This window comes from Klebsiella ornithinolytica NBRC 105727 = ATCC 31898, from assembly GCF_001598295.1.
Lineage (GTDB): Bacteria > Pseudomonadota > Gammaproteobacteria > Enterobacterales > Enterobacteriaceae > Klebsiella > Klebsiella ornithinolytica.
The window spans coordinates 57,672-113,892 of record NZ_BCYR01000013.1 but is presented as its reverse complement, the minus strand read 5'-3'; the positions used below and the strand labels follow the sequence as shown (position 1 = coordinate 113,892).

The 56,221-nt window shown below is 56.2% G+C and carries 53 protein-coding genes (1 of these 53 running past the window's edge); 27 read left to right on the top strand and 26 right to left on the bottom strand.

All coding sequences use genetic code 11. The features are described 5' to 3' along the window. Nucleotides 1-21: 21 nt before the first annotated feature. Together ROR01S_RS21555 and queC are read left to right on the top strand one after the other, a co-directional pair. Complete coding sequence (locus ROR01S_RS21555) at nucleotides 22-1,722, top strand: SgrR family transcriptional regulator (protein ID WP_064359865.1); 1,701 nt, start codon at nucleotides 22-24, stop codon at nucleotides 1,720-1,722. Between the two features lie 66 nt (nucleotides 1,723-1,788). Next, nucleotides 1,789-2,484, top strand: coding sequence for a 7-cyano-7-deazaguanine synthase QueC (queC, locus tag ROR01S_RS21550; protein WP_004858727.1), 696 nt, complete (start codon nucleotides 1,789-1,791; stop codon nucleotides 2,482-2,484). A gap of 215 nt (nucleotides 2,485-2,699) precedes the next feature. On the opposite strand, the gene ROR01S_RS21545 is transcribed toward queC, so the two are convergent. The 9 genes from ROR01S_RS21545 to bolA all read right to left on the bottom strand — a co-directional run bounded on the left by ROR01S_RS21545 (nucleotide 2,700) and on the right by bolA (nucleotide 13,182). Beyond that, nucleotides 2,700-3,101: a YbgC/FadM family acyl-CoA thioesterase gene (locus ROR01S_RS21545; protein WP_004858725.1), complete on the bottom strand. Its 402-nt coding sequence runs from the start codon at nucleotides 3,099-3,101 to the stop codon at nucleotides 2,700-2,702. Nucleotides 3,102-3,211: 110 nt separating this feature from the next. Beyond that, on the bottom strand, nucleotides 3,212-3,580 hold the full coding sequence (locus ROR01S_RS21540; RefSeq protein WP_004858724.1) for a helix-hairpin-helix domain-containing protein: 369 nt from the start codon (nucleotides 3,578-3,580) through the stop codon (nucleotides 3,212-3,214). 148 nt (nucleotides 3,581-3,728) lie between these two features. Beyond that, entirely contained in the window at nucleotides 3,729-5,603 is a 1,875-nt protein-coding gene (gene ppiD, locus ROR01S_RS21535) for a peptidylprolyl isomerase (protein ID WP_004858720.1), read from the bottom strand. A 213-nt stretch (nucleotides 5,604-5,816) separates the two neighbouring features. After that, nucleotides 5,817-6,089, bottom strand: a complete 273-nt coding sequence (gene hupB / locus ROR01S_RS21530; protein ID WP_002444653.1) for a nucleoid-associated protein HU-beta — start codon at nucleotides 6,087-6,089, stop codon at nucleotides 5,817-5,819. A 207-nt stretch (nucleotides 6,090-6,296) separates the two neighbouring features. Further along, the gene (lon, locus tag ROR01S_RS21525; RefSeq protein WP_004858717.1) at nucleotides 6,297-8,651 is read right to left on the bottom strand and encodes an endopeptidase La; all 2,355 of its coding nucleotides are present in this window, start codon (nucleotides 8,649-8,651) and stop codon (nucleotides 6,297-6,299) included. A gap of 183 nt (nucleotides 8,652-8,834) precedes the next feature. Next, a complete protein-coding gene (gene clpX, locus ROR01S_RS21520; RefSeq protein ID WP_004858716.1) occupies nucleotides 8,835-10,109 on the bottom strand; it encodes an ATP-dependent protease ATP-binding subunit ClpX in 1,275 nt (424 codons plus the stop codon). Nucleotides 10,110-10,241: 132 nt separating this feature from the next. Continuing rightward, nucleotides 10,242-10,865: an ATP-dependent Clp endopeptidase proteolytic subunit ClpP gene (gene clpP, locus ROR01S_RS21515; RefSeq protein WP_004858713.1), complete on the bottom strand. Its 624-nt coding sequence runs from the start codon at nucleotides 10,863-10,865 to the stop codon at nucleotides 10,242-10,244. A 358-nt stretch (nucleotides 10,866-11,223) separates the two neighbouring features. Continuing rightward, nucleotides 11,224-12,522: a trigger factor gene (gene tig, locus ROR01S_RS21510; protein WP_004858711.1), complete on the bottom strand. Its 1,299-nt coding sequence runs from the start codon at nucleotides 12,520-12,522 to the stop codon at nucleotides 11,224-11,226. A 342-nt stretch (nucleotides 12,523-12,864) separates the two neighbouring features. Next, nucleotides 12,865-13,182 carry a transcriptional regulator BolA gene (gene bolA, locus ROR01S_RS21505; RefSeq protein ID WP_015585028.1) on the bottom strand — a complete coding sequence of 106 codons (318 nt, stop codon included), beginning with the start codon at nucleotides 13,180-13,182 and terminating at the stop codon, nucleotides 12,865-12,867. 427 nt (nucleotides 13,183-13,609) lie between these two features. Between bolA and ROR01S_RS21500 the strand changes: the two genes are divergently transcribed. From ROR01S_RS21500 to cyoE, 7 genes are all read left to right on the top strand, one after another. Next, complete coding sequence (locus ROR01S_RS21500; RefSeq protein WP_004858708.1) at nucleotides 13,610-14,188, top strand: lipoprotein; 579 nt, start codon at nucleotides 13,610-13,612, stop codon at nucleotides 14,186-14,188. Between the two features lie 43 nt (nucleotides 14,189-14,231). Continuing rightward, nucleotides 14,232-15,707: a muropeptide MFS transporter AmpG gene (gene ampG / locus ROR01S_RS21495; RefSeq protein WP_004858707.1), complete on the top strand. Its 1,476-nt coding sequence runs from the start codon at nucleotides 14,232-14,234 to the stop codon at nucleotides 15,705-15,707. 480 nt (nucleotides 15,708-16,187) lie between these two features. Further along, the gene (cyoA, locus tag ROR01S_RS21490) at nucleotides 16,188-17,135 is read left to right on the top strand and encodes a cytochrome o ubiquinol oxidase subunit II (RefSeq protein WP_004858705.1); all 948 of its coding nucleotides are present in this window, start codon (nucleotides 16,188-16,190) and stop codon (nucleotides 17,133-17,135) included. A gap of 19 nt (nucleotides 17,136-17,154) precedes the next feature. Next, a complete protein-coding gene (gene cyoB, locus ROR01S_RS21485) occupies nucleotides 17,155-19,146 on the top strand; it encodes a cytochrome o ubiquinol oxidase subunit I (protein WP_004858703.1) in 1,992 nt (663 codons plus the stop codon). Further along, entirely contained in the window at nucleotides 19,136-19,747 is a 612-nt protein-coding gene (locus tag ROR01S_RS21480) for a cytochrome o ubiquinol oxidase subunit III (protein ID WP_004129790.1), read from the top strand. The genes cyoB and ROR01S_RS21480 overlap by 11 nt, the downstream gene beginning before the upstream one ends. Further along, entirely contained in the window at nucleotides 19,747-20,076 is a 330-nt protein-coding gene (locus ROR01S_RS21475; protein WP_004858696.1) for a cytochrome o ubiquinol oxidase subunit IV, read from the top strand. Before ROR01S_RS21480 ends, ROR01S_RS21475 begins: the two co-directional genes overlap by 1 nt. Before the next feature lie 11 nt (nucleotides 20,077-20,087). Continuing rightward, nucleotides 20,088-20,975 carry a heme o synthase gene (cyoE, locus tag ROR01S_RS21470; protein ID WP_004858694.1) on the top strand — a complete coding sequence of 296 codons (888 nt, stop codon included), beginning with the start codon at nucleotides 20,088-20,090 and terminating at the stop codon, nucleotides 20,973-20,975. Between the two features lie 51 nt (nucleotides 20,976-21,026). Here the strand turns inward: cyoE and ROR01S_RS21465 are convergent, their stop codons facing one another. After that, nucleotides 21,027-21,785, bottom strand: coding sequence for an IclR family transcriptional regulator domain-containing protein (locus tag ROR01S_RS21465; protein ID WP_004858693.1), 759 nt, complete (start codon nucleotides 21,783-21,785; stop codon nucleotides 21,027-21,029). Nucleotides 21,786-21,937: 152 nt separating this feature from the next. On the opposite strand from ROR01S_RS21465, the gene ROR01S_RS21460 reads away from it, so the two are divergent. From ROR01S_RS21460 to ROR01S_RS21420, 9 genes are all read left to right on the top strand, one after another. Beyond that, nucleotides 21,938-22,759, top strand: coding sequence for a shikimate dehydrogenase family protein (locus tag ROR01S_RS21460; RefSeq protein WP_064359864.1), 822 nt, complete (start codon nucleotides 21,938-21,940; stop codon nucleotides 22,757-22,759). After that, a complete protein-coding gene (locus tag ROR01S_RS21455) occupies nucleotides 22,756-24,450 on the top strand; it encodes an FAD-dependent oxidoreductase (protein WP_004858689.1) in 1,695 nt (564 codons plus the stop codon). The genes ROR01S_RS21460 and ROR01S_RS21455 overlap by 4 nt, the downstream gene beginning before the upstream one ends. After that, nucleotides 24,447-24,767 (top strand): NIPSNAP family protein, encoded by a 321-nt coding sequence (locus ROR01S_RS21450; RefSeq protein WP_004858687.1) that lies wholly within the window; start codon nucleotides 24,447-24,449, stop codon nucleotides 24,765-24,767. Before ROR01S_RS21455 ends, ROR01S_RS21450 begins: the two co-directional genes overlap by 4 nt. 10 nt (nucleotides 24,768-24,777) lie before the next feature. After that, on the top strand, nucleotides 24,778-26,481 hold the full coding sequence (locus tag ROR01S_RS21445) for an FAD-dependent oxidoreductase (RefSeq protein WP_004858686.1): 1,704 nt from the start codon (nucleotides 24,778-24,780) through the stop codon (nucleotides 26,479-26,481). A gap of 66 nt (nucleotides 26,482-26,547) precedes the next feature. Continuing rightward, on the top strand, nucleotides 26,548-27,366 hold the full coding sequence (locus ROR01S_RS21440) for a sugar phosphate isomerase/epimerase family protein (protein ID WP_004858682.1): 819 nt from the start codon (nucleotides 26,548-26,550) through the stop codon (nucleotides 27,364-27,366). Nucleotides 27,367-27,376: 10 nt separating this feature from the next. Next, nucleotides 27,377-28,741 carry an MFS transporter gene (locus ROR01S_RS21435; protein WP_004858680.1) on the top strand — a complete coding sequence of 455 codons (1,365 nt, stop codon included), beginning with the start codon at nucleotides 27,377-27,379 and terminating at the stop codon, nucleotides 28,739-28,741. Beyond that, on the top strand, nucleotides 28,738-29,766 hold the full coding sequence (locus ROR01S_RS21430) for a Gfo/Idh/MocA family protein (RefSeq protein ID WP_064359863.1): 1,029 nt from the start codon (nucleotides 28,738-28,740) through the stop codon (nucleotides 29,764-29,766). The genes ROR01S_RS21435 and ROR01S_RS21430 overlap by 4 nt, the downstream gene beginning before the upstream one ends. Before the next feature lie 445 nt (nucleotides 29,767-30,211). Beyond that, a complete protein-coding gene (locus ROR01S_RS21425; protein ID WP_004858665.1) occupies nucleotides 30,212-31,390 on the top strand; it encodes a Gfo/Idh/MocA family protein in 1,179 nt (392 codons plus the stop codon). Between the two features lie 156 nt (nucleotides 31,391-31,546). Then, nucleotides 31,547-32,911, top strand: a complete 1,365-nt coding sequence (locus ROR01S_RS21420; RefSeq protein WP_004858655.1) for an MFS transporter — start codon at nucleotides 31,547-31,549, stop codon at nucleotides 32,909-32,911. Between the two features lie 69 nt (nucleotides 32,912-32,980). Here ROR01S_RS21420 and ROR01S_RS21415 read toward each other — a convergent pair whose 3' ends face one another. Continuing rightward, nucleotides 32,981-33,472 (bottom strand): YajQ family cyclic di-GMP-binding protein, encoded by a 492-nt coding sequence (locus ROR01S_RS21415; protein WP_004858653.1) that lies wholly within the window; start codon nucleotides 33,470-33,472, stop codon nucleotides 32,981-32,983. A 198-nt stretch (nucleotides 33,473-33,670) separates the two neighbouring features. Here ROR01S_RS21415 and panE point away from each other — a divergent pair, with 198 nt between their 5' ends. Next, nucleotides 33,671-34,582 carry a 2-dehydropantoate 2-reductase gene (gene panE / locus ROR01S_RS21410; protein WP_004858651.1) on the top strand — a complete coding sequence of 304 codons (912 nt, stop codon included), beginning with the start codon at nucleotides 33,671-33,673 and terminating at the stop codon, nucleotides 34,580-34,582. Continuing rightward, complete coding sequence (yajL, locus tag ROR01S_RS21405; RefSeq protein WP_004858649.1) at nucleotides 34,545-35,138, top strand: protein deglycase YajL; 594 nt, start codon at nucleotides 34,545-34,547, stop codon at nucleotides 35,136-35,138. Before panE ends, yajL begins: the two co-directional genes overlap by 38 nt. A gap of 66 nt (nucleotides 35,139-35,204) precedes the next feature. Here the strand turns inward: yajL and thiI are convergent, their stop codons facing one another. Then, a complete protein-coding gene (gene thiI / locus ROR01S_RS21400) occupies nucleotides 35,205-36,653 on the bottom strand; it encodes a tRNA uracil 4-sulfurtransferase ThiI (RefSeq protein WP_064359862.1) in 1,449 nt (482 codons plus the stop codon). 302 nt (nucleotides 36,654-36,955) lie between these two features. On the opposite strand from thiI, the gene xseB reads away from it, so the two are divergent. From xseB to ROR01S_RS21380, 4 genes are all read left to right on the top strand, one after another. Then, nucleotides 36,956-37,198 (top strand): exodeoxyribonuclease VII small subunit, encoded by a 243-nt coding sequence (gene xseB, locus ROR01S_RS21395; protein WP_004858644.1) that lies wholly within the window; start codon nucleotides 36,956-36,958, stop codon nucleotides 37,196-37,198. After that, complete coding sequence (gene ispA, locus ROR01S_RS21390) at nucleotides 37,199-38,098, top strand: (2E,6E)-farnesyl diphosphate synthase (protein ID WP_064359861.1); 900 nt, start codon at nucleotides 37,199-37,201, stop codon at nucleotides 38,096-38,098. Nucleotides 38,099-38,114: 16 nt separating this feature from the next. After that, nucleotides 38,115-39,977: a 1-deoxy-D-xylulose-5-phosphate synthase gene (gene dxs, locus ROR01S_RS21385; RefSeq protein WP_044347619.1), complete on the top strand. Its 1,863-nt coding sequence runs from the start codon at nucleotides 38,115-38,117 to the stop codon at nucleotides 39,975-39,977. A gap of 67 nt (nucleotides 39,978-40,044) precedes the next feature. Beyond that, a complete protein-coding gene (locus ROR01S_RS21380) occupies nucleotides 40,045-41,019 on the top strand; it encodes an aldo/keto reductase (protein WP_004858633.1) in 975 nt (324 codons plus the stop codon). A gap of 49 nt (nucleotides 41,020-41,068) precedes the next feature. On the opposite strand, the gene pgpA is transcribed toward ROR01S_RS21380, so the two are convergent. The 6 genes from pgpA to nrdR form a co-directional block, all read right to left on the bottom strand. Continuing rightward, nucleotides 41,069-41,575, bottom strand: a complete 507-nt coding sequence (pgpA, locus tag ROR01S_RS21375) for a phosphatidylglycerophosphatase A (RefSeq protein WP_155728891.1) — start codon at nucleotides 41,573-41,575, stop codon at nucleotides 41,069-41,071. Continuing rightward, nucleotides 41,565-42,539, bottom strand: a complete 975-nt coding sequence (gene thiL / locus ROR01S_RS21370; RefSeq protein ID WP_004858626.1) for a thiamine-phosphate kinase — start codon at nucleotides 42,537-42,539, stop codon at nucleotides 41,565-41,567. The genes pgpA and thiL overlap by 11 nt, the downstream gene beginning before the upstream one ends. 76 nt (nucleotides 42,540-42,615) lie before the next feature. After that, the gene (gene nusB / locus ROR01S_RS21365) at nucleotides 42,616-43,035 is read right to left on the bottom strand and encodes a transcription antitermination factor NusB (RefSeq protein WP_004858621.1); all 420 of its coding nucleotides are present in this window, start codon (nucleotides 43,033-43,035) and stop codon (nucleotides 42,616-42,618) included. A gap of 22 nt (nucleotides 43,036-43,057) precedes the next feature. After that, nucleotides 43,058-43,528, bottom strand: coding sequence for a 6,7-dimethyl-8-ribityllumazine synthase (gene ribH / locus ROR01S_RS21360; protein WP_004858618.1), 471 nt, complete (start codon nucleotides 43,526-43,528; stop codon nucleotides 43,058-43,060). Between the two features lie 212 nt (nucleotides 43,529-43,740). Further along, on the bottom strand, nucleotides 43,741-44,844 hold the full coding sequence (gene ribD, locus ROR01S_RS21355; RefSeq protein WP_064359860.1) for a bifunctional diaminohydroxyphosphoribosylaminopyrimidine deaminase/5-amino-6-(5-phosphoribosylamino)uracil reductase RibD: 1,104 nt from the start codon (nucleotides 44,842-44,844) through the stop codon (nucleotides 43,741-43,743). A gap of 3 nt (nucleotides 44,845-44,847) precedes the next feature. Beyond that, nucleotides 44,848-45,297, bottom strand: coding sequence for a transcriptional regulator NrdR (gene nrdR, locus ROR01S_RS21350; RefSeq protein ID WP_004858609.1), 450 nt, complete (start codon nucleotides 45,295-45,297; stop codon nucleotides 44,848-44,850). Between the two features lie 148 nt (nucleotides 45,298-45,445). Between nrdR and ROR01S_RS21345 the strand changes: the two genes are divergently transcribed. Next, the gene (locus ROR01S_RS21345; protein WP_004858607.1) at nucleotides 45,446-45,988 is read left to right on the top strand and encodes a SadB/YajI family lipoprotein; all 543 of its coding nucleotides are present in this window, start codon (nucleotides 45,446-45,448) and stop codon (nucleotides 45,986-45,988) included. 293 nt (nucleotides 45,989-46,281) lie between these two features. After that, nucleotides 46,282-47,166, top strand: a complete 885-nt coding sequence (locus tag ROR01S_RS21340; RefSeq protein ID WP_004858604.1) for a nucleoside-specific channel-forming protein Tsx — start codon at nucleotides 46,282-46,284, stop codon at nucleotides 47,164-47,166. 51 nt (nucleotides 47,167-47,217) lie between these two features. Here ROR01S_RS21340 and ROR01S_RS21335 read toward each other — a convergent pair whose 3' ends face one another. The 8 genes from ROR01S_RS21335 to queA all read right to left on the bottom strand — a co-directional run bounded on the left by ROR01S_RS21335 (nucleotide 47,218) and on the right by queA (nucleotide 55,416). Beyond that, a complete protein-coding gene (locus ROR01S_RS21335) occupies nucleotides 47,218-47,913 on the bottom strand; it encodes a helix-turn-helix transcriptional regulator (protein ID WP_032716748.1) in 696 nt (231 codons plus the stop codon). Between the two features lie 47 nt (nucleotides 47,914-47,960). Continuing rightward, nucleotides 47,961-48,338 carry a VOC family protein gene (locus ROR01S_RS21330; RefSeq protein WP_064359859.1) on the bottom strand — a complete coding sequence of 126 codons (378 nt, stop codon included), beginning with the start codon at nucleotides 48,336-48,338 and terminating at the stop codon, nucleotides 47,961-47,963. Between the two features lie 111 nt (nucleotides 48,339-48,449). Continuing rightward, nucleotides 48,450-49,841, bottom strand: coding sequence for a M24 family metallopeptidase (locus ROR01S_RS21325; protein WP_064359858.1), 1,392 nt, complete (start codon nucleotides 49,839-49,841; stop codon nucleotides 48,450-48,452). Nucleotides 49,842-49,954: 113 nt separating this feature from the next. Beyond that, nucleotides 49,955-50,926, bottom strand: a complete 972-nt coding sequence (gene secF / locus ROR01S_RS21320) for a protein translocase subunit SecF (RefSeq protein WP_004858587.1) — start codon at nucleotides 50,924-50,926, stop codon at nucleotides 49,955-49,957. Between the two features lie 10 nt (nucleotides 50,927-50,936). Further along, nucleotides 50,937-52,784, bottom strand: coding sequence for a protein translocase subunit SecD (secD, locus tag ROR01S_RS21315; protein WP_015585040.1), 1,848 nt, complete (start codon nucleotides 52,782-52,784; stop codon nucleotides 50,937-50,939). A 25-nt stretch (nucleotides 52,785-52,809) separates the two neighbouring features. Beyond that, nucleotides 52,810-53,142 carry a preprotein translocase subunit YajC gene (gene yajC / locus ROR01S_RS21310; RefSeq protein ID WP_004099423.1) on the bottom strand — a complete coding sequence of 111 codons (333 nt, stop codon included), beginning with the start codon at nucleotides 53,140-53,142 and terminating at the stop codon, nucleotides 52,810-52,812. A gap of 22 nt (nucleotides 53,143-53,164) precedes the next feature. Then, nucleotides 53,165-54,292, bottom strand: a complete 1,128-nt coding sequence (gene tgt, locus ROR01S_RS21305) for a tRNA guanosine(34) transglycosylase Tgt (RefSeq protein ID WP_064359857.1) — start codon at nucleotides 54,290-54,292, stop codon at nucleotides 53,165-53,167. 53 nt (nucleotides 54,293-54,345) lie between these two features. Then, the gene (queA, locus tag ROR01S_RS21300; RefSeq protein ID WP_032689270.1) at nucleotides 54,346-55,416 is read right to left on the bottom strand and encodes a tRNA preQ1(34) S-adenosylmethionine ribosyltransferase-isomerase QueA; all 1,071 of its coding nucleotides are present in this window, start codon (nucleotides 55,414-55,416) and stop codon (nucleotides 54,346-54,348) included. A gap of 252 nt (nucleotides 55,417-55,668) precedes the next feature. Between queA and acpH the strand changes: the two genes are divergently transcribed. Further along, nucleotides 55,669-56,221, top strand: the 5' portion of a protein-coding gene (gene acpH / locus ROR01S_RS21295) for an ACP phosphodiesterase (protein ID WP_004858570.1). The gene runs 29 nt beyond the window's last position; only the first 553 of its 582 coding nucleotides appear in the window; its start codon is at nucleotides 55,669-55,671; its stop codon lies beyond the right edge, outside the window.

The following is a 56,221-nucleotide window of genomic DNA, read 5'->3' as shown; positions in this document are numbered from 1 at the left end:
AGGTTGAAGGATGAAGTGTATATGAGATTACTGAACCGGCTGAACCAGTACCAGCGCCTGTGGCTCCCCTCCTCCGGCGCGCCACAGCAGGTGACCGTAAGTGAGCTGGCAGAACGCTGTTTTTGCAGCGAGCGCCATATTCGAACGCTGCTTCGCCAGGCGCAGGAGGCCGGCTGGTTGAGCTGGCAGGCGACTCCCGGGCGTGGAAAACGCGGCACGCTGATTTTTCATACCGCGCCAGACGCCTTACGTAATGAGATGATGGAGCTGGCGCTGAATAACGGCCAGCAGAAAAATGCGCTGGAGCTGGCTCAGCTGGCGACGGAAGAGCTGAAGGCGCTGCTGTCACCTTTTCTTGGCGGTCAGTGGCAAAACAATACGCCGACTTTGCGCATTCCCTACTATCGCCCGCTTGACGCTCTGCAGCCGGGGTTTTTACCCGGTCGCGCCGAACAACATCTTGCCGGGCAAATTTTTTCTGGCCTGACGCGCTTCGGAGCACAAAATAGCGCTCCGGTCGGTGATTTAGCCCACCACTGGCAGGTATCGCCGGACGGCCTGCGCTGGCAGTTTTATATCCGCTCAACGCTGTTCTGGCATAATGGCGATCCGATAGAAACGCTGCAGCTTCGGCGGCGGCTGCTGATGTTGCTGGAGCTGCCCGCCCTGCGTACCCTGTTTGCCAGCATTAACCGAATTGATGTCACGCATGCGCAGTGTCTGACGATTACGCTGCATCGCCCGGATTACTGGCTACCGTTCCGCCTCGCCAGCGACGGCAGCTTACTGGCGCATCCCGATGAACCCACGGTCGGTAGCGGGCCGTTCCGTCTGAAACTGTTCAGCCCGGAGCTGGTGCGGCTGGAGAATCATCCGCGCTATCATCTGAACCACCCGCTGATCCAGGCGGTGGAGTACTGGATCACTCCCCAGCTGTTTGAGCAGAATCTGGGCACCAGCTGCCGCCACCCGGTGCAGATTACCATTGGCGATCCGGACAAGCTGGCAAATCTTCGTCAGGTCAGCAATAGCATCAGCCTCGGGTTTTGCTACCTGGCGCTGCGTCAGAGCCCTCGCCTCAGCAAAGCTCAGGCGCAACGTCTGGTATCGCTGATTCACCGCTCTTCACTGCTGAAGACGCTTCCGCTCGACGAAGATTTGATTACCCCCAGCAACGAGGTGTTGCCCGGATGGACCATTCCCCAGGGGCCAGAGAATCAGGATATTCCTCTGCCCGAACAGCTTACGTTGCTGTATCACCTGCCGGTCGAACTGCACACGATGGCAGAACAGCTCCGCCTACGGCTTGCCGCCCTCGGCTGTGAACTGAAGCTCATTTTTCACGACGCCAAAAACTGGCACGGTTGCCAAGAACTGGCGCAGGCGGATTTGGTCATGGGCGATCGGCTGATCGGCGAAGCGCCGGAATACACGCTGGAACAGTGGCTGCGTTGCGATACGATGTGGCCTCATTTATTGACCGGGGCACAGTATGCTCATCTGCAGGCCACCCTCGATGCCGTCCAGGCGCAGCCTGAAGAAAGCAGCCGCAACGAAGCGTTGCGCAATGTCTTCAATATCCTGATGGACGATGCCATCATGACGCCGCTATTTAATTACAATTATCGCATCAGTGCCCCACCGGGCGTAAACGGCCTGCAGCTTAACGCCCGGGGCTGGTTTGATTTCACCAGCGCCTGGCTACCGGCATCGCCGCCGTGATGAAGCTGGTCGCCGCGCCCATCAGGCGCTACCATATCGCTTTCACTTTGATTGTCAGGAATTGCCATGAAACGCGCCGTAGTTGTCTTCAGCGGAGGACAAGATTCAACGACCTGCCTGGTGCAGGCTCTGCAACAGTACGATGAAGTGCACTGCGTCACTTTTGATTATGGCCAACGCCACCGCGCGGAAATTGACGTCGCTCGCTCTCTGGCGTTAAAGCTGGGCGCCGTTGCCCATAAGGTGCTCGACGTGACGTTGCTTAACGAGCTTGCCGTCAGCAGCCTGACCCGCGATAACATCCCGGTGCCGGACTATGAGCCGGAAGCCAGCGGTATCCCGAATACCTTCGTGCCCGGGCGTAATATCCTGTTTTTAACCCTGACGGCGATTTACGCCTACCAGGTTAAGGCAGAGGCGATCATTACCGGCGTGTGCGAAACCGATTTTTCCGGCTACCCGGACTGCCGCGACGAGTTCGTGAAAGCGCTACACCATGCCGTCAGCCTCGGAATGGCGAAAGATATTCGCTTCGAGACGCCGCTGATGTGGCTTAACAAAGCCGAGACATGGGCCTTAGCCGATTACTGGGGCCAGTTAGCACTGGTGCGCCATGAAACCCTGACCTGCTATAACGGCATTAAAGGCGACGGCTGCGGACAGTGCGCGGCCTGTAACCTGCGCGCCAACGGGCTAAGCCAGTACGAGGCCGATCGGCCGGGTATTATGGCAGTGATGAAACAGAAAACCGGGCTACAGTAACCGGTCATTTCCCGGTAGCGGCTGACGCCATACCGGGCCTGTAAGATCCGCGCATGACATCAAGCCCGTAGTCGGTCAGCGCAATTCCAGTACCAAATCCGCAACGCACCGTCGGCCGGGTAAGGCATCAGCCACCGCCCGGCATTTTCTCTATGGCCGTTAGCTGAGACGGATGCGCGATAGCGCATCCGGGACACATGCCTCCGACTGGCCTGTCAGCAAGGCTCCAGCTGAATCAGTTTCTCGCGCAGTTCCCCCTCCAGCGGCAGCGCCTTCTGCGTTTTAAGATCGATGCAGACAAAGGTGATTAGCGCATCGGCTACCCCTTCGCCGTTAGGATTGAGAGTTACCACCTGGCTTAATGTTCCGCTTTTCCCGTTCAGCTGTTCCAGTTTGCTGGTGACGGTAAGCACATCGCCTAACACCGCCGGGCGGCGATAATTGATATTGATATTCACCACCACGAAGGCGATGTTGCGTGCGGTCATCCAGTGAAAAGCCGGGCTGCTTTCCAGGCCGTCCCAACGCGCCTCTTCGAGAAATTCCAGATAACGCGCATTATTGACGTGCTGATAGACGTCGAGATGATAGCCGCGAACTTTGATTTGTGTCTGCATAGCGCACATGCCTTATCTTTCATTGTTGTTTTGAGGTCAGAGGTCACACCACTTATGTGACCTCTTCATTCTGGCAAATAATGACGACTGTGCAAACTTGTGCTGAAAATTTATAACTTCAGATGTGACAGATTTCTCTCCACCAGCGAGTGCCCCATCCCCGGGACCTGCTTAAGATCGTCAACGGTTTTAAATGGTCCGTACTCTTCGCGATAGCTCACGATTGCCTGCGCTTTCTTCAGACCGACGCCATTCAAAGCCTTTGCCAGCTCCTCTGCGCTGGCACTATTGATACTCACCCTGATTCCATCACTCTCAGTCGCGTTTAACGTCTCAGGCACCTTCGCCTGCGGCGTCTGCACGCTCTCCTTTGCCGTCGCCGACGTTTTCCCGCTGGAAGGGGCGGCAAGTACACCCTGATGTCCTGCCGCGCAAACCAGTACGGCGGCGGCAATAAGCGTTTTCAATCCACGTTTCATGCTGTTATCTCCTTGTTTGTAGACAGCGGGATCACAATAGCGAGGGTGGAAATAGAGTACAAAAGACAAACCGCAGAAATGGAAAAGGCCGCGAAAGCGGCCTTTGAGGATTACATCACGTTACTGATTTTTGCGAAGCGTCACGAAATTATTGCTGTTGGTCGATAGCATCGCCGAGTTTAATTTTCGCGGACTTACGCAGGTTGCTCATCAGCGCTTCGAAAGCAATCTGAGCATTGTTCTGCGTGATGCCTTGCACCATGGCTTTTTTCTGCGCTTCCGGCATGTCGCCGGCTTTGACCTCATCCAGCGCCAGCAGCACCACGTTGCCTTTGATGTCGCTACCCATACCGTAGACAGGTTTACCCTGCTGCGGCAGCGGCAGAGCAAACGCCGCCTGGCTCAAGGGATCCTGACCGGTACGTGCCAGCGTCTGCGCCGGGCCGAAGCTTAAACCTGCGGCTTTCATCGCCTCGTCACCTTTACCATCTTTGAGCGCGGCCAGCAGCTTGTCTGCATCCAGCTTCGCCTGCTGTTCAGCTTTGGTATGTTTGACGATATCGATAACCTGCGCTTTCACATCTGCCAGTGGCTTCACGGCTTCCGCTTTGTGCTCGCTGATACGCAGAACAAAGGCGCGATCGCCATCGACGGTGATGATATCGGAGTTGCTGCCCGGCGTACCGTTCTCGCCCACCAGACCGCCGTTGAAGATAGCATCGGCAACCGGTTTAAAGTTCAGCTCTTCTGGCAAATTGTCACGCCCAAACCAGCCGGTTTCGGTCACTTTCACATTCGCAGCCTGTGCGGCGCTGGCCAGCGATTCGTTATCATTGCTGGCGGCATCGCTCACTTTCTGCTGCAGCGCGTAGTAAGCATCCAGCGCTTTTTCCTGCTTCACTTTCGCCGCGATATCATCGCGAACTTCGGCCAGCGGTTTAACCTTCGCCGGCTGAACATCATCAAGACGGACAACCAGGAAACCAACGGAAGATTTAATCACGCCAGAAAGCTGGCCTTTTTCTTTCAGACCGGCATTTTTCAGCTCTGGTACCGTCGCAGCATCGTCCATCCAGCCCATATCGCCACCGTTGCGGGCAGAGATAATGTCGGTAGATTTTTCTTTCGCCAGGGTGGCGAAATCGGCCCCTTTCTTCAGCTCATCCAGAACCGTCTGGGCATCGGCTTCGGTCTTGGTCTGAATCACGCTGTAGCGGTTACGCTGCGGCTGCGTGAACTGATCCTGATGCTGATCATACCAGGACTGGATTTCCTCGTCAGAGGCGTTCTCCTGCATGCCAGCCGCATCCATTTTGATGTAGCTCACGCGGAACTGCTCCGGCGCCATGAAACGGGCCTGGTTTTGCTGGTAGTAAGCGTTGACTTCCTCATCGGTCACCGTCTGCTTCGCCGCCAGTGCATTGACATCGATGGTGGCTTCACGCACTACGCGTTGCTGGGATACCAGCGCAGCCAGCTGATCGGATTCACCGGGCAGCATAAAGTCAGTACCGGCAATGGCATTAATCAGCTGCTGAGTTGTCAGCTGGTTGCGCAGCGCCTGCGCGTACTGATCGGTGGTCATGCCCATTTGATTCACGATACCGCTAAAACGTTCGTTATCAAATTTGCCGTCAGTCTGGAAAGCCTGAGTCTGGAAGATAGCCTGTTTGACTTGAGCATCGCTGACGCTCAGTCCGAGTTCGCGGGCGTACTGGTCAAGCAGCGACTCGTCAATCAGACGGTTCAGCACCTGCTGACGCATGGTTTTCATGTAGTTTTCGTTGGCCGCCAGTTCAGAGAACTGATCGCCAAGCTGCTGCTGCATACGGTTACGTTCGCTGGCAACGGCATTTTCAAACTGTGAGCGACCAATTTCCTGGTCGTTAACTTTCGCGGCATAATTGTTACTGCCGCCAATCAGGTAACCACTCACCCCGGTCAAAATGAACGAGATAATGATGATACCGAAAATAATCTTGAGCACGACGCTATTGGCGGCCGTGCGTAGGTTGTCCATCATGGTGTAACAACGCTCCGCTGTAGATGACTTTAGCTCGCGCAGCATAGCACGTGATGGCTGCCGCGCGTGAGGACCTATTTTGACAAGAAAATGGGGTGATTGTCAGCCCACAAGTGCGTACAAACACACATAAAGTCGGGTTCCGGGCAAATAAAAAAGGCACATCTCGCGATGCGCCCTTGTACTTCGTCACATTCCCTGATGGGAAGCCGATCAGTTTACCGCGTCTTTCAGCGCTTTACCGGCACGGAAACCCGGCACTTTGGCAGCAGCGATGGTAATTTCTTTACCTGTTTGCGGGTTGCGACCAGTACGGGCAGCGCGCTCTTTCACAGCAAAGGTACCAAACCCGACCAGCGCAACGTCATCTCCAGCCTGCAGAGATTCAGTAACAGAAGCAATTAAAGCATCTAACGCACGTCCGGCTGCAGCTTTAGAAATGTCCGCACCCGCAGCAATTTTGTCAATCAGTTGAGATTTATTCACTGTTCTCTTCCTCTCTTTATAATTTATATCGCACCAGAATCCTTCGTGGTGCGACCGCGCAGCAGTTATATCAGGACTGTCATGCCCTTACAACAGAGTTGTAGATGACCCCCTGCCAGCGATCTAAGTTAGCTACACAAAAAAAGGCTGGCAAGTACGAATTTACTTCCCAGCCCCACTTTTCTTAGCGCTATTTGCGCAAAATCACTATTTTGCCGTGACGACCTGCATGCCGAATGGTTCGTTCTGCAACGCAAGTGTCAGAACTTCTTCGATTCGTTTCACCGGATGGATATCTAAATCGGCAATAACGTTATCTGGAATTTCTTCAAGGTCACGTTTATTTTCATCAGGAATCAGAACAGTCTTAATGCCGCCGCGATGTGCCGCCAGCAGTTTTTCCTTCAGACCGCCGATTGGCAGCACCTGACCACGCAGGGTAATTTCCCCCGTCATCGCGACGTCAGCGCGTACCGGATTCCCCGTCAGACAGGAGACCAGCGCGGTACACATCGCAATACCGGCGCTCGGACCGTCTTTCGGCGTCGCCCCTTCCGGAACGTGAACGTGAATATCACGTTTTTCGTAGAAATCCGAATTAATTCCCAGCTTATCCGCACGCGAACGGACCACGGTCAGCGCAGCCTGAATAGACTCCTGCATCACTTCGCCCAGCGAACCGGTATAGGTCAGCTTGCCTTTACCCGGCACACAGGCGGTTTCGATGGTCAGCAGATCGCCGCCCACTTCCGTCCATGCCAGACCGGTGACCTGGCCGACGCGGTTTTCGCTATCCGCACGACCGTAGTCATAGCGCTGCACGCCAAGGAAATCATGCAGGTTATCACCATTAATCGTGATGTGCTTCAGTGACTTATCCAGCAGCAGCTGTTTAACCGCCTTACGGCACAGCTTGGAAATTTCACGCTCCAGCCCACGCACGCCCGCTTCACGGGTGTAATAGCGAATAATCCCGACGATCGCGCTGTCCTCTACGGTCAGCTCGCCTTTCTTCAGCGCATTACGCTCAATCTGCTTAGACAGCAGGTGACGTTTGGCGATGTTCAGTTTTTCGTCTTCGGTATAACCGGACAGACGAATCACTTCCATACGATCCAGCAGCGGCGCCGGAATGTTCATGGAGTTAGAGGTCGCCACAAACATGACATCGCTCAGATCGTAGTCCACTTCCAGATAGTGGTCGTTAAACGCCACGTTCTGTTCCGGATCTAACACTTCCAGCAGCGCTGAGGCCGGATCGCCGCGCATGTCGGAGGACATTTTGTCGATCTCATCCAGCAGGAACAGCGGGTTTTTCACCCCCACTTTCGCCATTTTCTGGATCAGTTTGCCCGGCATTGAACCGATGTAGGTCCGGCGGTGACCGCGGATTTCCGCTTCATCACGCACGCCGCCCAGCGCCATACGCACGTACTTACGGCCGGTGGCTTTAGCGATGGACTGGCCCAGCGAGGTTTTGCCCACCCCCGGCGGTCCAACCAGGCACAGAATCGGCCCTTTCAGCTTGTTGACGCGGCTCTGTACTGCGAGATACTCAAGGATACGATCCTTCACGCGCTCCAGGCCGTAATGGTCGGTATCGAGGATCTCCTGAGCCTGACGCAGATCTTTTTTGACCTTGCTGCGCGCGCTCCACGGCACCTGCACCATCCAGTCGATGTAGCCGCGTACGACGGTCGCTTCTGCCGACATCGGCGACATCATCTTCAGCTTTTGCAGTTCCGCTTCGGTTTTTTCTTTCGCCTCTTTCGGCATTTTTGCCGCGTCGATCTTGCGCTTCAGCGCTTCGTTCTCGTCCGGGGCATCGTCCATCTCGCCAAGCTCTTTCTGGATGGCCTTCATCTGCTCATTCAGATAGTACTCACGCTGAGACTTTTCCATCTGCTTTTTCACGCGATTGCGAATACGCTTCTCAACCTGCAGCAGATCGATTTCCGATTCCATCATCGCCATCAGATATTCCAGACGTTCGTTAATGTCGGACATCTCGAGGACGGACTGCTTATCTGCCAGCTTAAGCGGCATGTGCGCAGCAATGGTATCAGCCAGACGCGCAGGATCGTCGATGCTGTTGAGCGACGTCAGCACTTCCGGCGGGATTTTCTTGTTCAGCTTGATGTAGCCTTCAAACTGACCGATCGCGGTGCGCACCAGGACTTCCTGCTCGCGTTCGTCGATCGCCGGCGATTCCAGGTACTCTGCTTTCGCTGAAAAATGCTCGCCGTTATCAGACAGTGCAGAAATACGCGCGCGCTGCAGGCCTTCAACCAGCACTTTGACGGTGCCATCAGGCAGCTTCAGCATCTGTAAAATTGACGCCACGGTCCCGACGGTGAAAAGATCATTTACACCCGGCTCATCCGTCGAAGCTTCTTTCTGCGCAACCAGCATGATTTTTTTATCATGGTCCATAGCCGCTTCAAGACAACGGATAGATTTTTCCCGCCCTACAAACAGGGGTATGACCATGTGCGGATAAACCACCACATCGCGCAACGGCAATACGGGGATTTCAATGCGTTCAGAACGCTCAGGATTCATAGAGCTCTCTCTTAGTTTAAAGTCCGCCAGGTAGCCAGCGGCACGACTCGTCATCGCGACGCCGTTAATATGTAATCCAGTATATGGGGATGTATTCCACACATTCAACGGCGGGAATGCAGGAAAAATAAAAGGGGAGATAAAATCCCCCCTTTTTGTTAACTGCTTGAGCAAGTTGGCTAATTATTCACCAGACGCCTGCTGCGCTTCCGGTTTGCCATAGATCAGCAACGGCTTGCTTTGTCCGTCGATAACGGAAGCATCGATGACCACTTTTTCCACGTCTTCCATTGACGGAAGATCGTACATGGTATCGAGCAGCGCGGCTTCAACGATGGAACGCAGACCACGAGCACCGGTTTTACGCGCCATCGCTTTTTTGGCGATCGCGTCCAGCGCTTCATCGCGGAACTCCAGCTCAGCGCCTTCCAGGTTAAACAATGCCTGATACTGTTTGGTCAGGGCATTTTTCGGCTCTTTCAGGATCTGAATCAGCGCTTCTTCGCTCAGCTCATTCAGCGTTGCAACGACCGGCAGACGACCGATGAACTCCGGAATCAGACCAAATTTGATCAGATCTTCCGGCTCAACCTGAGACAGCAGCTCACCTTCGCTCGCTTTGTCAGATTTGGCTTTTACCGTCGCGCCGAAACCAATACCTGAACCGGTTTCGACACGATGGGAAATAACCTTATCCAGACCGGCAAACGCGCCGCCGCAGATAAACAGAATCTTGGAGGTATCAACCTGCAAGAACTCCTGCTGCGGATGCTTACGCCCGCCCTGCGGTGGTACCGCGGCAACGGTTCCTTCGATAAGCTTCAGCAGCGCCTGCTGCACGCCTTCGCCGGAGACATCGCGGGTAATCGACGGGTTATCCGATTTACGGGAAATTTTGTCGATCTCATCGATGTACACGATACCGCGCTGCGCTTTCTGTACGTCGTAGTCACATTTCTGCAGCAGCTTCTGAATGATGTTTTCGACGTCTTCACCGACATAACCGGCTTCGGTCAGGGTGGTGGCGTCCGCCATGGTGAACGGTACATCCAGCAGACGCGCCAGCGTTTCCGCCAGCAGCGTTTTACCGGAACCAGTCGGCCCGATCAGCAGAATGTTACTTTTACCCAGCTCAACACCGTTGCTGGTATCACCATTGCGCAGGCGTTTGTAGTGGTTGTATACCGCAACGGCCAGCACTTTTTTCGCAGGCTCCTGGCCGATAACGTAATCGTCCAGGTGGTGGCGGATTTCGTGCGGAGTCGGCAGCGCACTGCGTTCACGATGCGGCGCGACTTCTTTAATCTCTTCGCGAATGATGTCGTTACATAAATCAACGCATTCGTCGCAGATATACACGGATGGCCCGGCGATCAGCTTACGCACTTCATGCTGGCTTTTGCCGCAAAAAGAGCAATACAACAGTTTGCCCGAACCATCTTTGCGTTTATCTGTCATGAGTCCAAACCTCTTATTAAGTTCTTTGTGCCGCACACGACGACGCAAATGCCATTCTCAGGCGCAAGTCGCTGATAAGCGTTGTGCCGCCCTACTCCAGACAAGTATAGCGGCCCCCTTGCGCCAGGGGCATCAATTACGATGGGTCAAAATGGAATCGACCAGGCCGTATTCCACCGCTTCGGAGGCTGACAAGAAACGGTCACGCTCGGTGTCGTTCTCAATCTGCGCAAGGGATTGACCCGTATGGTGTGCCATCAGTTCATTCATCCGCCCTTTCACTTTCAGGATCTCGCGGGCGTGAATTTCGATATCCGTCGCCTGACCCTGATAGCCGCCCAGCGGCTGGTGGATCATCACGCGGGAATTCGGCAGGCAGAAACGCTTGCCTTTTGCCCCTGCGGTCAGCAGGAACGCGCCCATCGATGCCGCCTGGCCCATACAAATGGTGCTCACGTCAGGCTTGATGAACTGCATGGTGTCGTAAATCGACATCCCGGCGGTGATCACCCCGCCCGGAGAGTTAATGTACAGATAAATGTCTTTTTCCGGGTTCTCTGCTTCCAGAAAAAGCATCTGCGCCACGATCAGATTCGCCATGTGGTCTTCCACCTGGCCGGTCAGAAAGATGACGCGTTCCTTGAGCAGACGGGAGTAGATATCAAAAGAACGTTCACCGCGCGAGGTCTGTTCAATGACCATCGGCACCAGGGCCATATGGGGTGCAAAGTTATCTCGTTCGCCACTGTATGACATTTCCGTCTCCTGGATTAATTTTGAATAAACCTGCCGCACTGATTGTAACCTTATGGACGGATTATCAGCCAGAGTCTTCTGTCCGTCATCGTTCAAATTACCTGGATATCGGCTTTACGCCCGTAACCTGAACAAATCCCGACAGACACGCTTCGTCATTATGCATGATTTCACGCGTGCAGTTTCGTCTCCTCGTTGTGGGGACGATGCAATCATAATTCAAGCATAACAAGCTTTTGTCGTAACGCTATCATTGATATCGCGTTTTCGCACTCATCCTGAAGCTATTGCTGCGATAAAAAAAAACCCGCCGCCTCTCGGCAACGGGTTTTACCTGAACGTTAAACCGTGGGCGAAATTACGCCTGCTGGTTCATCAGTTCATTGAAGGTCGTGGCTTTTTCAGACACTTTCGCTTTTGCCAGAACGGCTTCAACAGCCTGCTCTTCCAGCGCGACGTTACGCATGTTGTCCATCAGTTCGTTGTTTTTGCTGTAGAACTCAACAACTTCTTTCGGATCTTCGTAAGCGGAAGCCATCTCTTCGATCAGGCCTTTAACACGCTCTTCGTCAGCTTTCAGCTCGTTGGTACGAATCACTTCGCCCAGCAGCAGACCGACAACTACGCGGCGTTTAGCCTGCTCTTCGAACAGTTCGCGCGGCAGTTCCAGAGCCTGCTTCTCATTGCCACCGAAACGCTGAGCAGCCTGACGACGCAGAACGTCGATTTCGCTGTCGATCAGGGCAGCCGGCACGTCGATGTCGTTCGCTTTAACCAGACCTTCGATAGCCTGAGACTTCACGCGGTTACGCACGGCGCCTTTCAGCTCGCGATCCATGTTTTTACGCACTTCAGCGCGCAGACCTTCTACGGAACCATCTTCAACGCCGAAACGTTTGATGAATTCAGCAGTCAGTTCCGGCAGCTCGCGCTCTTCAACTTTCTTCAGGTTGATAACGAACTTAGCCGCTTTACCTTTCAGGTTTTCTGCGTGGTATTCTTCCGGGAAGGTCACATCGATAGTGAACTCTTCGCCCGCTTTGTGGCCTTTAATACCGTCTTCAAAGCCTGGGATCATACGACCCTGGCCCATCGCCAGTACGAAGTCAGTCGCTTTGCCGCCTTCGAACTCTTCGCCGTCAACAGAACCGGTGAAGTCGATGGTTACGCGGTCTTCTGCATCAACAGCGCCATCTTTGTCTTTCCAGTTAGCCTGCTGCTTACGCAGCGTGTCCAGCATGGTGTCGACATCAGCTTCGGTCACTTCAACAACCGGTTTTTCAACTTCGATAGTTTCCAGACCCTGCAGCGCAACTTCCGGATAAACTTCGAACTCTACCGCGTAGGTGAAGTCTTCACCCAGCTTGTATTCGCCCGGAACGTAGTTCGGTGCGCCGGCTGGATTGATTTTCTCTTTGATGATCGCGTCAACGAAGTGACGGCTCATCAGGTCGCCCAGCACGTCCTGGCGAACGGATGCGCCATAACGCTGAGCAACAACATTCATCGGCACTTTCCCTTTACGGAAGCCGTCAATGCGAACTTTTTTCGCCACGTTGACCAGCTCGCTTTTGACAGCATTCTCGATGCTGTCAGCGGCGATAGTAATCGTTACACGGCGCCCAAGGCCCTGAGTGGTTTCAACTGAAACTTGCATCTTGTTACCTCAAAAAAATCACAGTGCTCGGTCAACTCTGGAAGCGCGTGTACGTTGCTTCGCAGAACCGGGATGCCCTCTTCAATCAGAAACACATTCCCTGTCGCCAGAATCATCCCGAAGACATTCATATAAGACGCGGCATTATAGCGGCATCACTTTTGTGAGTCGAGAACGGTTGTCGCCCACGGCTGCGGCATTTTTCACAATTCCCGCGCAAATTTGTCTTTAAAAGCGCCCACTGCACACATTTTCAGACAAAACAAAACGGCCCGCAGGCCGTTTTTTGATAAATCTTCACGCAACATACTGGAAAAGTTCCCGCGGTTGCAAATACGATTTCTAGGCGATACTTCCCGCACCGCGACAAGGAGGAGATGCAAATACCGTGTCCTGAAGCCCTTCCCACTCTTTAATCGTATAGGTATGCAGCGCCAGCGCATGCACAGTGCTCGACAGCTCCTCAGTCAGCGTACCGTAGATCATACGGTGACGGTTCAGAAAACGCTCGCCGGTGAAACGATCGCTCACCAACACCACTTTAAAATGACTTTCAGAGCCAGCCGGGACATTGTGGCGATAACTTTCATCCACGACTTCGAGATACACGGGGTCGAACGCTGCCCTAAGTTTTGCTTCGATCTGTTCACGTATCATCATGAATTTTCTCCTCCGACAACGCTGAGATGCCGCCATTCCTTTTAAATGTTAGCCGCTTTTACCGCTTCCATTAGGGGAAAACAACAAAAAATTAGCATTCTTCTGATATTTTCATTCAAAAGTATCAAGTTTACTCACTCTCTCCCCCAGAACGTCCGCCTGGATCGCGATAAAAATGGGAGACGGCGATAAAATGTACAACGCGATGAATTTACATGCGTTGCCACTTCCCCTCGCCGTTGGCGATGTTATGATGGCGGTAATTTTCCTCAATGACCCGAAATAGATTTGAGCGACGGAAAGGCTACAAACGGGAGAGTCCTCAGGCGCTTGCTGAAGCGAGTGACGAGGGCGAACAAGAGCCGCTAACGCAACCGTTGCCTGAAGTATGACGGGTATAACAACACCATGCGCTGAGACCCTGAACATGTTTAAGAAAATTCTTTTCCCGCTGGTCGCGATGTTTATGCTGGCAGGATGCGCGACGCCTCCGACTACCATTGATGTATCGCCGAAAATGAGCCTGCCGCAGCAGGACCCAAGCCTGATGGGCGTCACCGTCAGCATTAACGGTGCGGACCAGCGTCCGGATCAGGCGCTGGCGAAGGTCACCCGCGATAACCAACAGGTTACGCTGACCGCCTCCCGCGACCTGCGCTTCCTGCTGCAGGAAGTGCTGGAAAAACAAATGACCGCGCGCGGTTATATGATTGGGCCGAACGGCGCAGTCGATCTGCAGATTATCGTGAATAAACTGTATGCCGACGTTTCCCAGGGCAACGTGCGCTACAACATCGCCACGAAGGCAGATATCGCGATTATCGCCACCGCCGCGAACGGCACCAAAATGACCAAAAACTATCGCGCAAGCTACTCTGTTGAAGGCGCCTTCCAGGCCTCCAACCAGAATATCGCCAATGCGGTGAACAGCGTCCTGACCGATACCATCGCCGATATGGCGCAGGACACCAGCATTCATGATTTCATCAAGCAAAACGCGCGTTGATCGTTCGCCAACCCGGCCTCGCGCCGGGTTGGCGCCATAAACCATGTCCAACCACTACTTACGCATTTTCCAGCAGCCTAAATCAGCTATTTTGCTGATCCTTGGGTTTGCTTCCGGCTTGCCTCTGGCGCTGACCTCCGGCACGCTCCAGGCGTGGATGACCGTTGAAAATATCGATCTGAAAACGATCGGCTTCTTCTCGCTGGTTGGCCAGGCTTACGTCTTTAAGTTTCTCTGGTCGCCGTTAATGGACCGCTACACGCCGCCGTTTCTTGGCCGGCGCCGCGGCTGGCTGCTGACCACGCAGTTTCTGCTGCTTATCGCCATTGCCGCCATGGGATTCCTTGAGCCTTCGACCCAGCTCCGCTGGATGGCCGCATTAGCGGTCGTTATCGCCTTCTGCTCCGCATCGCAGGATATCGTCTTCGATGCGTGGAAAACCGATGTGCTGACGGCAGAGGAGCGCGGCGCTGGCGCGGCCATCAGCGTGCTGGGCTATCGCCTGGGGATGCTGGTCTCCGGTGGCCTGGCGCTGTGGCTGGCTGACCGTTGGCTCGGCTGGCAGGGAATGTACTGGCTGATGGCCGTGCTGCTGATTCCCTGCATTATCGCCACCCTGCTGGCGCCAGAACCGAGCGATGTGATTCCGGTACCAAAAAGCCTCGAACAGGCGGTCGCCGAACCGCTGCGCGACTTCTTCGGACGTAACAACGCCTGGCTGATCCTGCTGTTAATCGTCCTTTATAAGCTCGGCGATGCCTTTGCGATGAGTCTGACCACCACGTTTTTGATTCGCGGAGTCGGTTTTGATGCCGGCGAGGTGGGAATGGTCAATAAAACGCTGGGACTTTTCGCGACGATTGTTGGCGCACTTTACGGCGGCGTACTCATGCAGCGCCTCACCCTGTTTCGCGCCCTGCTGATTTTCGGCGTGCTACAGGGCGTATCCAATGCCGGCTACTGGCTGCTGTCGATTACCGATAAACATCTTTACTCCATGGCGACGGCGGTCTTTTTCGAAAACCTGTGCGGCGGTATGGGCACGGCGGCATTTGTCGCCCTGTTAATGACCCTGTGTAATAAATCGTTTTCCGCCACCCAGTTTGCTTTGCTGTCCGCGCTATCGGCAGTCGGTCGCGTGTACGTCGGGCCCATTGCCGGCTGGTTCGTCGAAGCTCACGGTTGGCCGACGTTTTATCTGTTCTCTGTCTTTGCCGCCGTCCCGGGAATTGTGCTCCTGCTGCTCTGCCGGCAAACCCTGGAGTACACGCAACGCACCGGAAGCTTTATTCCGCGCACGGACTATCCACAGACCTATACGCTGGCGCTGCTGATTCTGGCCGTGGGTTCGCTGATGCTGGGCATATGGCTGCTGTTGCTGATACTCAATGCCCTCGACTTCACCTCTTTTTCCTTCCTGCCCACGCTACTGGAAATTGCGGCCCTCACCGCCATCGCCGGCGTTGTGCTCGGAAGTCTGCTGGATTATCTGGCGTTACGGAAGAGTGCGCTGATTTAACGCATCATTGCGCTGTTATTAGCCGTTGTAATCACTGATCGTAATTATAACGGCTTATTAACGATTTTATATTGTTCATTTTTCATTTGTTGTTTTGTGCGCTTTACATTTTTGGAAGTTATTGACAACTTTTATTCAAAACATTAAATAATTTAACCGATTCAGCAAAAGCGATTTATTATCGCCACCGCGCAATGTCTTTTATTTGATAATTAATTGTTAATTAGTTGTGTTATTTTTCGGGTGTTTATACTCATTACCCCATAAGCCCATCCATTCTTATCTCTTTCGTTATAGATCCTGCATATAACGTGCTTTGCAAGCATCAGCGTCACACTCGGTTACATATGTGACAAAGCGAGCAGAACCCGCTAACACAGAACTGACACAGCCCCAATCATGTTTACAGTAATGCAACCTTCCCGTAAAATGCCCGTACACTTTAAGCGCCACCAGATTCCGTGGAATTGAGGTCGTTCAATGAGACTTAGGAAATACAATAAAAGTTTGGGATGGATGTCATTAATCGCAGGTACTGTATTACTCAGTGGTTGTGATTCTGCGCTCCTTGACCCAAAAGGACAGATTGGACTGGAGCAACGTTCTCTGATACTGACGGCCTTTGGCCTGATGATGATTGTCGTTATTCCCGCCGTCTTAATGGCAGTAGGATTTGCCTGGAAGTATCGTGCGAGTAATAAAGATGCGAAGTATAGCCCGAACTGGTCACACTCCAACAAAGTTGAAGCTGTGGTCTGGACGGTTCCTATTCTGATCATCCTGTTCCTGGCCGTTCTGACCTGGAAAACCACTCACGCACTTGAGCCAAGCAAACCGCTTGCTCACGAAGAGAAACCGATCGTCATCGAAGTTGTTTCGATGGACTGGAAATGGTTCTTCATCTATCCGGAACAGGGTATTGCTACCGTCAACGAAATCGCCTTCCCGGCGAACGTACCGGTACACTTCAAAGTGACCTCTAACTCCGTGATGAACTCGTTCTTTATCCCACGTTTAGGCAGCCAGATTTACGCAATGGCCGGGATGCAGACTCAGCTGCACCTCATCGCGAATGAAACTGGCACTTATGACGGTATCTCCGCAAGCTATAGCGGCCCGGGCTTCTCTGGTATGAAGTTCAAAGCTATCGCCACGCCGGATCGTGCAACCTTCGATCAGTGGGTAGCGAAAGCGAAACAGTCGTCGAACACCATGGACTCCATGGCGGCCTTCGACAAACTGGCTGCGCCTAGCGAATACAACAAAGTGGAATACTTCTCTGACGTGAAACCGGATTTGTTTAAAGATGTTGTGAACAAATTTATGTCTCATGGCAAGAGCATGGATATGTCCCAACCTGAAGGCGAGCACGCAGCGCACGAAGGGATGGAAGGCATGGACATGAGCCACGCGGAAACCGCTCACTAAGGGGCCGAGGAAGAAAACGATGTTCGGAAAACTTACACTGGATGCAGTGCCCTACCACGAACCCATTATTGTGGTTACGGTGGCTGCGATTATCATCGGGGGACTGGCGCTTCTGGCGGCAATCACTTACTTCGGTAAGTGGTCCTACCTTTGGAATGAGTGGCTGACTTCGGTCGACCACAAACGACTCGGTATCATGTATGTCATCGTAGCAATCGTGATGTTGCTGCGTGGCTTCGCTGACGCCGTTATGATGCGTAGCCAGCAGGTGCTGGCCTCGGCCGGGGAAGCAGGGTTCCTGCCGCCTCACCACTACGATCAGATCTTTACCGCCCACGGCGTTATCATGATCTTCTTCGTAGCGATGCCGTTTGTTATCGGTCTGATGAACCTCGTGGTTCCGCTGCAGATCGGTGCGCGCGACGTTGCCTTCCCGTTCCTCAACAACCTGAGCTTCTGGTTCACCGTTGTGGGCGTGATTCTGGTTAACTTGTCTCTGGGCGTCGGTGAATTCGCTCAGACCGGTTGGCTGGCCTATCCGCCGCTGTCGGGAATCGAGTACAGTCCGGGCGTTGGGGTCGATTACTGGATCTGGGCTCTCCAGCTCTCCGGTATTGGTACGACGTTAACCGGTATTAACTTCTTCGTGACCATTATCAAGATGCGTGCCCCTGGCATGACGATGTTCAAGATGCCAGTATTTAGCTGGGCATCTCTGTGCGCCAACATCCTGATTATCGCCTCCTTCCCAATCCTGACCGTCACCGTCGCGCTGCTGACCCTGGACCGCTACCTGGGCACCCATTTCTTTACCAACGATATGGGTGGCAACATGATGATGTACATCAACCTGATTTGGGCCTGGGGCCACCCGGAAGTGTATATCCTGGTTCTGCCGGTCTTCGGGGTGTTCTCCGAAATCGCTGCAACCTTCTCGCGTAAGCGTCTGTTTGGCTACACCTCGCTGGTATGGGCAACAGTGTGTATTACCGTTCTGTCGTTCATCGTTTGGCTGCACCACTTCTTCACCATGGGTGCCGGCGCGAACGTCAACGCCTTCTTCGGTATTACCACCATGATTATCGCCATCCCGACCGGGGTTAAGATCTTCAACTGGCTGTTCACCATGTACCAGGGCCGCATCGTCTTCAACTCAGCCATGCTGTGGACTATCGGCTTCATCGTGACCTTCTCTGTTGGTGGTATGACCGGCGTTCTGCTGGCGGTACCGGGCGCGGACTTCGTGCTGCACAACAGTCTGTTCCTGATTGCCCACTTCCATAACGTCATTATCGGTGGTGTGGTATTCGGTTGCTTTGCTGGTCTGACCTACTGGTGGCCGAAAGCCTTTGGCTTCACGCTGAACGAAACCTGGGGCAAACGCGCTTTCTGGTTCTGGATCATCGGCTTCTTCGTTGCATTTATGCCGCTGTACGTGCTGGGCTTCATGGGGATGACCCGTCGCCTGAGCCAGCAGATTGACCCGCAGTTCCACCCGATGCTGGTTGTTGCGGCATGCGGTGCGGCGCTGATTGCCTGCGGTATCCTCTGCCAGCTGATTCAGTTCTACGTGTCTATCCGCGATCGCGAACAGAACCGCGACCTGACCGGTGACCCGTGGGGCGGCCGTACTCTGGAGTGGGCAACCTCTTCTCCGCCTCCGTTCTACAACTTCGCTATCGTTCCTGTCGTTCACGAACGTGACGCGTTCTGGGAAATGAAAGAAAAAGGCGAAGCGTATAAGAAACCGGCTGGCTATGAAGAGATTCATATGCCGAAAAACAGCGGCGCCGGCATCGTTATTGCTGCTTTCGCAACGGTGTTTGGTTTCGCGATGATCTGGCACATCTGGTGGATGGCGATTGCAAGCTTCGTCGGTATCCTGGTGACCTGGATTATTAAGAGCTTTGACGAGGACGTGGATTACTACGTGCCGGTTGCAGTAGTCGAAAAACTGGAAAATCAGCATTTCGATGAGATTAACAAAGCAGGGCTGAAAAATGGCAACTGATACTCTTGCGCATAACGCCCACGCGCATGAACACGGGCACCACGATACAGGGCCGATGAAGGTATTCGGCTTCTGGATCTACCTGATGAGCGACTGCATTATCTTCGCCACCCTGTTTGCTACCTATGCCGTTCTGGTGAACGGCACGGCTGGCGGACCGACCGGTAAAGATATTTTTGAACTGCCGTTCGTTCTGGTTGAAACCGCGCTGCTGCTGTTCAGCTCCATCACCTACGGCATGGCGGCTATCGCCATGTACAAAAACAACAAGAGCCAGGTTGTCTCCTGGCTGGCGCTGACCTTCCTCTTCGGGGCAGGGTTCATCGCGATGGAACTCTATGAATTCCATCACCTGATTGTTGAAGGTATGGGCCCGGATCGCAGCGGCTTCCTGTCAGCGTTCTTCGCGCTGGTCGGAACCCACGGTCTGCACGTCACCTCCGGTCTGATCTGGATGGCGGTGCTGATGGTTCAGGTTTCACGTCGTGGCCTGACCAACACTAACCGCACCCGTATCATGTGCCTGAGCCTGTTCTGGCACTTCCTGGACGTTGTGTGGATCTGCGTGTTCTCGGTTGTTTATCTGATGGGGGCAATGTAATGAGTCATTCTAGCGATCATAACGGCGCTTCTCACGGCAGCGTAAAGAGCTACATGACAGGGTTCGTCCTGTCGATCATTCTGACGGTTATTCCGTTTGCTATGGTTATGAGTGGCTCCGCATCGCATGCGGCTATTCTTGGAACTATCCTGGTCACTGCTGTTGTGCAGATTCTGGTACACCTGGTGTACTTCCTGCACATGAACAGCAAGTCTGACGAAGGTTGGAACCTGACCGCGTTTATCTTCACCGTAATCATCATTGCTATCGTTGTTGTTGGCTCCATCTGGATTATGTGGAACCTGAACTACAACATGATGATGCACTAAGAGCGGCAAGTATGTTTAAGCAATACCTGCAAGTAACGAAACCTGGCATCATTTTTGGCAACCTGATCTCCGTGATCGGCGGTTTCCTGTTGGCCTCCAAGGGCCACATCGACTATCCGCTGTTTGCATGGACGCTCCTTGGGGTGTCCCTGGTGGTCGCCTCGGGTTGTGTATTCAACAACTACATCGACCGTGACATCGATCGTAAGATGGAACGGACGAAAAACCGGGTGCTGGTCAAAGGGCTGATCTCGCCACAAGTTTCGCTGGTATACGCCACCTTGCTGGGTATTGCTGGCTTCATGCTCCTGTGGTTTGGCGCTAACCCTCTGGCCTGCTGGCTGGGGGTGATGGGGTTCGTGGTTTATGTCGGCGTCTACAGCCTGTACATGAAACGCCACTCCGTCTACGGCACGCTGATTGGTTCTCTCTCCGGCGCTGCGCCGCCGGTGATTGGCTACTGTGCGGTGACCGGTAATTTCGATAGCGGCGCGGCGATTCTGCTGGCTATCTTCAGCCTGTGGCAAATGCCTCACTCCTACGCCATCGCGATTTTCCGCTTCAAGGATTATCAGGCGGCGAACATTCCGGTTCTGCCGGTCGTGAAAGGTATTTCCGTGGCGAAAAACCACATTACGCTGTACATCGTGGCTTTTGCTGTCGCTACGCTGATGCTGTCGCTGGGTGGCTACGCCGGGTATAAATACCTGGTCGTTGCGGCCGCGGTGAGCGTCTGGTGGCTGGGGATGGCGCTGCGCGGTTACAAAGTGGCGGATGATAAAGTCTGGGCGCGTAAGCTGTTCGTCTTTTCTATCGTCGCCATTACCGCGCTGTCGGTCATGATGTCCGTCGACTTTATGGTGCCGGATTCACACAATCTGCTGGCCTACGTCAGATAAGATTGTCGCTCTGACAAACCCCGCTCCGGCGGGGTTTTTTATTGCCCGGAGTTATCCCACCAGCATCGCCTGCGCGCTATACAGCAGATCCAGATGGTCGCGACACAACGCATCCAGCGAAGTCCGCGACTGATGAGAGGTCAGGCTCAGCGCCCCCCAGTACATCCCTTCCCTGTCGGATAGAGGCACCGCCAGAACCAGCATCCCAATTTCAAACTCCTGCTCGATAGTGGCAAACCCCTGGCGCCGCACCAGCGCAATTTTGTCCATCAGCATCGCCACGTCCGTCACCGTATACGGCGTGCGCTGTTCGCGTTTGATTCGCCGCAAAATCATCTCGCACTCGTCTTCCGGCAGCGAGGCCAGCCAGAGTCGCCCGCCGGCGGTGCAGAATATTGGCACCCGCTCCCCTAACCGCACCGAGGTCGAGTTAAACGGCGTATGTTTGCTGCGCGCGATATACACCAGTTCATCTTCATCAATCACCCCTACCGACGCATGCTCTTCCGTGCGGCTGGCAATGTACTCAACGATGGGGCGGACCATGCGCGGGAACTGGGCCGAATCAACATAGGCCTGCCCCAGGCGCAGCGCTTTTGGCGTCAGCCAGTAGTAGCGCCCGTCGGTCTGTACATAGCGTTCGTGCAGCAACGTCAGCAGAAAACGTCGCGCGGCGCTCTGCGTCAGGCCACTCATTTTCGCCGCCTGAGGCACGCTGAGCCGGGGAAAATCTTTGGAAAAAAGCTGGATCAAGGCCAGTCCTTTTTGCAGACCGACTATCAAATCGCGCGGATGTATTGTGTTTTGCATATCAGCTCACATTTCTGCAACATTGCCATCGATTCACTGCGATTATCGCAGTGGTGGTGCGATTAACAACCAATACGTCCGAATTCTGCGTTGTCGCTCTCAGGTTCCGCTGAAATACTTTCACAACATTCATTTAACAAATGAGGTTTGAAATGGTCAGTGGATTCACGCAGGTCGTTGCCGTTATCGGCCATCCGATTACTCAGGTTAAATCACCGGAAAACTTCAACCGCTACTTCGCCGACCAGCAGATGGACAGCGTGATGATCCCGGTCGATATCGCCCCGGAAGCGGTGGCGGATTATTTGCTGGCGTTACGCGGATGGCTGAACATGAGCGGTGTACTGGTCACCGTGCCGCATAAACAGCGCGCCGCCACGCTGGTGGATGAGTTAACGCCGCGTGCCCGCCATCTCAACGCGGTGAATGTCATTCGCAAACTGGCGGATGGTCGTCTGCAGGGCGATATGCTGGATGGCGTCGGTTTCTCTCTGGCCGCGGCGGCCCACGGTTTTCAGGCTGAAGGGAAGAGCGCGCTGCTCTCCGGCTGCGGCGGCGTCGGCAGCGCCATCGCCTGGGGGCTGTGTGAAGCCGGTATCCGCCAGCTGGCGCTACACGACCAGAATCCGACCACGTTGCAGCTGCTGCATAACCGCCTCGCCACCCATTTCCCCCAGGTCCAACTCACCGCGCTGCCTGACACCCTGAACGGTCTCGATCTGCTGGTAAACGGCTCTCCGGCCGGGATGGCAAACTTCGATCCGCTGCCGCTGCCGCAGGCTTTACTGGAAACCCTCACCCCGACAACCCATGTCGCGGACGTCGTTACCGCACCGGCAATCACGCCGCTGCTGACTTTCGCCCAGGAGCGCGGCTGCGTGGTACAAACCGGCCCCGAAATGGCGCTGGCGCAGATGAAGCTCATGGGGCAGTTCATCGGAGCCATCCCACAGGAACAGGGGGCCGCGGCATGAAAAGCTGGGATGTGATTGTCATCGGTAGCGGCGCCGGCGGATTTGCCGCCGCGGTCACGGCCTGTTGCAAAGGGCTGTCGGTGCTGATGCTGGAAAAAGCGCCGCAGTTTGGCGGTACCTCGGCAATCTCCGGCGGAGCGGTATGGATCAACGATACCGATCAGGCGCGTGCGCAGGGGAAAAGCGGCGCGGCAGACGCGATCAAAACCTACCTGAAAACGATCGTCGGCGAACAGAACTATCGTCCGGACATCGTCGATGCGTTTGTCGCTTCCGGGCGCGAGGCGCTGGCGTTCCTCGAAAAAGAGGGCGCGGTGAAGTACAGTCTGCGCCCCCTCTCACCGGACTATTATCCTGATGAGCCGGGCGCCGTTGATTGCGGACGCGCGCTGGAGGTTGTGGAGTACGACGGGCGCCAGCTCGGCGATCGCTTTCGCGATCTGCGCGCTCCCCCACCGGGAATGTTGTTATTTGGCGGCATGATGGTCAACCGCGTGGATATCCAGCATTTTCTGGACATGCGCCGCTCGCTGCGCTCGTTATCGCACTGCGCGAAGCTGCTGCTACGCTATGCGCGCGACCGCATCAGCCACCCGCGCGGTACCCGGCTGGCGATGGGTAACGCCCTGATTGCCCGCATGGCCACCGTGGCGCTGCGCAAAGGCATGACGCTCCGGCTGAACGTCAACGTCCTTTCTCTGATTGAGCACCAGGGCGCGGTCACCGGCGTCAATATTGAATGCGACGGCCGGCAAGAGACCTTACAGGCGCGCTGCGGCGTGGTGCTGGCCGCCGGCGGCTTTGCCGCAGGAGAGCTGGCGGCACGCTACCGGCCGCATACCCGCGAGCATTACTCCATGTCGCCAGCCGGCAATGATGGTGCCGCCTTCCGTCTCGCCAGCGCACTCAACGCCTGCGAAGGCGCCGACCTGCCGTCCAATTTTTTCTGGGCGCCGGTCTCGGTACTGCGCCACGCCGACGGGCGCGAAGAACGCTTCCCGCACCTGGTCACCGACCGGGCCAAGCCGGGAGTTATCGCCGTCAACCAAAAGGCGGAACGTTTCGTCAACGAATCAAACTCCTACCACCACTTCGCCAGCGCCATGCAAAGCCAACCCGAAAACGCCCCCTGTTTTCTGATCTGCGATGCCCTGGCGATGAAACGCTACGGCCTCGGTCTTGCGCGGCCCGCGCCGGTTAACAACGATGCGCTGATCGAGGCCGGCTACCTGCACAAAGCGGACTCCCTCGCCCGGCTTGCTCAACAGTTGGGACTTGACGCACAAGCGCTCGCCGGGACGGTGGCCCGCTACAACCGCGATGCCGCGCAGGGAGAAGATCCGCAATTCGCCAAAGGCGGCAACAGCTATAACCGCGCGATGGGCGATCCGGGCCATCAACCGAACGCCTGCAATGCCCCGCTGCTGAAGGCTCCGTTTTATGCCATCACCCTCTACACCGGAGATTTAGGCACGTCGCGAGGCCTGGTCACCAGCGAGAATGCCCAGGTCCTTAATCAACAACGTCAGCCGATCCAAGGCCTTTATGCCGTTGGTAACGATATGGATTCCATGATGGCGGGCACCTACCCCGGTCCCGGCATTACGCTCGGCCCGGCGCTGACCTTCGGCTATCTCTGTGCCCGTCATATGACACACCAACTAACCCCATCAACAGGAGAAACATCATGATCTATGAAAAACGCACCTACACCCTCAATCCGCTGAAAATGGCCGACTGGCTGGCGCTGTACAAAAGCGATGCTTACGCGGTCCAGACCGAGCACCTCGGTAAGCTGATCGGTTTTTTCTTCACCGAAATCGGCGTCGTGAATCAGGTGGTGCATATCTGGGCTTACGAGAGCCTCGACGATCGCCTGGTACGCCGGGCGCGCATGGCGCAGGACGAACGCTGGCTGACCTTCTCGCGTAAAAACCGCGAACTGGCGGCCGTTGAGCGGCTGGAGTCGGTCCTGCTGCGTCCTGTTGATTTTTCACCACTGCAATAAGGGGCCGGAGATGAGCGGGCATAAAAAGGTGGATGTGCTGGTCGTCGGTTCCGGCGCGGCGGGGCTTTCCGCCGCGGTGACCGCCGCCCTCAAGGGCGCCAGCGTCCTGCTGGCCGAAAAAGAGTCGGTCATCGGCGGCACCAGCGCCTGGTCAGGCGGCTGGCTGTGGATACCGCGCAACCCGCTCGCCCGCGAAGAGGGCATTCAGGAGCAAGAGGACGCGCCGCTAACCTATCTGCAGCATGAAATGGGTGGTCAGCCCGCCGATGCCCGCCTGCTCACCTTCCTGCAGCAGGGCCCGGAGATGATCGATTTCTTCCGCCGCCATACGGCGGTGCAGTTTCTCTCCGGCAGTAAGATGCCGGATTTTCACATGTCACCGGGCTACGCCCAGGGGGGGCGTTCGGTGACGGCACAACCGTTTGACGGACGCTTGCTTGGCGACTGGCTGCATCGTCTGCGCCCGCCGCTGGAAACCATCAGCCTCGCCGGCATGGGCATCGCCGGCGGTAGCGACATGGCGCACTTTTTTAATGCAACCCGCTCCCCGCGATCGGCGCTGTATGCCGCCCGGCGTCTGCTGCGCCACGGCTGGCAGCGACTGCGAACTGGCCGCGGGCAGTATCTGGTTAATGGTAACGCGTTGATGGGCCGCCTGCTGCGTTCGGCGCTCGACGCTGGCGTCAGTATTCAATTGAATGCCCCCGTCGCTCGCCTGCTGACATCATCGACCGGGGTCAGCGGCGCGGTACTGCGTAGCGATGATGGCGATATTGAGGTTCACGCCGGCGCCGTGATCCTCGCCTGCGGCGGCTTTCCACACGATCGCCAACGCCTGGCGCAGCAGGTTCCCCACGCAGCGGACGGCTATGGCCACTTCTCCGCCGCGCCGCCGGGTAATCAGGGGGACGGTATCCGGCTCGGGGAGTCGGTCGGCGGTCAGTTCGACGCCTCGCTCAAACACGCCATGGCCTGGGCACCGGTCTCCCGCGTCACCCTCGCAAGCGGCCTGCAGCTGGTCTTCCCGCACCTGGTTGAACGTGCGAAGCCGGGGTTTATCGCCGTATTGCCCAATGGAAAGCGTTTTACTAATGAAGCCGACTCCTACCACGACTTTATTGCCGCGCTGCTGGCCGCAACGCCTGCGGGAGAGCAGCCGACAGCGTGGCTGCTGGCCGATAGCCGGACGCTGCGCCGCTATGGTCTGGGCCACGCCCGCCCCTTTCCATTTTCGCCGGCAGCATGGCTGCGCACGGGCTATCTCCACTCGGCCCCCACGCTGGCGGCGCTGGCGGAACAGTGCGCCATCGATGGCGGGCAGTTGGCAGAGACGGTGGCGCGTTTTAACGACTACGCCGCGCGAGGAGAGGACCCGGAATTTCAGCGCGGCGTCTCGGCCTATAACCGGGCCCAGGGGGATGCCAGGCATCCTCATCATCCAACGCTGGGTCCGCTGCGCCATGCGCCCTTTTATGCGGTGCGTATTTTACCGGGTTCGCTGGGCTCTTTTAGCGGGCTGAAAACCGATGAACAGGCGCGAGTGCTGGATGCGCATCAGCAGCCGATCGCTGGCCTCTACGCCATTGGCAATGATATGTCGAGCGTGATGCAGGGGTACTACCCCAGCGGCGGTATTACGCTCGGTCCGGCCATGACCTTTGGCTATCTGGTGGGGAAAACACTGGCCGCCAATATAACAAAAACAGCATCGTAACCGACATCTTACCAGGGACGGCAGTACACATAACAACAATCACCTGCAACTGTACCGGAGTCTTTTATGAACATGCGAACCCTGTCCCTCGCCGCGCTCACCGTGCTCGACGTTCCGCCACCGGAACAGGTGCGGATCGCGGCACAAAGCGGCTTTACTCATGTCGGCCTGCGTCTGCTCCCTGCCACGCCGACCGATCCTGACTACGATATGCTCGGCGATACCGCGACCGTTCGCGCAACGCTCTCTGCGCTGATGGAGACCGGTATTCGCGTATCAGATGTCGAAATCGTGCGTCTGACGAGCGACTTTTCGCTTAATGCCCGCCTGGAAAGCTTCCTTGAAACCGCCGCGCGCCTGGGCGCTCGTCAGGTGCTGGTGGCCGGCAACGATAACCACCTGACCCGCAGCGCTGAAAATCTTGCCGCGCTCGCCGAAGCCGGCCGGGGGTATGGCTTAACCATGAATCTGGAGCCCATGCCGTGGACCCAGCTGCGTACTATCGCTGACGCCAGGCGGCTGATTTCGGCCAGCGGGCGAGCGGATATTGGGATTCTGATTGACGCCATCCACTTCTGGCGCGCGGGAGAGTCGCTCTCCAGCCTCGCCGACCTGCCGCCAGAGTGCCTCAACTATATGCAGCTGTGTGACGCTCCGGCGCAGATTCCCGATAACGAACAGGAACTGATCCACCAGGCCCGCGCCGCGCGGAAGGTGCCGGGCGAAGGCGGGCTGGATCTGCATGGGCTGATGTCCGCGCTGCCGACGACGCTACCGGTATCGCTGGAAGTCCCGTTAAGCGGCGCCCAGGGCGCTCTGCCCGCCCTCAACCGCGCGCGGTTGCTGTTCAATGCCGCGCAGTCTTACCTGCACACCTGCGCATAAGGAAAACCCTATGACTCAGACCCAACGCCTGGATGTCAGAGAGTTAATCAACGGTAATCCGCTCAGCCGTTTCCAGAAACTGGTGGTTTTCTTAGGCTTTTGCGTGATTGCGCTCGACGGTTTTGATATTGCGATTATGGGGTTTATCGCCCCGACGCTGAAGCATGAATGGGGGGTAACCAACTACGAGCTCGGCTTCGTCATCAGCGCGGCGCTGATTGGCCTGGCTCTGGGGGCGCTCCTCTCCGGGCCGCTCGCCGACTGGCTGGGGCGAAAGAAAATCATCGTCAACAGCGTCTTTTTCTTTGGCTTCTGGACGATCGTCACCGCCTTCTCGCAGAACATCGAACAGATGATTTTCTTCCGTTTTATGACCGGACTGGGACTCGGTGCGGCGATGCCCAATATCGGCACGCTGGTATCGGAGTATGCCCCCGAGCGCCAGCGCTCATTTCTGATTACGGTGATTTTTTGCGGCTTTACCTTTGGCGCGGCGGCGGGCGGCTTTTCCGCCTCGTGGCTGATCCCGCGCTTTGGCTGGCATTCGCTGATGGCGCTCGGCGGGATTCTTCCGCTGCTGTTCGCGCCGTTGCTTATCTGGCTGCTGCCGGAGTCGGTGCGCTTTCTGGTGGTTAAACGCGCGCCGGCGGCACGGATCCGGGCGATATTACAACGGCTCTATCCGGGGCAAATTGCGGATAACGCTGAATTCACGCTCCCGGCGCAGCCCGCCAATACCAACGCCATGCGCCTGGTCCTCTCGCGCCACTACCGCCTCGGCTCACTGATGCTATGGCTGGTCTATTTTATGGGCCTGTTTCTGGTTTATATCCTCGGCAGCTGGCTGCCGACGCTGGTCAAAGAGGTGGGACTGACCGTCAGCCAGGCGGCGGTGATGACGGCGATTTATCAGGCCGGCGGCACCGTAGGCTCTCTGTTTGCCGGCTGGCTAATGGATCGCATCAATCCCCATCGCGCGCTGGGGCTGATTTATGCCATCGGCGGCCTGTTTACGATGGCCATGGGCTACGCTGCCGCCAGTTTTGCGCTGCTGTGCCTGCTGGCCTTCGTCAGCGGCGCTTGCCTGAACGGCGCGAATACCGGCATGAATGCGCTCTCCGCCCGCTATTATCCGACCCAGGCGCGCGCTACCGGCTCCAGCTGGATGCACGGCGTCGGCCGAATGGGCGCCATCCTCAGCGCCTTTGCCGGCGCGGAAATGATGGCGCTCAATCTCAGCTTCGAAAACGTCTTTTTAATTCTTGGGATCCCGGCGGCATTAACCGTCGTCGGTCTGGTGGTAAAGGGGCTATTTGCCAGCGATGCTGAATCTACCTCCCCTGCCCCGTCCCCCACGCTGAGGAGTCTGTCGTGAGCAAAATTCGTCTTGCCGTCATTGGCGCGGGCGCCATCGGACGCAAACATATTGCGGTGATCCGCACTAACCCACGGGCTGAGCTGGTCGCTCTGGCCGATCCTTCACCTCAGGCGCAGGCGCTGGCGCAATCGCTGGGTATCGCAGGGTATGACAACGTTGAAACCATGCTGGACGCGGTCCAGCCGCAGGGGGTGATTAACGCCACGCCCAATATTCTGCACCTGCCCTGCGCTCTGGCCTGCATCGAACGCGGGATCCCGGTGCTGGTCGAAAAACCTGTCGCCGACTCGCCGCAACGCGCCCGGGAACTGGTCGACGCCGCTGCTCGCCATCAGGTTCCGGTGCTGGTGGGGCACCACCGGCGGCACAACGCGCTGATCGCCGCGGCAAGGACATTGATCGACAGCGGCGAACTCGGGCAAATCGTCACCGTCTCCGCGCACTGGGTACTGCAAAAGCCGGATGATTATTTTGACGTTGCCTGGCGCCGTGAACCCGGCGCGGGACCGCTGCTGGTCAATCTGGTCCATGATATTGACCTGATGCGCTACCTGTTTGGTGAAATCGACCAGGTGCAGGCCTTTGCCTCCCATGCCGTACGCCGTTTCGCCAACGAAGACAGCGCGGTGGTAAACCTTCGTTTCGCCAGCGGAGCATTAGGTAGCGCGGTACTCACCGATTGCGGCGTCGGCCCCTGGAGCTGGGAGATGAACTCGGGAGAAAATGCGATCTACGCCCACGCGCCGGAAAACTGCTATCTGATTTCCGGTACCCGCGGCGCGCTGGCGATCCCGCAGATGCAGTGGTGGCGCTATGGCGAAGCGCGCGGCTGGCTCCACCCGCTGCTGAGTGACAGGCTTCAGGTCGAAGCTATCGATCCCTTCATGCTGCAGCTTGACCACTTTTTGCAGGTCATCACCGGCGAGGAAAAACCGCTGATCGATGCTGCCGATGCGCTGCGTTCCCTGGAGATCGTTGCCGCCATTCAGCGGGCGGCAGGCCAGGCGGGCCAATCCACATAAACAGATGTCGGCGTAATCCCCCGTTGCGCCGACTTTTCCGCTGTCTTTATTGCGGAGAAAAAGAAAAATAAATTTCATTTAAATACTAAATGAAATCATATCGCTCATTATCTCAGCACATCCCCTCGCGCGCTCACACATCCCTGTCCATAAACATCAATAAAAGCAGGGTTAATCATCTAATTTGATACGCTTTTAGCCAAATCGTCGCTTTTCAGCGCCCCACTGGACGGTGAGGATAATCTTGATAATTTTTCGATCCCTCTCTCATAAATAAAAATTTAATTTCATATAATACTAAAAATGAAATAAATATTTTTAATCTACCTTGCCATTCCTCAGGCGACAGTTTCGTCGCCAGGAGTGGCGCCAGGGTCCTGTCCCGCTTCCTGGAGCAGGGAGCGAATCTCATCAGACATCCGTACTTTGTATCAAGGAGAACACCATGTTAAACGGCATGAAACCCCTGTCCCGCTCCCTGCGATGGGGAATGGTCGGCGGCGGAGCCACCAGCCAGATCGGCTACAGCCACCGCTCGGCCGCGCTACGTGACAATGTCTTTACCTTGCTGGCCGGCGCTTTTGATATTGATGCCGAACGCGGACGTCAGTTTGGTGAACAGCTCGGGATCGCGCCGGGACGCTGCTATGCCGATTATCAAACGCTGTTCCGCGAAGAGGCCCTGCGCCCTGACGGTATTGAAGTGGTATCGGTAACCACGCCGAACAATACCCACTTCGCCATTACCAAAGCGGCGCTGGAAGCCGGACTGCACGTCATCTGCGAAAAACCGCTCTGCTTTACCGCCGCGGAAGCCCAGGAGCTGCGGGAGCTGAGCATCAAGCATAACAAAATCGTCGGCGTCACTTACGGCTATGCCGGGTATCAGATGATTCAGCAGGCGCGCCAGATGATTGCCGACGGGCTGCTCGGGCAGATTCGAATTATCAATATGCAGTTTGCCCACGGTTTTCATAATGAAGCCGTTGAGCTGCAGGCGGAGTCAACCCGCTGGCGCGTTACGCCGAAGTATGCCGGACCAAGCTACGTGCTGGGCGACCTGGCAACGCATCCGCTCTTTGTGGCCGAAACGATGGCACCGCACCTCAACATTCGCCGTCTGATGTGTTCCCGCCAGAGCTTCGTTGCATCGCGCGCGCCGCTGGAAGATAACGCCTTTGTGCTGATGGAATACGATAACGGCGCCGTCGGCTCAATGTGGACCAGCGCGGTCAATAGCGGCGCGATGCACTCGCAGAAGGTGCGGATCGTCGGTGAGAAAGCCAGCATCGAGTGGTGGGATGAGCATCCTAACCAGCTCAGCTACGAGGTACAAGGTGAGCCGGCGCGGGTACTTGAACGCGGCATGCCGTATCTCAGCGCCGCGGCCCTGGCAGACGATCGTATCGGTGGCGGCCACCCGGAGGGGCTGTTTGAAGCGTGGGCAAACCTCTACCGGCGCTATGCGATAGCCATCGATGCGATGGACCGGGGCGATCGCGCGTTTCTGGAGAGCTTCTGGTACCCGGACGTTGAAGCAGGTCTGCACGGCGTCTACTGGGTGGAGCAATGCGTGAAATCCGCCGATGCCGGCAGCCAATGGGTTGACTTTAATTTACAATAAATGCCATTAACCAGTGGAGTCTTCTCCACTGGTTTCTTTGTTTTCCCCGCGTTTACCTCATCATGCAACACAGCGGTAATATCTGTTAAACAAACATTTATTTACGCTTCTGGCTGCCACCACTACACTAGTCGCAGTTTTTAGATTGAGGTGGTAATGAACGACAATAAAATGACGCCAGGTGAACTGCGCGCGACCTGGGGTCTGGGGACCGTATTCTCGCTGCGTATGCTCGGCATGTTTATGGTTCTGCCGGTTTTGACCACCTATGGCATGGCGTTACAGGGCGCCAGCGAAGCGCTGATTGGCCTGGCCATTGGTATCTATGGCCTGGCTCAGGCCGTATTCCAGATTCCGTTCGGCCTGCTCTCCGACCGTATTGGTCGTAAGCCGCTGATTGTCGGCGGCCTGTTAATCTTCGTTATCGGTAGCGTAATCGCCGCGCTAAGCGACTCCATCTGGGGCATTATTCTTGGACGCGCGCTGCAGGGTTCCGGCGCTATTGCCGCAGCGGTCATGGCGCTACTCTCCGATTTAACCCGCGAACAGAACCGCACGAAGGCGATGGCCTTTATCGGCGTCAGTTTTGGCGTCACCTTTGCCATCGCCATGGTGCTGGGACCGATTATTACTCACCAGCTGGGCCTGCATGCGCTGTTCTGGATGATCGCCGTCCTGGCGACGATCGGCATCCTGCTGACGCTGTGGGTGGTGCCAGACAGTCACAACCACGTCCTGAACCGCGAATCGGGTATGGTAAAGGGCTGTTTCAGCAAAGTACTTGCCGAGCCGAAACTACTGAAGCTCAACTTCGGCATTATGTGCCTGCATATCATGCTGATGTCCACCTTTGTGGCCCTGCCAGGGCAGCTGGAAGCCGCCGGTTTCCCCGCCGCCGAACACTGGAAAATTTACCTGGTCACCATGCTGATTTCGTTTGTCTCGGTGGTGCCGTTTATCATCTATGCCGAAGTGAAGCGCAAGATGAAACACGTGTTCCTGTTCTGCGTCGCGCTGCTGCTGGTGGCCGAAATTGTCCTGTGGGGGGCAGGCGGCTATTTCTGGGAGCTGGTCGCCGGCGTTCAGCTGTTCTTCCTCGCCTTCAACCTGCTGGAAGCCCTGCTTCCCTCTTTAATCAGTAAAGAGTCGCCGGCGGGCTATAAAGGTACCGCGATGGGCATCTATTCGACCAGCCAGTTCCTTGGCGTGGCGATTGGCGGCGCGCTGGGCGGCTGGGTAGACGGCTTCTTTGATTCACAAACCGTATTCCTGCTTGGCGCACTGCTGGCGATGCTGTGGCTGCTGGTTGCCGGGACGATGAGCGAACCGCCGTACGTCAGCAGCCTACGGGTCGAAATTCCCGATGAGGTAGTGGCCGATGGCGCGCTGCAAGAGCGTCTGCAGCGCACAGATGGGGTCAAACAGGTTCTGGTGGTGCCCGACGAACGTTCGGTGTATATCAAAATCGACAGCAAGGTGACCAACCGCTTCGAAATTGAGCAGGCCATCAAAGGGGTATAAAAAAAGCGGGGAATGCCCCGCTTTTTTATTGGCTGACGTTTACAGATGATACGCCAGCGCACACCCGACTTAGTCGCGGAAGTTTTTGAACTGGAACGGCTGTCCCAGGTCGCCGCCGCGCACCAGCGCCATAACCGCCTGCAGATCGTCGCGCGCTTTACCGGTGACGCGAATCTCTTCGCCCTGAATTTGCGCCTGCACCTTCAGCTTGCTGTCTTTGATCAGCTTGACGATTTTTTTCTGCGTCGCGCTCTCAATCCCCTGCTTCAGCTTCGCATCGACAAACCAGGTTTTCCCGCTGTGTACGAACTCATCCGGCACTTCGATAGAACTGCCTTCAATGCCGCGTTTTAACAGCTTCGCACGCAGAATATCCAGCAGCTGGTTAATCTGGAAATCAGATTCGCTGAGGACCTTGATGGTCTCGTTTTTTTCGTTCAGTTCGAAGCTCGCTTCAACGTTACGAAAATCAAAACGCGACTCCACTTCACGGGTCGCATTCTCTACGGCGTTTCGAACTTCCTGAAGATCGACTTCAGAGACAATATCGAAAGATGGCATCTTTTCCTCTCCTTCTGTTTCTTTTGCGTTGCATAATACCCGCAACGCGACATAACTCAACTGGTTATCCCGCAAGCATAGCCGATGTTCAGATGCGCAATGCCCGCCAGGCCACCGCGGTGTGGGCTGCAGCCGGTAGCGCAACGAGTATATACTTTAGCTATAAATGCCTGGGGTAGTCGCAGGTGAGGAGGAACAATGAAAGTAACCGTACTCGGATGCGGTGCGCTGGGGCAGCTGTGGCTAACCGCGTTATGCAAACACGGACACGATGTCCAGGGCTGGTTACGCGTCCCACAACCCTTTTGTAGCGTCAATCTGATCGAGACTGACGGGACGATTTTCAATGAGTCGTTAACCGCCAACGATCCTGACTTTCTCGCCAGCAGCGACCTGCTGCTGGTGACGCTAAAAGCCTGGCAGGTCTCCACCGCGGTAAAAAATCTGGCGCACACTCTACCCGCCGCGTCTCCGATCCTGCTTATCCATAACGGGATGGGGACCATTGATGAACTGAAAGGCGTGCAGCAGCCGCTGCTGCAGGGCTCGACAACCCAGGCCGCACGCCGCGACGGCAACGTCATTGTGCACGTCGCCAACGGCACGACGCATATCGGCCCGGCGAAAGACTATCCGCAGGATTACAGCGACCTGGCTGATACCCTGCAAAGCGTCCTGCCGGACGTCGCCTGGCATAATAATATCCGCCCGGCAACGTGGAGCAAGCTGGCGGTCAACTGCGTGATTAACCCGCTGACGGCGCTGAAAGAGTGCCGCAACGGCGATTTGCGCGACTACCCGCAGGAAGTTGAGGTCATCTGCCGGGAGGTCGCTGCGGTCATGGAGCGCGAAGGTATTCATACTTCACCGGAAAACCTGTTATTTTATGTCCATCAGGTAATTGAAAGTACGGCAGAAAATATCTCTTCGATGTTGCAGGATATCCGCGCGCAGCGTCGTACGGAAATCGACTATATCACCGGTTTTCTACTGAAGCGCGCCCGCGCTCACGGCCTTGCCGTACCGGAAAACGCCCGTTTGTTTGAACTGGTAAAGCGTAAGGAGAATGAATATGAGCGCGTCGGCACTGATTTGCCTCGCCCCTGGTAGCGAAGAGACCGAAGCGGTCACCACAATGGATTTACTGGTCCGCGGCGGCGTGCAGGTCACCACGGCCAGCGTCGCCAGCGATGGCAGCCTGACCATCGTCTGCTCGCGGGGCGTCAAGCTGCTGGCGGATGCGCCGCTGGTAGCGGTCGCCGACGGCGATTATGACATTATCGTTCTTCCCGGCGGGATAAAAGGCGCGGAATATTTCCGTGACAGCCCGCTGCTGGTAGAAACGGTCCGCCAGTTTCATCTTTCCGGACGCATTGTCGCCGCCATCTGCGCGGCGGCGGCGACCGTACTGGTGCCGCATAACCTTTTCCCGATCGGCAACATGACCGGTTTTCCGGCCCTCAAGGATCGCATCCCTGAAGAGCAGTGGCAGGACAAGCGCGTGGTCTGGGATCCGCGGGTCAACCTGCTCACCAGCCAGGGGCCTGGAACATCCATCGATTTTGCACTCAAAATGATCGACCTGCTGGTCGGGCGTGAAAAAGCCCATGAGGTTGCGTCACAGCTGGTCATGGCGGCGGGAATTTATAACTACTACGAAGCCTGATTTGCCGAGGCGGTCGCCCGGACAAGGCAGAGAGCCTTATCCGGGATGACCGTGATTGTTCGCGGTTTACGGGCGGTAAACCTTCACGTTCTCAAAGCCCTGCTCACGCAGGTACAGCGCCTGCAGACGGCTCATCACGCCACGCTCGCACCACAGCAACCAGGTTTTGCTCTGGTCAAGATTGCCGAACTGGGTGCTCAGCTTGTAGAACGGCAATGACACAACGTCAACGCCTTCAACCTTCAGCGGCTTCTCATCCTGTTCGTCTACGGAACGAATATCCAGAATGACGTCGTTCGGGCTAAAGCCGGTCACGGTTTCAACTTCCACCACGTCCTGCTGAGTCTGCTGGGCGATATCGCGAATATCCACGTTATTCGCTTCCGCCACCACTTTATCGAGGATGCTAAAGTCGAAGTTCTCTTCTTCTGCTTCAATCTTCGCCTTCACCGCTTTCACGGTCGGGCTCTTCGAAATCACACCGCAATATTCCGGCATGGTGCGGGCAAAATCTTCGGTGCCGATTTCACGGGCCAGGTCGATGATGTGCTCTTTATCGTGCGAAATCAGCGGACGCAGAATCAGGGTGTCGGAGACATTATCAATCAGACGCAGGTTGGTCAGGGTCTGGCTGGACACCTGGCCCAGCGCTTCGCCGGTCACCAGCGCCTGCACGCCATAGCGCTCGGCGACTTTCGACGCCGCGCGGATCATCATGCGCTTCAGCACCACGCCCATCTGACCATCGTCGACTTTTTCGAGGATCTCCCCCACGACCGGTTCGAAGTTAATCGCCACGAAACGAACGCGGTGCGAACTGCCGAAGCGGTTCCACAGGTAGTGCGCCACCTGACGAACGCCAATTTCATGCGCGGCGCCGCCAAGGTTAAAGAAACAGTAGTGCACGCGACAGCCGCGACGCATCAGCATGTAGCTGGAGACGCCGGAGTCGAAGCCGCCGGAAATCAGCGACAGCACATCTTCCTGCGTGCCGATCGGGAAACCACCGATGCCTTCGTAGCGCCCTTTTACCAGCAGCAGACGATCGCTTTCAATTTCCAGATTGACCGTAATGTCCGGGTCAGTCAGCTTCACGCGCGCCGTTTCGATATGCTGGTTCAGGCCACCGCCGACGTAGCGTTCCACTTCGATAGAGGTAAACTCATGCTTGCCGCGACGTTTTACGCGCACGCAGAAAGTCTTGCCTTCCAGCGCTTCACGCCACAGCGGCAGCGTTTTCTCAAAAATATCGTGCAGTGAGGTAAACGGGACGTCTTCGACTTCCAGAATATGGTGGATACCCGGGATTCGGGTCAGCGCATCGCGAATAACCGGACGCTGATTTTCGTCTTTCGCGCGAACTTCGATATGATCCCAATGACGAACGACGGCAAGCGTCTCATCATAGTTTTTGAGAACGTTACGAATGTTCCCGGTTAAGATCTTAATGAAGCGCAATCTCACGGATTGGCTTTTGATGGTGATTTCCGGGAACAATTTAATGATAAACTTCATGGCGACAATAGTTCGTTGGCAAGCCCGACGGGGCTTTAAGCAAAAGTTGTACTGCAGTGCACCGCGGTGCCTGCATCCAGGGAGCGCAGTATATCACCATTGATTACATTGCGCCTCGCATTGCGCGTTTTACATAAAATCATTCAGGATGCCCGCGCGCGACGGGGGCATAACCCACTTGTCAGCCACCCGTTTGCGCGCTTTCGGCAACGATTCCGCGAAAGGATGAGGTGTATATTTGCTTAACCACGTGACTTCGTTACCATATTGGTGTCGCGACATTACAAGAGTCTATATTCACTATGCCAAAGAAAAATGAGGCCCCGGCCAGCTTTGAAACCGCCCTGGGCGAGCTGGAGCAGATTGTTAATCGTCTGGAAAGCGGCGCGCTGCCGTTAGAAGAGGCGCTCAGCGAATTTGAGCGCGGCGTACAGCTGGCGCGTCAGGGGCAGGCCCGATTGCAGCAGGCCGAACAGCGCGTCCAGATTCTGCTGGCCGACAGCGAGGATAGCCCGCTGACGCCGTTTACACCGGATGCTGAATAAATGGACTTCTCGCAACAATTACACGCTTGCGTTGAGCAGGCCAACGACGCGCTACGCCGTTTCCTCGCTCCGCTGCCTTTTCAGAACACTCCACTGGTTGAAGCCATGCAGTACGGCGCACTATTAGGCGGTAAACGCCTGCGTCCGTTCCTCGTCTATGCTACCGGCGAAATGTTCGGCGTCAGCCGGACAACGCTGGACGCACCGGCCGCCGCCGTTGAATGCATCCATGCTTACTCTCTGATGCATGACGATCTGCCCGCCATGGACGATGACGATCTGCGCCGCGGTCTGCCGACCTGCCACATTAAATTTGGCGAAGCGAACGCAATTCTTGCCGGAGACGTCCTACAAACGCTGGCATTTTCTATACTGAGTGATGCGCCGATGCCTGAAGTGCCGGACAGCGATCGTCTGGCGATGGTTTCGACGCTGGCTCACGCCAGCGGCGTCGCCGGAATGTGCGGCGGACAGGCGCTGGATCTGGAAGCCGAAGGCCACCAGGTTGACCTGCAGGCGCTGGAGCGTATTCATCGCCACAAAACCGGCGCGCTGATATGCGCCGCGGTGCGCATGGGCGCGCTGAGCGCAGGTGAACGCGGTCGTGCGGCCCTGCCGGCGCTCGATCGCTATGCGCAAAATATCGGTCTCGCCTTCCAGGTCCAGGATGACATTCTTGACGTGGTAGGGGATACTGCGACCCTTGGCAAACGTCAGGGAGCTGACCAGCAGCTAGGCAAAAGTACTTATCCTGCGCTTCTGGGACTTGAACAAGCGCGTAAAAAAGCGCACGACCTGATTGAAGATGCCCGTCAGTCGCTGAGTGAGCTGGCCGCGCAATCTCTGGATACTACGGCACTGGAAGCGCTCGCGAATTACATAATTCAGCGCGATAAATAAACAATAAGAGTCTCTGATGAGTTTTGATATTGCCAAATACCCAACCCTGGCACTGGTGGATTCCACCCAGGAGTTGCGTCTGTTGCCGAAAGACAGCCTGCCGAAACTGTGCGACGAACTCCGGCGCTACCTGCTGGACAGCGTCAGCCGTTCCAGCGGGCATTTTGCCTCCGGCCTCGGCACGGTCGAACTGACCGTGGCGCTTCACTACGTCTATAACACGCCTTTTGACCGTTTGATCTGGGACGTGGGCCACCAGGCCTACCCGCATAAAATTCTGACCGGACGCCGCGATAAAATCGGCACCATTCGGCAGAAAGGCGGGCTGCATCCGTTCCCGTGGCGCGGCGAAAGTGAATATGACGTGCTGAGCGTCGGCCACTCATCGACCTCCATTTCTGCGGGTATCGGGGTGGCGATTGCCGCGGCGAAAGAAGACAAACAGCGACGTGCGGTCTGCGTCATTGGCGACGGCGCCATTACCGCAGGTATGGCGTTTGAGGCCATGAACCATGCGGGCGATATCAAACCCGATCTGCTGGTGGTGCTGAACGACAACGAAATGTCGATCTCCGAAAATGTCGGCGCGCTGAATAACCATCTGGCGCAGCTGCTCTCCGGAAAACTGTACTCCACGCTGCGCGAAGGCGGCAAAAAGGTCTTCTCTGGCGTGCCGCCGATTAAAGAGCTGCTCAAACGCACCGAAGAACATCTCAAAGGGATGGTCGTTCCCGGAACCCTGTTTGAAGAGCTGGGCTTTAATTACATCGGCCCGGTTGACGGTCACGATGTCCTCGGTCTGGTCAATACGCTGAAAAATATGCGCGACCTGAAAGGACCGCAGTTCCTGCATATTATGACCAAAAAAGGTCGCGGCTATGAGCCGGCGGAAAAAGACCCGATTACCTTCCACGCGGTGCCAAAATTTGACCATACCAGCGGGGTCCTGCCGAAAAGCAGCGGCGGCCTGCCCTCCTACTCGAAAATTTTTGGCGACTGGCTGTGCGAAACCGCGGCGAAAGACAGCAAGCTGATGGCCGTTACGCCGGCTATGCGCGAAGGCTCGGGGATGGTCGAGTTTTCCAGAAAATACCCTGACCAGTATTTCGATGTGGCGATTGCGGAACAGCACGCGGTGACGTTCGCCGCCGGCCTGGCGATCGGCGACTACAAGCCGGTGGTGGCCATTTACTCCACCTTCCTGCAGCGCGCCTACGATCAGGTGATCCACGATGTCGCTATCCAGAAGCTGCCGGTTCTGTTTGCCATCGACCGCGCGGGAATCGTCGGCGCCGACGGACAAACGCATCAGGGAGCATTCGATCTCTCCTTCCTGCGCTGTGTTCCGGATATGGTGATCATGACGCCGAGCGACGAAAACGAGTGCCGTCAGATGCTCTACACCGGCTATCACTACAATCAAGGGCCGAGCGCGGTTCGCTACCCGCGCGGGACCGGCACCGGCGCCACGCTGGAGCCGCTGGCTTCATTGCCGATCGGCAAAGGCGTGGTGAAACGCACGGGCGAAAAAGTGGCGATACTCAACTTCGGCACTCTGCTGCCGGAAGCGGCGCAGGTGGCGGACAAGCTCAACGCCACGCTGGTCGATATGCGTTTTGTCAAACCGCTCGATGATGCGCTTATTTTGCAGCTTGCCGCCGATCACGATGTGCTGGTGACGGTGGAAGAGAATGCCATTATGGGCGGTGCGGGCAGCGGCGTGAATGAGCTGCTGATGGCTCATCGTCGTGTGGTTCCGGTGCTGAATATCGGCCTGCCGGACTTCTTTATTCCCCAGGGAACCCAGGAAGAAGTGCGCGCCGACCTCGGCCTTGATGCCGCCGGTATCGAAGCCAAAATCACCGCCTGGCTGGCCTGAACCCTCTCCGCTAACGGCGCCTGCTATGCTTAAAGGATACCCTTTATGTTGATAGCAGGAGCCGTTCATGCACTACATCACACCTGAAGCAACCCACCTGCGGGTCTCCCGACTTTGCCTCGGCTGTATGACCTTTGGCGAGCCGGATCGGGGCAAGCACGCCTGGACCCTACCTGAAGAGAGCAGCCGTCCGCTCATTCAACGTGCGCTGGAAGGCGGCATCAACTTTTTTGATACCGCCAACAGCTACTCTGACGGCAGCAGTGAAGAGATTGTCGGCCGTGCGCTGCGCGATTTCGCCCGCCGTGACGAAGTAGTGGTGGCCACAAAGGTGTATCACCAGGTCGGGGATCTGCCGGAGGGCCTCTCGCGTGCGCAGATCCTGCGCTCTATCGATGACAGCCTGCGCCGCTTAGGTATGGAATATGTCGACCTGCTGCAGATCCATCGTTGGGACTACAGCACGCCGATTGAAGAGACCCTGGAAGCGCTAAATGAGGTTGTTAAGGCCGGGAAAGCACGCTATATCGGCGCCTCATCGATGCATGCCCGCCAGTTTGCGCAGGCGCTGCAGCTTCAGGAGAGCAACGGCTGGGCGCGCTTTGTCACCATGCAGGATCATTACAACCTGATCTATCGTGAAGAAGAGAACGAGATGCTGCCGCTGTGCCATCGTGCTGGCGTATCGGTCATCCCCTGGAGTCCGCTGGCGCGGGGTCGCCTCACCCGTCCGTGGGGCGAAACCACTGCCCGCCTGGTCTCTGATGAGTTTGGCAAATCGCTCTACAGCGCAACCGATGAAAACGATGCGCAGATTGCGCAGAATCTTGCTGAAGTGGCGGAAGAACTCGGCGCCAATCGCGCCCAGGTGGCGCTGGCCTGGCTGCTGAGTAAACCCGGCGTCGCGGCGCCAATCGTCGGAGCCTCCAGACAGGAGCAGCTCGACGACCTGCTGGGCGCGGTGGATTTAACGCTGACGCCTGAACAGGTAGAAAAGCTGGAAGCGCCGTACCAGCCGCATCCGATTGTGGGTTTTAAATAAGCGGGCCGCCCGGGCCACTGGCCCGGGCAAACTCACCCGAGGAGTGAGCTCAGAAAAGACCAATCGGCCAGTGATGGCCTATGACATACAGCACGCCCGCCGAAATCACGCCGGCGACGATATCATCGACCATGATCCCCATCCCGCCGTGGATATTGCGGTCAAACCAGCGAATCGGCCACGGTTTCCACATATCAAAAATGCGGAAGATCACAAACCCGGCGGCGACCCATTGCCAGTCAAGCGTCGGTAGCGCCATCAAGGTGATCCACATCCCGACAAACTCGTCCCAGACGATGCTCCCGTGATCGTGGGTACCCATATCTTTCGCCGTGCGATGGCAGATATAAACCCCGATACAGATGCCCATCATCATCACCAGCGAATAGAGCTGCCAGGGAAGAAAGGTCATCAGATACCAGAACGGAATCGCCGCCAGCGAGCCCATTGTGCCGGGCACCACGGGGCTTAACCCGCTGCCAAAACCGGTCGCCAGCAAATGCCAGGGATTCAGCATATTGAGGCGGCTTTTTGCGATATCTTTACTACGCACCAAAGTGATCGTACCCCTGTAAATCCAGCTGGACCGGTTTACCGGATTGCATCAACTGCAAACCGTCCGCCTCGGCGCTAATCTGTCCAATGCAGGTAAAGCGCGCCCCAAGCTGGCCGATAGCCACATCAAGCGCGCCGCGGTTAAGTTCAGGCACGGTAAAGCACAGTTCGTAGTCTTCACCGCCAGAGAGCGCCCAGCGCAGCGCCTGCTCCCTCTCTGCATGGCGCAGCAGCGCATCGGATAACGGCATTGCGTCAAGATCGATCCGCGCGCCGCAGCCGCTGGCCTTCAGAATATGCCCCAGATCGGAAATCAGACCGTCGGACAGATCAATGGCCGAGCTGGCCAGATCGCGCAGCGCCTGTCCTTGCAATACGCGCGGCATCGGGCGCAAATGGCGCGCCAGCAGGTAGTCGGCATCAGCGGCTGACGCCACCACCAGACGATCCTGCAAAATGGCCAATCCTGCGGCGCTGTCGCCGGGGGTGCCGGTGACGTATATCCAGTCGCCAGGTTTCGCCCCGGAACGCTTCAAAGCGCGCCCAGGCGGGACAAAACCGTGAATACCCAGGGTCATCGACAGCGGACCGCGAGTGGTATCACCGCCGATCAGCTGCATATCGTAATAGTTGAGCTGCATGAACAGGCTGTCGCTGAACGCTGCCAGCCACGCTTCATCCGCTTCCGGTAGCGTTAACGCCAGCGTCAACCACGCCGGTTCGGCGCCCATCGCCGCGAGGTCGCTCAGATTGACCGCCAGCGCCTTGTAAGCCAGATCGGCAGGATCGATATCAGGTAAAAAATGGTTGCCCGCCACCAGGGTGTCGGTGCTGATTGCCAGCGTTTTTTTCTCAGGAATGTTCAGGAGAGCGCAGTCGTCGCCGATGCCGGTTTCCACATCGAGACGCATGCTTTTTACGCGATCAAAATAACGGGCAATCAGGGAAAATTCGCCGCATGCCATACGTTATGCCTCAGCAAAAGAAAAGAATAAGGCCGGACCTTGCGTGGATGACATCCCGCGAGACCCGGCCTGGAGTTTACTTTTTGTTGGGACGAATTGCCGGGGCTGCTTTGTCCAGCACGCCGTTAACAAACTTATGACTGTCTTCGGCGCCAAAGGTTTTCGCCAGTTCGATAGCTTCGTTAATCGCAACTTTGTACGGAACATCGTCACGTTTAGACAGCTCGAACAGGGCGATACGCAGTACCGCTTTCTCCACCTGACCCAGCTCTTCAAGCAGGCGGGACAGGTACGGCTTCATCAGGCCGTCGAGGTATGCGCTGTTAGTCGCCACTCCGGACAGCAGTTCGCGGAAATACAGAACGTCGACATCTTTGACATCCTGTTCCGCCAGGAACTGGTATTCAACATCAGCGATGTCGTTCTGGGACAACTGCCAGGAGTAAAGCGCCTGGACGGCACACTCACGGGCGCGGCGACGAGCAGCAGGTTTCACGGAATTCCCCTTACAAAAAAATTCAGGCCTTGATGGCTTTCAATACGTTAATCATTTCCAGCGCGGTCAGCGCAGCTTCTGCGCCTTTGTTACCGGCTTTGGTACCAGCGCGTTCGATGGCTTGTTCAATGCTTTCTGTCGTCAGAACACCAAAAGCTACCGGGATTTCGCTGTCCTGCGCGACATGTGCGAGGCCATTGCTTGCTCCGCCAGCCACATATTCAAAGTGCGCGGTACCACCACGAATCACCGTACCCAGAGCAATCACTGCGTCATATTTACCGGTTTTAGCCAGCACGCCAGCCGCCAGCGGCAGCTCATACGCGCCTGGAACCCAAACAACGGTAATATTTTCATCTTTTACCTGACCGATGCGCTTGAGTGCGTCAATAGCACCTTCCAGCAGGCTGTCATTGATAAAGTTGTTGAAACGCGCAATGGTGATGGCGACGCGAGCGTCCGGGGTAGCAACGTTAGCTTCAATAATGTTCATACTCTTCCTTCGGGTTCATATAGCCCCGCAAGGGGGGCGGATTCTATCATAATAATTTATACACTTCATCCTTCAAACTGCCTCCGCGTTGGCTGCGCCTGTCGATCCCGGTCGCTTACCGCTGTAAGCAAGCGGGGGTTCTCGGGTTGGCTGCCTCGACGCATCTTGAATGATTTCGCGTAGCGATGCTGTTTTCCCTTGCCAGGGGGAGATCATGCGCCCACTAAATGCAGGCAAAGATCGGGGCCTACCTGGCGTATCTCGTTGAATTTGAAATGGGGGGCATCGACCAGTTTCTCAAGCCCCGGCAGCACGCATAGCCCGCGTGCGTCGCTGCCTAACAGTTTAGGCGCAATATAGACGATAAGCTCGTCCACCAGTCCGGCCTGCAACAGCGCGCCGGCGAGCGTCGGGCCCGCTTCCACCCAAATGCTGTTAACCTGCTGTTTGCCAAGCTGCATCATCAGTAACACCAGATCGAGATGGCCGTTATGTTCCGGCACCATCAGCGTTCGCACGCTTTCCGGCCAGCTGCGGTCATCGGCCTGAGTGCGGGCAAACAGCGTCTCTCCCGCCTGCTGCACGATGCGGTGCTCAGGAGTAACGCGATTATGGCTATCGATCACAATACGCAGCGGCTGACGCAGATTTTCCTGCGGGTAGCGGGCGCGAATATCGGCATCGAGCTCTTCCCAGCGTACGGTTAATGCCGGATCGTCTGCCAGGACGGTCGCGCTGCTGGTCAGGATCGCATGGCTTTGCGCACGCAGGCGCTGCACGTCGCGTCGCGCCTGCGGCGAGGTAATCCACTGACTTTCGCCGCTGGCCATCGCGGTGCGACCATCCAGCGAAGCGCCCATTTTTAGCTGTATGTAAGGGAAACCGGTGCGCATCCGCTTAAGAAAGCCTTTGTTCAGCGCTTCGGCTTCGCCCATCATCAGACCGTGGCTGACATCAATTCCTTCCTGCTGCAGGCGATACAGGCCGCGCCCGGCCACCTGCGGGTTAGGGTCCTGCATGGCGGCCACGACGCGGGTAACGCCCGCGGCAATCAGCGCGTCGCAGCACGGCGGCGTTCGGCCGTGATGACTGCAGGGTTCCAGCGTCACATAGGCAGTGGCGCCCCGGGCTTTTTCGCCGGCCATGCGCAGCGCATGAACTTCCGCATGCGGCTCGCCGGCACGATAGTGAAAACCTTCGCCGACAATCTCGCCGTCCTTGACGATCACACAGCCGACATTCGGATTGGGATGGGTCGTAAAGCGCCCGCGCTGCGCCAGCTTAAGCGCTCGCGCCATGTACATTTCATCATGCATGGCTTAGTCCTGTAAGCGGGCGATCTCTTCGCCGAACTCTTTGATATCTTCAAAACTGCGATAGACGGAAGCAAAGCGGATATAGGCAACTTTATCGAGCTTTTTCAGCTGCTCCATCACCAGGTTGCCGATCATTTTGCTCGGGACTTCGCGCTCACCGGTACCGCGTAAATGGGTTTTGATATGATTGAGCGCCATTTCCACATCATCGGCGCTGACCGGCCGTTTTTCCAACGCTTTCAGCATTCCGCTGCGCAGCTTATCTTCATTGAAGGGCTCCCGCACATCGTTGCTCTTGACCACACGCGGCATCACCAGCTCTGCCACCTCGAAGGTGGTGAAACGTTCGTTACAAACCAGGCACTGCCGACGACGACGCACAGAAGAGCCCTCACCCACCAGACGAGAGTCGATCACTTTGGTATCTACGGCGAAACAGAAAGGGCAATGCATAGCGCGTCCTGACAGGAAGTTAAACTGACGGGTAGTTTACCGCGAAGTGCCCCGACAACAAAGAAAGAGCTTTTGAGACAAAGGATCTATGGCTCGTGGACGGAGACGATCTACCATAAAGTATCCCCTGAAAACGGAATCCATGACCATGACAAGACGTTATTTGAAGCTGGCGATGCTGACCACGCTGTTCACACTCAGCGCCTGCGCGCAGCAAAGCGAAGTCCGTCAAATGCATGAAAGCGTAAGCACCTTGAGCAAAGAGATGACTCAGCTTAATCAGCAGACGGTGAAAATTAGCCAGCAAAACGCTCTGAATGCGAAATCCACCAGCGGCGTTTATCTTTTGCCCGGCGCCAGGACTCCGGCGCGCCTCGAAAGCCAAATCGGCACATTGCGTATGTCGCTGCGTGATATTGCCGCCGACGCCGACGGTACCCGCCTGACGCTGCGTATTCAGGGGGAATCAAACGACCCGCTACCGGCGTTTAGCGCCACCGTTGCCTGGGGGCAAATCAGCGGCACCACGCAGAATTATCAGGAAGTTAACGTGCACGATCGGTTGATTAGCGCCCCCGCCAGCATCCTGGCGCCGAGCGACGTTGATATTCCGCTACGTCTGAACGGCATCACGCCGGAGCAGCTCGGCTTCCTGCGCATTCACGATATCCAGCCCGCCACCGCACAATAATCCCCTTCACCGGGTGTCGCCGACACCCGGGCCACCCGTCCAGAAATCCATTTACAATTTTTCTAAACAGTTCAGTAAAAATTGACTGTATGGATGAATTTCAGTGGCATTCTGTCAGGAAATGCATAGAATCGTGAACGCAATCGATTACGTATGTTTACGTTATGTGAAACAACACGTATTTTTGTGAGCAATGATTTCTATAATAGACCCCCACAGAAAGACGAAATATTTAGAAACGCTTCGGCAACGTTCTTAACGCCTTTTGGCTTAATTTAAACAGTGGCATCATTATGAAAAAAACATTACTGGCAGCAGGCGCCGTACTGGCGCTGTCCACATCGTTCACTGCTGGCGCGGCAGAAAACGAAAAACCGCAGTACCTGTCTGATTGGTGGCACCAGAGTGTAAACGTGGTGGGTAGCTACCACACCCGTTTTGGACCGCAAATCCGTAACGATACCTATCTGGAATACGAAGCGTTTGCTAAAAAAGACTGGTTTGATTTCTATGGCTATATCGATGCGCCGGTGTTCTTTGGCGGCAACAGCACGGCAAAAGGTATCTGGAACAACGGTTCTCCGCTGTTTATGGAAATCGAACCGCGTTTCTCTATCGATAAGCTGACCAACACCGATCTCAGCTTCGGCCCGTTCAAAGAGTGGTATTTCGCGAACAACTATATCTACGATATGGGTCGTAACGATTCTCAGGAGCAGAGCACCTGGTATATGGGTCTGGGTACCGATATCGATACCGGTCTGCCGATGAGCCTGTCTCTGAACGTCTATGCGAAATATCAGTGGCAGAACTATGGCGCATCCAACGAAAACGAATGGGACGGCTACCGTTTCAAAGTGAAATACTTTGTCCCGCTGACCGACCTGTGGGGCGGCTCGCTGAGCTACATCGGCTTCACCAACTTTGACTGGGGTTCCGATCTGGGCGATGACAACTTCTATGACATGAACGGCAAGCACGCGCGCACCAGCAACTCCATCGCCTCCAGCCACATCCTGGCGCTGAACTACGCGCACTGGCACTACTCCGTTGTGGCCCGTTACTGGCATAACGGCGGTCAGTGGGCCGATGATGCGAAGCTCAACTTCGGCGATGGCGACTTCAACGTACGCTCTACCGGCTGGGGTGGTTACTTCGTGGTGGGTTACAACTTCTAATCCTGCCTGATGGTCCCCGGCCTCTGCGCCGGGGATATCGATTGACGCGCATTATGGCTCACGCTCCTCGCACCTCACCTTACGCAGAAAATCACTCAATGAACGATCGGCCCGCTCGCTGAAAAGGCGCCCGGTAGCAGCCACGTCCAGGCAGCGATCGAGACGAAAGCAGCGGTAATCGTCGCGGAGCTCGCACCAGCTCACCAGCAGCCAGCGTTCGCCCCAGAAAAAGAGCCCCAGCGGCAGCACTTCGCGCTGCGACACCTTTCCCGCTTCGTCGCGGTAGTGCAGCGCCAGCACCCGCTGACCGGAAACCGCCCGATGCACCAGATCAAACTGTGCCTTACTGTAGCCCTGGGCGCCAAAATCCGGCGCAAATAGCCGCGATTGTTCGGCCTTACGCCGACTCTCCTCAGGTAAAATCGCGAGCATCTTTTCCCGAGCCGACTCCAGCGCCTGGGACAGCGATTCGCCCCCCCAGGTTTGCAGCAGCCGAATCGCGGCCACCAGCGCTTCCGACTCCTGGGTCGTCAGCATCAGAGGCGGTAAGCTGTAGCCTGCCAGCAGGCGATATCCGCTTCCGGCCTCCCCCTCCACCGGCACGCCGGAGAGCGACAGGTCGCGGATATCCCGGTAGATGGTGCGCTCCGATACGCCGAGCCGCTCCGCCAGCAGTCCGGCGGTGGTTAATCTTCTCCCCCGCAGGATCTGCACGATTTGAAAAAGGCGGTCGGCGCGTCGGCTCATTTTTAGCTTATCTCATGGTCAGGCCCGTCCCGCAGGCGTCAAACGCATTAATGGGACAGGTGTTTAGGTTGATGGAGGCCAATCCGGTTACCTTCGCTATCCATAAACATCGCGATGGTACCAATATCGTTCGACAGCTCAAGCGGGCCAAAGACGCAGCTCCCGCCAGCGGAATTCACGCGGTCGAGCGTGGCGGCCAGATTGTCAGTATGAAGATAGATAATACATCCCTGATCGGCAGGTTTAACCCCGTCAAACTTCGCCAGCGCGCCGCCGGGGGCCGGATCCTGATACGGAAAAACGGCCATTTCGGCACAATCCATATTTTCCCGACGCAGCGTCACCTGCAGCACCGGCTCGTAAAACGCCACGGCACGATCCATGTCAGCGACCGGAATTTCAAACCAGTTAATTACGTTGTTCATACATCCTCCTGTCCATTGTTTGGGTTCAGGAGGAGTGTATGGCAGGGCTCCTGACAGCGTACTGTCAGGAGCGATCGACGTCCCTGCCGTCGCGCAGTTTGCCGTCGGCGGTTAACTCGCCGTACAAACCAGGGCCCGCCGCTGATCAAGCAGCCAGGGACGTAAATAGCCAACGGTATTCGATAGCGGCAGGACCTCCTCCGGCAGGACAATCCCCAGCTGCTGGCGAATATAGGCCCGCCGGGTAACGATGCGCTGCCAGAGAGCCGGCCAGTTCTCCGCCAGCTCCTCACGTAACGCCTCATCCGCAACCGCTACGGTATCTTCAATACTGGCCCCGGCATAGCCTGCCCGTGAGGGGATAATATCGATTTGCAGCAGCATGCCGCTGCGGATACTGGCCTGAGAGTCCGGCCCTACAGGAGAACACAGCCACTCTTCGTCGGCGACCAGATGGCCGGGGTTCAAATGCCAGTGATACTCTGCTTTCGGTAACACCCGCTCGATAAGATCATACATCTCACCGCCGCGCATACCGATACGCAGGTTCTCCAGCCAGCTGACTACCGCCCGGAAATAGGGCTTCGCCACCACATCGAGGTAGTCCGCCACCTCCGGCGCCAGCTCCGTTTCATCGCCGACTACATAGGCTGCCCGGCTGCTTAAGCCGCCTTTAAACCCGGTAGTGAGCGAAAACTTATCGCCGCGACGGATAACCTTATCGCCAGGATAGAGACGGGCATCGGCGAAACGATCGCCGGTAGCGGCAATCATCACCACGCTGTTGGGCTGGCCTTCTGCTGCCAGCAGCGCGCCGATCTGTTTTTCCGTTTTCCCCGGCTCGATGGCATTCAAAGCCGTGAGGATCGCCGTCGACGCCAGGTTGGCGCCATATTCATAATGCGCCAGCTCATTGGCTGAATTTACCGTTCTCACTCCGCCATCTGGCGCGATAAATATTGCCGTGGCATTGACCACAACCGCCTGCGGCCCTGCAGCCTGCCGAATGGCGTCAACGATAAAAGCAGGCAGATCGAACATCTGTGAACGGTCGTCAGCGCTGCCGGTGAATAGCTTCCAGCCTACCAGGCCCAGCGTTTTCCCGCTGCTAATACCGGCATCCTGCAGCAGCTGAGGCAGACTCTTTTCATTGCTCATGGGTTGATTCGGCAACGAGAACCACGGCGCATGGATCACCCGGTTTTCCAGCCGGGCAAAGGCCGCCAGCTTGAGGTTTTCATTGCCCAGCACCAGCACCGCCTCCCCTTCGCGATGCAGTACCAGCAATGCTTCTTCAAAACGAGGGATAAAGCCGGTGAGATATTCGAAGTTTCCGCCGTGCTCTTTATCGGCATACACGATCAGCGTGTCGTAGTCATGCCGGCGCATTTGCGCAAGTACCCTGGCTTTACGCTGGCGTAGCGTTTGATCGCTGAGCGTAACGGAAGGCACATCGTGCCAGACGGTGGGTTCGGCGACGGCAGAAAGGACTATGGCGGACATGGGGGATCTCCATCTCATTAAGCTAATGAGTGGAGAGTAGCGAAATTTGGCCGGGCTGTAATAAAAAAATCCCGGCCTTGCGACCGGGATTGCTTTATCTGAACGCGCCGGATTTACGGCAGAATTGACGGCTGATCCGCCCCTTCTTTTTCTACCTTCTGCTGCAGCATATGCTCACGCTTCATGCCCAGCTTCAGCGCCAGTGCGGACGCCACGTAGATAGACGAGGCCGTACCGATGGAGACACCGATCAGCATGGTCAGCGAGAAGCCTTCCAGAACCGGGCCACCAAAGAGATACAGCATCAGGATCACCACCAACGTGGTTCCGGAGGTGATCAAGGTACGATGCAGCGTCTGGGTCAACGACACGTTGAAGATCTCATACGGCGTACCGCGGCGGATCTTACGGAAGTTTTCACGGATACGGTCAGATACCACGATGCTGTCGTTCAGCGAGTAGCCGATAACCGACATCAGCGAGGCGACGATAGTCAGGTCAATCTCGATATGGAACAGCGAGAGGATGCCCATCGTAATGACCACGTCGTGCGCCAGAGCGATAACGACCCCGGCGGCAAGACGCCACTCGAAACGGAAACCAACGTACACCAGGATACAGATTAATGCCGCCAGCAGCGCCAGCGCGCCGCTTTGCGCCAGGTCAGCCCCGACGCTCGGCCCCACGAACTCGATTCGCTTAACCGTCGCGGACTGGCTGGTCGATTCGTTAATCACGTTAACGACCTTGCTGCCCAGCTCCTGACTGATGTTGGCATCATGTACCGGCGGCATACGTACCATAATGTCGCGGCTGCTGCCGAAGTTCTGCACCTGCGGCTCTTCAAAGCCCGCCTTCTGCAGCGCCTGGCGCATCTGGTCCAGTTCGGCCGGTTTTTCGAGGGTAATTTCGATCACCGTACCGCCGGTGAAATCCAGCCCCCAGTTAAAACCGCGCACGCCCATCACCACAATGGCGGCAATCAGCAGAAAACCTGAAATGCCGAAAGCCCAGTAGTCCCAGCGCATAAAGTCATAGACTTTACGGCCGTGGTTCAATTGTTCAACAGTATATTCCTGTGCCACAACGCACTCCTCAGATAGACAGCTTTTTAACGCGCTTGCCGCCGTACAGCAGGTTCACGATGGCACGAGTGCCGACGATAGCGGTAAACATCGAGGTTGCCACACCGATACCGGTAGTAATCGCAAACCCTTTAATTGCACCGGTACCGACCGCGTACAGGATGATAACTTTGATCAACGTCGTAATGTTCGCATCGAAGATCGAGCTGAATGCGCCCCGGTAACCTTCATCAATCGCCTGCTGAACGGAACGTCCGTTGCTCAACTCTTCTTTAATACGTTCGTTGATCAGTACGTTAGCATCGACCGCTACCGCAAGGGTTAACACGATACCCGCAATCCCCGGCATACTCAGCGTGGCCCCAGGAAGCAGGGACATGATACCGACGATCAGCACCAGGTTAGCCACCAGCGCAGAGGTCGCGATCAGACCGAATTTCTTATAGAAGAAAATCATGAACAGGATAGACACCACCAGACCGGCCAGACACGCTTCCAGACCCTGCTTGATGTTCTGCATACCCAGAGTCGGGCCGATGGTACGTTCTTCAACGATCTGAATCGGCGCAATCAGCGCACCCGCACGCAGCAGCAGAGAGAGCTGACGCGCTTCATTTGGGTTGCTGATACCGGTAATACGGAAGCTGTTACCCAGGCGAGACTGGATGTTGGCGATGTTAATCACCTCTTCCTCTTTCACCAGAATGGCACGACCGTTGGCATCTTTCTTACCGCTGTCTTTGTACTCCACGAACAGGGTCGCCATCGGTTTGCCGATGTTGTCCTTGGTGAAGTTAGACATGATGTTGCCGCCGGCGCTGTCCAGCGAGATGTTAACCTGCGGCTGGTTGAACTCGTCCATGCTGGAAGTGGAGTCGGTGATATGGTCACCGGTCAGAATCACGCGCTTGTACAGCACAACCGGCCGACCTTCACGGGTATCTTTCACTTCAGAGTCGCCAGGGACACGGCCGGAAGCGGCTGCGGCGCTGTCAACGTTGCTGTTAACCAGACGGAATTCCAGCGTCGCCGTAGCGCCAAGAATTTCTTTCGCCCGAGCGGTATCCTGAATACCCGGCAGTTCAACCACGATACGGTCGGCGCCCTGACGCTGTACCAGCGGCTCGGCAACACCCAGTTGGTTAACACGGTTACGCAGAATGTTGATGTTCTGCTGCACGGCGTATTCGCGGGCTTCTTTCAGGCGCTCATCGGTCATCACCGCTTTCAGGCCAGTAGCGCCCTGCGTGGAGATAACCAGATCGCGGTGACGCGGGCTCAGCCAGGAGATGGCCTGATCGCGTGCGGCGCTATCGCGAAAAGCGATGCTCAGACCATAATTGTCTTCCTTACGCACGGTGGAGTAAGGGATGCCTTTTTCACGCAGCTCGCTGCGCAGGCTGTCGATATTTTGTTCCTGCAGTTTTCCCAGCGCGGTGTCCATATCCACTTCCATCAGGAAGTGTACGCCGCCGCGCAGGTCAAGACCCAGCTTCATCGGCTCGGCATGGATAGCCGCTAACCAGCGAGGAGTCGCCGGAGCTAAGTTCAGCGCCACGACGTATTTATCACCTAACACGTCCACCAGCACTTCACGTGCGCGCAACTGGACATCGGTGGTGTCGAAGCGCGCAAGGATTGCGCCCTCTTCCAGTGCCACAGACTTAGCGGTAATTTTTTCTTCTTGTAACGTTTTCTGGACCTGGATCAGCGTTTGCTCACTGGCGGCGACACCGCGCGCGCCAGTGATTTGAACGGCCGGATCCTCACCATACAGGTTGGGGAGCGCATACATCAGGCCGACGATAATAACGACGACCAGCATGATGTACTTCCACAAAGGATAACGGTTTAACACGGCAGTTCCCTTAGGGAAAAGTGGATTACAGTGCCTTCATGGTGCCTTTCGGCAGAACGGCAGCGACGAAGTCACGTTTGATAACCACTTCAGTGGTATCGTTCAGCGCGATAGCAATGTATCCGCTTTCAGCCACTTTCGTGACGCGACCTACCAGGCCGCCATTCGTCAGCACTTCATCGCCTTTGGCGATAGAGTTCATCAGATTTTTATGTTCTTTGGTGCGCTTCTGCTGTGGGCGCAGGATCATGAAGTAGAAAATCAGACCGAACACCACCAGCATCAGAATCAGAGACATCGGGCTACCCTGCGCCGCGCCACCGGTTGCTGCTACCGCATCAGAAATAAAAAAGCTCATTCAAATTCCCTCATTATTAAAATTAATCAACGTCCAAAGGAGGAACAGGTCGCCCCTGACGTTGGTAAAAATCGGCCACGAAGCCCTCTAATTTACCCTCTTCGATAGCCTTACGTAAACCAGCCATTAAACGCTGATAGTAGCGAAGGTTATGAATGGTATTGAGGCGCGCGCCCAATATTTCGTTGCAACGATCGAGATGATGCAAGTAAGCGCGTGAATAATTGCGACATGTATAGCAATCACACTCGGCATCCAGCGGCGCGGTGTCGCTTTTATGCTTCGCATTACGAATCTTCACCACGCCATCGGTGACGAACAGGTGGCCGTTACGCGCGTTGCGCGTTGGCATGACGCAGTCGAACATGTCGATACCGCGACGCACCCCTTCAACCAGATCTTCTGGCTTGCCGACGCCCATCAGATAGCGCGGTTTGTCGGCCGGGATCTGCGGGCAAACGTGCTCCAGGATACGGTGCATGTCTTCCTTCGGCTCACCGACAGCCAAACCGCCGACAGCGTAGCCATCAAAGCCGATATCTACCAGACCTTTAACGGAGATATCACGTAAATCTTCGTAAACGCTGCCCTGGATAATGCCGAACAGCGCATTTTTATTGCCAAGAGAGTCAAAACGGTCGCGGCTGCGCTGCGCCCAGCGCAGCGACATTTCCATCGAGCGCTTAGCGTAATCCCAGTCCGCCGGGTACGGCGTACATTCGTCGAAGATCATCACGATATCGGAACCGAGATCGTACTGAATCTCCATCGATTTTTCCGGATCGAGGAAAATGGGGTCGCCGTTAATCGGGTTGCGGAAGTGGACGCCCTGCTCGGTAATTTTGCGGATATCGCCGAGGCTGAACACCTGGAAGCCGCCGGAATCGGTCAGGATAGGCCCTTTCCACTGCATAAAATCATGCAGGTCGCCGTGCAGCTTCATGATTTCCTGGCCCGGACGTAACCACAGGTGGAACGTATTGCCGAGGATAATTTGCGCGCCGGTGGCTTCAACTTCTTCCGGCGTCATCCCTTTTACGGTGCCGTAGGTACCAACGGGCATAAAGGCTGGCGTTTCAACCACGCCGCGATCAAACACCAGGCGGCCGCGGCGGGCGCGTCCGTCGGTGGTATCCAGTTCAAATTTCATTTTAACTCCTGCGTCAGAAAAACAGTCTGACGTTAAACACTCATGTCGCGGAGTTATTCCCCGACACGCTCAAAAATAGCCTGCGGATTGTACGTGATAAACATCGCGTCCCCGTAGCTAAAAAAGCGATATTTTTGTTCTACCGCAGCCTTGTAGGCATTCATGGTGTGCTGATAGCCAGCAAAGGCGGAAACCAGCATAATCAGAGTTGATTCAGGGAGATGGAAGTTGGTCACCAGCGCATCAACCGCTTTGTACTGATACCCCTGATAGATAAAAATCTGCGTGTCGCCGAAAAACGGCTCAATCAGGTCGTTTTTCGCCGCCTGCGCCGCGCTCTCCAGCGAACGGACGGAGGTGGTGCCTACCGCGATGACCCGGTTGCCGCGCGCTTTCGCCGCCAGCACCGCATCAACGACCTCCTGCGGCACTTCGGCGTACTCGGAGTGCATGATGTGATCTTCAATGGTCTCCACGCGCACCGGCTGGAATGTCCCCGCGCCAACGTGCAGCGTCACAAACGCCATTTCAATCCCTTTCTCGCGCAGCTTCTCCAGCATCATATCGTCAAAGTGCAGGCCTGCGGTCGGCGCGGCTACGGCCCCCGGCCTGGTGCTGTAGACGGTTTGATACAGTTCGCGGTCGGCGTCTTCGTCCGGACGATCGATATACGGCGGCAGCGGCATATGGCCGATGCTGTTGAGGATATCCAGTACCGGACGTTCATCGTTAAATTCGACTTCAAACAGCGCGTCGTGACGTGCCACCATCGTGGCGTTGATGCTTTCATCATCGCCCAGCAGCAGCTCGGCGCCCGGCTTCGGCGCTTTAGATGCGCGAATGTGCGCCAGAATACGTTTGTCATCCAGCATGCGCTCGACCAGCACTTCAATCTTGCCGCCGCTGGCTTTTCGGCCGAACAGGCGCGCCGGGATCACCCGGGTATTGTTAAAGACCAGCAGATCGCCCGGGTTAAGTTTGTCGAGTAAATCGGTGAAAGTCCCATGCGTCAGCGCTCCCGTCGGACCGTCTAACGACAGCAGGCGACAGCGACTGCGCTCCGGCTGCGGGTAGTGGGCAATCAGGGATTCGGGTAGTTCAAAGGAAAAATCGGTAACGCGCATGACGGTGGCTCAGACTAAATAAAGAGGCGGGTAGTCTAGTGCCGGGGCGTCCTCCCTGCAACCTTTACCCCTCTGGACGAATAACATAATCTATACACAAAACCATTCAAGATGCATCGACGCGGCAGCTGAATGACAAATTCGTCAGGAACAGATTTGAACGCCGCGGAGTGGCGGTCCGAGAGGACGAGGCTCAAAGATGAGCCGGGAAGCTGAAGCCAATAAAGAGGCAGTTTGAAGGATAAAAGGTATATGAATTTTCTTGCACACCTGCACTTAGCCCATCTCGCCGACAGCTCCCTGCCCGGCAATCTTCTGGCAGATTTCGTTCGCGGCAATCCCCAGGCGGACTACCCGGCCGACATTGTCGACGGTATTTTTATGCACCGGCGCATCGATGTCATGACCGATAATCTGCCGGAAGTCAAAGCAGCCCGCGACTGGTTTCGCCCGCAGACCCGCCGCGTGGCGCCCATTACGCTGGATGTGATGTGGGATCACTTCCTGTCGCATCACTGGGCGCGTATTTCACCTGATATGCCGCTCAACGAGTTTGTCCGCTATGCCCAGGCACAGGTCACGCCGGTATTACCCGATTCGCCGCCGCGCTTCGTGAATCTCAATGCCTATTTGTGGTCGGAGCGCTGGCTTGAACGCTATGAAGATATGGACTTTATTCAGCGCGTCCTCAACGGCATGGCCAGCCGTCGTCCGCGCCTTGATGCCCTGCGCGACTCCTGGCAGGATCTGGATACGCACTACGATAAACTCGAGCAGCAGTTCTGGCATTTTTATCCGCGAATGA

Excerpts from the sequence above, each read along its gene's own strand:
- ROR01S_RS21555 (WP_064359865.1), top strand. The coding sequence starts at position 22 with ATGAGATTACTGAACCGGCTGAACCAGTACCAGCGCCTGTGGCTCCCC.
- queC (WP_004858727.1), top strand. The coding sequence starts at position 1,789 with ATGAAACGCGCCGTAGTTGTCTTCAGCGGAGGACAAGATTCAACGACC.
- ROR01S_RS21545 (WP_004858725.1), bottom strand. The coding sequence starts at position 3,101 with ATGCAGACACAAATCAAAGTTCGCGGCTATCATCTCGACGTCTATCAG.
- ROR01S_RS21540 (WP_004858724.1), bottom strand. The coding sequence starts at position 3,580 with ATGAAACGTGGATTGAAAACGCTTATTGCCGCCGCCGTACTGGTTTGC.
- ppiD (WP_004858720.1), bottom strand. The coding sequence starts at position 5,603 with ATGATGGACAACCTACGCACGGCCGCCAATAGCGTCGTGCTCAAGATT.
- lon (WP_004858717.1), bottom strand. The coding sequence starts at position 8,651 with ATGAATCCTGAGCGTTCTGAACGCATTGAAATCCCCGTATTGCCGTTG.
- clpX (WP_004858716.1), bottom strand. The coding sequence starts at position 10,109 with ATGACAGATAAACGCAAAGATGGTTCGGGCAAACTGTTGTATTGCTCT.
- clpP (WP_004858713.1), bottom strand. The coding sequence starts at position 10,865 with ATGTCATACAGTGGCGAACGAGATAACTTTGCACCCCATATGGCCCTG.
- tig (WP_004858711.1), bottom strand. The coding sequence starts at position 12,522 with ATGCAAGTTTCAGTTGAAACCACTCAGGGCCTTGGGCGCCGTGTAACG.
- bolA (WP_015585028.1), bottom strand. The coding sequence starts at position 13,182 with ATGATGATACGTGAACAGATCGAAGCAAAACTTAGGGCAGCGTTCGAC.
- ROR01S_RS21500 (WP_004858708.1), top strand. The coding sequence starts at position 13,610 with ATGTTTAAGAAAATTCTTTTCCCGCTGGTCGCGATGTTTATGCTGGCA.
- ampG (WP_004858707.1), top strand. The coding sequence starts at position 14,232 with ATGTCCAACCACTACTTACGCATTTTCCAGCAGCCTAAATCAGCTATT.
- cyoA (WP_004858705.1), top strand. The coding sequence starts at position 16,188 with ATGAGACTTAGGAAATACAATAAAAGTTTGGGATGGATGTCATTAATC.
- cyoB (WP_004858703.1), top strand. The coding sequence starts at position 17,155 with ATGTTCGGAAAACTTACACTGGATGCAGTGCCCTACCACGAACCCATT.
- ROR01S_RS21480 (WP_004129790.1), top strand. The coding sequence starts at position 19,136 with ATGGCAACTGATACTCTTGCGCATAACGCCCACGCGCATGAACACGGG.
- ROR01S_RS21475 (WP_004858696.1), top strand. The coding sequence starts at position 19,747 with ATGAGTCATTCTAGCGATCATAACGGCGCTTCTCACGGCAGCGTAAAG.
- cyoE (WP_004858694.1), top strand. The coding sequence starts at position 20,088 with ATGTTTAAGCAATACCTGCAAGTAACGAAACCTGGCATCATTTTTGGC.
- ROR01S_RS21465 (WP_004858693.1), bottom strand. The coding sequence starts at position 21,785 with ATGCAAAACACAATACATCCGCGCGATTTGATAGTCGGTCTGCAAAAA.
- ROR01S_RS21460 (WP_064359864.1), top strand. The coding sequence starts at position 21,938 with ATGGTCAGTGGATTCACGCAGGTCGTTGCCGTTATCGGCCATCCGATT.
- ROR01S_RS21455 (WP_004858689.1), top strand. The coding sequence starts at position 22,756 with ATGAAAAGCTGGGATGTGATTGTCATCGGTAGCGGCGCCGGCGGATTT.
- ROR01S_RS21450 (WP_004858687.1), top strand. The coding sequence starts at position 24,447 with ATGATCTATGAAAAACGCACCTACACCCTCAATCCGCTGAAAATGGCC.
- ROR01S_RS21445 (WP_004858686.1), top strand. The coding sequence starts at position 24,778 with ATGAGCGGGCATAAAAAGGTGGATGTGCTGGTCGTCGGTTCCGGCGCG.
- ROR01S_RS21440 (WP_004858682.1), top strand. The coding sequence starts at position 26,548 with ATGAACATGCGAACCCTGTCCCTCGCCGCGCTCACCGTGCTCGACGTT.
- ROR01S_RS21435 (WP_004858680.1), top strand. The coding sequence starts at position 27,377 with ATGACTCAGACCCAACGCCTGGATGTCAGAGAGTTAATCAACGGTAAT.
- ROR01S_RS21425 (WP_004858665.1), top strand. The coding sequence starts at position 30,212 with ATGTTAAACGGCATGAAACCCCTGTCCCGCTCCCTGCGATGGGGAATG.
- ROR01S_RS21420 (WP_004858655.1), top strand. The coding sequence starts at position 31,547 with ATGAACGACAATAAAATGACGCCAGGTGAACTGCGCGCGACCTGGGGT.
- ROR01S_RS21415 (WP_004858653.1), bottom strand. The coding sequence starts at position 33,472 with ATGCCATCTTTCGATATTGTCTCTGAAGTCGATCTTCAGGAAGTTCGA.
- panE (WP_004858651.1), top strand. The coding sequence starts at position 33,671 with ATGAAAGTAACCGTACTCGGATGCGGTGCGCTGGGGCAGCTGTGGCTA.
- yajL (WP_004858649.1), top strand. The coding sequence starts at position 34,545 with ATGAGCGCGTCGGCACTGATTTGCCTCGCCCCTGGTAGCGAAGAGACC.
- thiI (WP_064359862.1), bottom strand. The coding sequence starts at position 36,653 with ATGAAGTTTATCATTAAATTGTTCCCGGAAATCACCATCAAAAGCCAA.
- xseB (WP_004858644.1), top strand. The coding sequence starts at position 36,956 with ATGCCAAAGAAAAATGAGGCCCCGGCCAGCTTTGAAACCGCCCTGGGC.
- ispA (WP_064359861.1), top strand. The coding sequence starts at position 37,199 with ATGGACTTCTCGCAACAATTACACGCTTGCGTTGAGCAGGCCAACGAC.
- dxs (WP_044347619.1), top strand. The coding sequence starts at position 38,115 with ATGAGTTTTGATATTGCCAAATACCCAACCCTGGCACTGGTGGATTCC.
- ROR01S_RS21380 (WP_004858633.1), top strand. The coding sequence starts at position 40,045 with ATGCACTACATCACACCTGAAGCAACCCACCTGCGGGTCTCCCGACTT.
- thiL (WP_004858626.1), bottom strand. The coding sequence starts at position 42,539 with ATGGCATGCGGCGAATTTTCCCTGATTGCCCGTTATTTTGATCGCGTA.
- ribH (WP_004858618.1), bottom strand. The coding sequence starts at position 43,528 with ATGAACATTATTGAAGCTAACGTTGCTACCCCGGACGCTCGCGTCGCC.
- ribD (WP_064359860.1), bottom strand. The coding sequence starts at position 44,844 with ATGCATGATGAAATGTACATGGCGCGAGCGCTTAAGCTGGCGCAGCGC.
- nrdR (WP_004858609.1), bottom strand. The coding sequence starts at position 45,297 with ATGCATTGCCCTTTCTGTTTCGCCGTAGATACCAAAGTGATCGACTCT.
- ROR01S_RS21345 (WP_004858607.1), top strand. The coding sequence starts at position 45,446 with ATGACAAGACGTTATTTGAAGCTGGCGATGCTGACCACGCTGTTCACA.
- ROR01S_RS21340 (WP_004858604.1), top strand. The coding sequence starts at position 46,282 with ATGAAAAAAACATTACTGGCAGCAGGCGCCGTACTGGCGCTGTCCACA.
- ROR01S_RS21335 (WP_032716748.1), bottom strand. The coding sequence starts at position 47,913 with ATGAGCCGACGCGCCGACCGCCTTTTTCAAATCGTGCAGATCCTGCGG.
- ROR01S_RS21330 (WP_064359859.1), bottom strand. The coding sequence starts at position 48,338 with ATGAACAACGTAATTAACTGGTTTGAAATTCCGGTCGCTGACATGGAT.
- ROR01S_RS21325 (WP_064359858.1), bottom strand. The coding sequence starts at position 49,841 with ATGTCCGCCATAGTCCTTTCTGCCGTCGCCGAACCCACCGTCTGGCAC.
- yajC (WP_004099423.1), bottom strand. The coding sequence starts at position 53,142 with ATGAGCTTTTTTATTTCTGATGCGGTAGCAGCAACCGGTGGCGCGGCG.
- tgt (WP_064359857.1), bottom strand. The coding sequence starts at position 54,292 with ATGAAATTTGAACTGGATACCACCGACGGACGCGCCCGCCGCGGCCGC.
- queA (WP_032689270.1), bottom strand. The coding sequence starts at position 55,416 with ATGCGCGTTACCGATTTTTCCTTTGAACTACCCGAATCCCTGATTGCC.